The sequence below is a fragment of the Streptomyces beigongshangae genome, assembly GCF_019710745.1.
Classification (GTDB): domain Bacteria; phylum Actinomycetota; class Actinomycetes; order Streptomycetales; family Streptomycetaceae; genus Streptomyces; species Streptomyces beigongshangae.
In genome coordinates, this window is record NZ_JAHKJW010000020.1 from 113,665 (window position 1) to 154,183 (window position 40,519).

Annotated in this window: 35 protein-coding genes, 1 pseudogene and 1 riboswitch (1 of these 37 cut by a window edge); of the genes and pseudogenes, 27 read left to right on the forward strand and 9 right to left on the reverse strand. The window is 71.0% G+C overall.

Features of this window, described 5'->3' with window-relative positions:
* From mqnC to KM933_RS17965, 4 genes and pseudogenes are all read left to right on the forward strand, one after another.
* Window positions 1–986, forward strand: partial view of a cyclic dehypoxanthinyl futalosine synthase gene (mqnC, locus tag KM933_RS17950; protein ID WP_221353331.1) — the 3' portion only. The gene continues 214 nt to the left of window position 1, outside the view; only the last 986 of its 1,200 coding nucleotides appear in the window; its start codon lies off the left edge, out of view; the stop codon is at window positions 984–986.
* A gap of 4 nt (window positions 987–990) precedes the next feature.
* Window positions 991–1,443, forward strand: a complete 453-nt coding sequence (locus KM933_RS17955) for an imidazolonepropionase-like domain-containing protein (protein ID WP_221353333.1) — start codon at window positions 991–993, stop codon at window positions 1,441–1,443.
* Between the two features lie 35 nt (window positions 1,444–1,478).
* A pseudogene (locus KM933_RS17960) lies at window positions 1,479–1,643 on the forward strand (acyltransferase family protein); the annotation flags it as partial.
* A 115-nt stretch (window positions 1,644–1,758) separates the two neighbouring features.
* Window positions 1,759–2,454, forward strand: a complete 696-nt coding sequence (locus KM933_RS17965; RefSeq protein ID WP_221353335.1) for a demethylmenaquinone methyltransferase — start codon at window positions 1,759–1,761, stop codon at window positions 2,452–2,454.
* Here the strand turns inward: KM933_RS17965 and KM933_RS17970 are convergent.
* Together KM933_RS17970 and KM933_RS17975 are read right to left on the reverse strand one after the other, a co-directional pair.
* Window positions 2,441–2,815, reverse strand: coding sequence for a PASTA domain-containing protein (locus tag KM933_RS17970; protein ID WP_221353337.1), 375 nt, complete (start codon window positions 2,813–2,815; stop codon window positions 2,441–2,443). The two genes, KM933_RS17965 and KM933_RS17970, sit on opposite strands and share 14 nt — an antisense overlap.
* 110 nt (window positions 2,816–2,925) lie before the next feature.
* Window positions 2,926–3,432, reverse strand: a complete 507-nt coding sequence (locus KM933_RS17975) for a GNAT family N-acetyltransferase (RefSeq protein WP_221353339.1) — start codon at window positions 3,430–3,432, stop codon at window positions 2,926–2,928.
* Between the two features lie 130 nt (window positions 3,433–3,562).
* Here KM933_RS17975 and KM933_RS17980 point away from each other — a divergent pair, with 130 nt between their 5' ends.
* Entirely contained in the window at window positions 3,563–4,873 is a 1,311-nt protein-coding gene (locus KM933_RS17980) for a geranylgeranyl reductase family protein (protein ID WP_221353340.1), read from the forward strand.
* Between the two features lie 121 nt (window positions 4,874–4,994).
* Here the strand turns inward: KM933_RS17980 and KM933_RS17985 are convergent, their stop codons facing one another.
* Window positions 4,995–5,858 (reverse strand): C40 family peptidase, encoded by an 864-nt coding sequence (locus KM933_RS17985; RefSeq protein ID WP_221353342.1) that lies wholly within the window; start codon window positions 5,856–5,858, stop codon window positions 4,995–4,997.
* A 764-nt stretch (window positions 5,859–6,622) separates the two neighbouring features.
* On the opposite strand from KM933_RS17985, the gene KM933_RS17990 reads away from it, so the two are divergent.
* The 15 genes from KM933_RS17990 (at window position 6,623) to recQ (ending at window position 25,185) form a co-directional block, all read left to right on the forward strand.
* Window positions 6,623–6,982 (forward strand): NADH-quinone oxidoreductase subunit A, encoded by a 360-nt coding sequence (locus tag KM933_RS17990; RefSeq protein WP_033319564.1) that lies wholly within the window; start codon window positions 6,623–6,625, stop codon window positions 6,980–6,982.
* A 100-nt stretch (window positions 6,983–7,082) separates the two neighbouring features.
* Window positions 7,083–7,637 carry a NuoB/complex I 20 kDa subunit family protein gene (locus KM933_RS17995; RefSeq protein WP_018528252.1) on the forward strand — a complete coding sequence of 185 codons (555 nt, stop codon included), beginning with the start codon at window positions 7,083–7,085 and terminating at the stop codon, window positions 7,635–7,637.
* Window positions 7,634–8,404: an NADH-quinone oxidoreductase subunit C gene (locus KM933_RS18000; RefSeq protein ID WP_221353344.1), complete on the forward strand. Its 771-nt coding sequence runs from the start codon at window positions 7,634–7,636 to the stop codon at window positions 8,402–8,404. Before KM933_RS17995 ends, KM933_RS18000 begins: the two co-directional genes overlap by 4 nt.
* Window positions 8,401–9,723, forward strand: coding sequence for an NADH-quinone oxidoreductase subunit D (locus KM933_RS18005; RefSeq protein WP_221353346.1), 1,323 nt, complete (start codon window positions 8,401–8,403; stop codon window positions 9,721–9,723). Before KM933_RS18000 ends, KM933_RS18005 begins: the two co-directional genes overlap by 4 nt.
* Before the next feature lie 83 nt (window positions 9,724–9,806).
* Entirely contained in the window at window positions 9,807–10,667 is an 861-nt protein-coding gene (gene nuoE / locus KM933_RS18010) for an NADH-quinone oxidoreductase subunit NuoE (protein ID WP_221353398.1), read from the forward strand.
* Window positions 10,667–12,085 carry an NADH-quinone oxidoreductase subunit NuoF gene (gene nuoF, locus KM933_RS18015; RefSeq protein ID WP_221353348.1) on the forward strand — a complete coding sequence of 473 codons (1,419 nt, stop codon included), beginning with the start codon at window positions 10,667–10,669 and terminating at the stop codon, window positions 12,083–12,085. Before nuoE ends, nuoF begins: the two co-directional genes overlap by 1 nt.
* Window positions 12,082–14,586, forward strand: a complete 2,505-nt coding sequence (locus tag KM933_RS18020; protein WP_221353350.1) for an NADH-quinone oxidoreductase subunit G — start codon at window positions 12,082–12,084, stop codon at window positions 14,584–14,586. Before nuoF ends, KM933_RS18020 begins: the two co-directional genes overlap by 4 nt.
* Window positions 14,583–15,977 carry an NADH-quinone oxidoreductase subunit NuoH gene (gene nuoH, locus KM933_RS18025; protein ID WP_221353352.1) on the forward strand — a complete coding sequence of 465 codons (1,395 nt, stop codon included), beginning with the start codon at window positions 14,583–14,585 and terminating at the stop codon, window positions 15,975–15,977. The genes KM933_RS18020 and nuoH overlap by 4 nt, the downstream gene beginning before the upstream one ends.
* Window positions 15,967–16,608, forward strand: a complete 642-nt coding sequence (gene nuoI / locus KM933_RS18030; RefSeq protein ID WP_221353353.1) for an NADH-quinone oxidoreductase subunit NuoI — start codon at window positions 15,967–15,969, stop codon at window positions 16,606–16,608. Before nuoH ends, nuoI begins: the two co-directional genes overlap by 11 nt.
* A complete protein-coding gene (locus tag KM933_RS18035) occupies window positions 16,605–17,492 on the forward strand; it encodes an NADH-quinone oxidoreductase subunit J (RefSeq protein ID WP_221353355.1) in 888 nt (295 codons plus the stop codon). Before nuoI ends, KM933_RS18035 begins: the two co-directional genes overlap by 4 nt.
* Window positions 17,489–17,788: an NADH-quinone oxidoreductase subunit NuoK gene (gene nuoK / locus KM933_RS18040; RefSeq protein WP_004927567.1), complete on the forward strand. Its 300-nt coding sequence runs from the start codon at window positions 17,489–17,491 to the stop codon at window positions 17,786–17,788. Before KM933_RS18035 ends, nuoK begins: the two co-directional genes overlap by 4 nt.
* Window positions 17,789–17,802: 14 nt before the next feature.
* Window positions 17,803–19,698 carry an NADH-quinone oxidoreductase subunit L gene (gene nuoL / locus KM933_RS18045; protein ID WP_221353357.1) on the forward strand — a complete coding sequence of 632 codons (1,896 nt, stop codon included), beginning with the start codon at window positions 17,803–17,805 and terminating at the stop codon, window positions 19,696–19,698.
* A gap of 5 nt (window positions 19,699–19,703) precedes the next feature.
* Window positions 19,704–21,275 (forward strand): NADH-quinone oxidoreductase subunit M, encoded by a 1,572-nt coding sequence (locus tag KM933_RS18050; RefSeq protein ID WP_221353359.1) that lies wholly within the window; start codon window positions 19,704–19,706, stop codon window positions 21,273–21,275.
* On the forward strand, window positions 21,272–22,921 hold the full coding sequence (gene nuoN, locus KM933_RS18055; RefSeq protein ID WP_221353361.1) for an NADH-quinone oxidoreductase subunit NuoN: 1,650 nt from the start codon (window positions 21,272–21,274) through the stop codon (window positions 22,919–22,921). The genes KM933_RS18050 and nuoN overlap by 4 nt, the downstream gene beginning before the upstream one ends.
* 224 nt (window positions 22,922–23,145) lie before the next feature.
* A complete protein-coding gene (gene recQ / locus KM933_RS18060) occupies window positions 23,146–25,185 on the forward strand; it encodes a DNA helicase RecQ (protein ID WP_221353363.1) in 2,040 nt (679 codons plus the stop codon).
* 112 nt (window positions 25,186–25,297) lie between these two features.
* On the opposite strand, the gene fahA is transcribed toward recQ, so the two are convergent.
* Window positions 25,298–26,521, reverse strand: a complete 1,224-nt coding sequence (gene fahA / locus KM933_RS18065; protein WP_221353365.1) for a fumarylacetoacetase — start codon at window positions 26,519–26,521, stop codon at window positions 25,298–25,300.
* Window positions 26,522–26,942: 421 nt separating this feature from the next.
* On the opposite strand from fahA, the gene KM933_RS18070 reads away from it, so the two are divergent.
* Complete coding sequence (locus KM933_RS18070) at window positions 26,943–27,830, forward strand: HAD family hydrolase (RefSeq protein ID WP_221353367.1); 888 nt, start codon at window positions 26,943–26,945, stop codon at window positions 27,828–27,830.
* Here KM933_RS18070 and KM933_RS18075 read toward each other — a convergent pair.
* The gene (locus KM933_RS18075) at window positions 27,824–28,639 is read right to left on the reverse strand and encodes a LysM peptidoglycan-binding domain-containing protein (RefSeq protein WP_221353369.1); all 816 of its coding nucleotides are present in this window, start codon (window positions 28,637–28,639) and stop codon (window positions 27,824–27,826) included. The genes KM933_RS18070 and KM933_RS18075 overlap by 7 nt on opposite strands.
* Before the next feature lie 4 nt (window positions 28,640–28,643).
* Window positions 28,644–28,806: riboswitch (cyclic di-AMP (ydaO/yuaA leader) on the reverse strand.
* Between the two features lie 749 nt (window positions 28,807–29,555).
* On the opposite strand from KM933_RS18075, the gene KM933_RS18080 reads away from it, so the two are divergent.
* From KM933_RS18080 to KM933_RS18095, 4 genes are all read left to right on the forward strand, one after another.
* Complete coding sequence (locus tag KM933_RS18080) at window positions 29,556–30,566, forward strand: polyprenyl synthetase family protein (protein WP_221353401.1); 1,011 nt, start codon at window positions 29,556–29,558, stop codon at window positions 30,564–30,566.
* A 374-nt stretch (window positions 30,567–30,940) separates the two neighbouring features.
* Window positions 30,941–32,203 (forward strand): LolA family protein, encoded by a 1,263-nt coding sequence (locus KM933_RS18085; RefSeq protein WP_221353371.1) that lies wholly within the window; start codon window positions 30,941–30,943, stop codon window positions 32,201–32,203.
* Between the two features lie 79 nt (window positions 32,204–32,282).
* Complete coding sequence (locus KM933_RS18090) at window positions 32,283–33,287, forward strand: ABC transporter ATP-binding protein (RefSeq protein WP_260333711.1); 1,005 nt, start codon at window positions 32,283–32,285, stop codon at window positions 33,285–33,287.
* Entirely contained in the window at window positions 33,274–34,179 is a 906-nt protein-coding gene (locus tag KM933_RS18095; RefSeq protein WP_221353373.1) for an ABC transporter permease, read from the forward strand. Before KM933_RS18090 ends, KM933_RS18095 begins: the two co-directional genes overlap by 14 nt.
* Window positions 34,180–34,232: 53 nt before the next feature.
* On the opposite strand, the gene KM933_RS18100 is transcribed toward KM933_RS18095, so the two are convergent.
* Both KM933_RS18100 and KM933_RS18105 read right to left on the reverse strand, forming a co-directional pair.
* Window positions 34,233–34,814 carry a flavodoxin family protein gene (locus KM933_RS18100; protein WP_221353375.1) on the reverse strand — a complete coding sequence of 194 codons (582 nt, stop codon included), beginning with the start codon at window positions 34,812–34,814 and terminating at the stop codon, window positions 34,233–34,235.
* 222 nt (window positions 34,815–35,036) lie between these two features.
* Window positions 35,037–35,978 (reverse strand): M28 family metallopeptidase, encoded by a 942-nt coding sequence (locus KM933_RS18105; RefSeq protein ID WP_221353378.1) that lies wholly within the window; start codon window positions 35,976–35,978, stop codon window positions 35,037–35,039.
* A gap of 350 nt (window positions 35,979–36,328) precedes the next feature.
* On the opposite strand from KM933_RS18105, the gene KM933_RS18110 reads away from it, so the two are divergent.
* On the forward strand, window positions 36,329–37,675 hold the full coding sequence (locus KM933_RS18110; RefSeq protein WP_221353380.1) for an FAD-dependent monooxygenase: 1,347 nt from the start codon (window positions 36,329–36,331) through the stop codon (window positions 37,673–37,675).
* On the opposite strand, the gene rarD is transcribed toward KM933_RS18110, so the two are convergent.
* Together rarD and KM933_RS18120 are read right to left on the reverse strand one after the other, a co-directional pair.
* Window positions 37,669–38,676 carry an EamA family transporter RarD gene (rarD, locus tag KM933_RS18115; RefSeq protein ID WP_221353404.1) on the reverse strand — a complete coding sequence of 336 codons (1,008 nt, stop codon included), beginning with the start codon at window positions 38,674–38,676 and terminating at the stop codon, window positions 37,669–37,671. The genes KM933_RS18110 and rarD overlap by 7 nt on opposite strands.
* Window positions 38,677–38,932: 256 nt before the next feature.
* Window positions 38,933–39,787 carry an SDR family oxidoreductase gene (locus KM933_RS18120; protein ID WP_221353382.1) on the reverse strand — a complete coding sequence of 285 codons (855 nt, stop codon included), beginning with the start codon at window positions 39,785–39,787 and terminating at the stop codon, window positions 38,933–38,935.
* A gap of 173 nt (window positions 39,788–39,960) precedes the next feature.
* Here KM933_RS18120 and KM933_RS18125 point away from each other — a divergent pair, with 173 nt between their 5' ends.
* Entirely contained in the window at window positions 39,961–40,362 is a 402-nt protein-coding gene (locus KM933_RS18125) for a winged helix-turn-helix transcriptional regulator (protein WP_221353407.1), read from the forward strand.
* Window positions 40,363–40,519 lie beyond the last annotated feature (157 nt).

Sequence of the window (40,519 nt, forward strand, 5' to 3'; positions counted from 1 at the left end):
CGGCGTGCAAGTTCTGCGCGTTCTACGCCCCGCCGAAGGCCACGGACAAGGGCTGGACGCGCGACCTCGACGACATCCTGCGCCGGTGCGCGGAGACCGTCGAGCTCGGCGGCACGCAGATCATGTTCCAGGGCGGGCACCACCCCGACTACGGCGTCGAGTACTACGAGGAGCACTTCGCCGCGATCAAGGCCGCGTACCCGCAGCTCGTCATCCACAGCCTGGGGGCGAGCGAGGTCGAGCACATGGCCCGCATCTCCGAGGTGAGCGTGGAGGAGGCCATCACGCGTATCCACCGGGCGGGGCTCGACTCCTTCGCCGGTGCCGGCGCCGAGCTGCTGCCCGCGCGGCCCCGCAAGGCCATCGCCCCGCTGAAGGAGAGCGGCGAGCGCTGGCTGGAGATCATGGAGACCGCGCACAACCTGGGCGTGGAGTCCACGTCCACCATGCTCATGGGCACCGGCGAGACCAACGCCGAGCGCATCGAGCACCTGCGGATGATCCGTGACGTACAGGACCGGACGGGCGGCTTCCGCGCCTTCATCCCGTACACGTACCAGCCGGAGAACAACCACCTCAAGGGCCGTACGCAGGCCACGCTCTTCGAGTACCTGCGGATGATCGCCATCGCGCGGCTCTTCATGGACAACGTCGCCCACATCCAGGGCTCGTGGCTGACCACCGGCAAGGAGGTCGGCCAGCTGTCGCTGCACTACGGCGCGGACGACCTGGGATCGATCATGCTGGAGGAGAACGTCGTCTCCTCCGCGGGCGCGAAGCACCGCTCCAACCGCATGGAGATCATCGACCTGATCCGCAAGGCGGGGCGGGTGCCGGCGCAGCGGGCCACGACGTACGAGCACCTCGTCGTCCACGACGACCCGGCGAACGACCCCGTCGACGAGCGGGTGCAGTCGCACATCTCGTCGACGGCGATCGAGGGCGGGACCGCCCACCCCGGGCTGAAGCTGCTCGCGTCCAACTAGCGCCATGGCACTGACGATCCACGTCGCGGACGAGCTGCGCCTCGCCTGGGACGGCACCGGCGCCGTTCCCGGCGGGGCCGTCGCCGTGGAGGGGGACCGGGTCGCCGCGACGGGTGCCGCGGCCGAGCTCCAGGAACGGTTCCCCGGTGCGCGGGTGCGCCGGTGGCCCGGGGCGCTGGGTCCCGGACTGGTCCACGAGGGACCGCTGCCGGAGGCGCCGACGCCGCGTGAGCGGGTGCACGAGCTCTTGAAGCTGGGCGCGGTGGCGGTGCCGGCGGAGTCCGTGGCCGGGGCGGGGTTGCGGGCGGCCGCCGAGCGCGGTGGTGTGCGGGTCCTGCCGGAGGCGCGCCCTGCGACGATCACCGCCGGGGGCCGGGCCGACCTGGCGGTCTTCGCCGGGGACGGGTCGTGCGTGGCGACGGTGTGCGCGGGGCGACTGGTGCATCGGCGTCGATAGCCCCGGGCGTCGGGTACGCGGTCGTGCTCGGGACGCTGGTCGACCGGCTCTGGGAGGTCCCGGCCTTCGAGGCGTGTCTGCCGCTGGGGAGGCAGTGGTTCCTGTTCGGCGTCGGCTGGGTCCTCATCGCCGTGTTCGTGGTGCTGTGCGGATGGGTGGAGGACGTGGCCGCGGGGAAGAAGCCGAGACTGCTGCCCTGAGGCGGGCCCGCGGTGTGGCGCACCGGCCGGTGCGCGGACCGGCCGGTGTGCGGACCGGCCGGTGCGCGGGCCGGGCGGCGGCGGGCCGTCCGGCCCGTGCTGCCACAATGGGACCGTGACCCGCGCATCCCTGACCAAACAGCCGCACGAAGTCGCCTCGATGTTCGACGACGTCGCGGAACGCTACGACCTGACGAACGACGTGCTGTCGCTCGGCCAGGACCGGCTGTGGCGCAAGGAGGTCGCGAAGGCGGTCGACGCGCGGCCCGCCCAGAGGATCCTGGACCTCGCGGCGGGCACCGCCACCTCCTCACTGCCCTTCGCGCGCACGGGGGCGTACGTCGTTCCCTGCGACTTCTCCCTCGGGATGCTCAGGGTCGGCAAGAAGAACCACCCCTGGCTGCCGCTCACCGCGGGCGACGCCACGAGGCTGCCGTTCAAGGACGGCACCTTCGACGCGGTGACGATCTCCTTCGGCCTGCGCAACGTGCAGGACACGGACGCGGCGCTGCGGGAGCTGTACCGGGTGACGAAGCCCGGCGGGCGCGTGGTGATCTGCGAGTTCTCGCACCCGACCTGGACGCCGCTGCGCACGGTCTACACCGAGTACCTGATGCGTGCGCTGCCGCCGCTGGCCCGTACGGTCTGCTCGAACCCCGACGCGTACGTCTACCTCGCCGAGTCGATCCGCGAGTGGCCCGACCAGCCCGCCCTCGCCGAGCGCCTGATCGGGGCCGGCTGGTCGAAGGTGGCCTGGCGGAACCTCACGGGCGGGATCGTCGCGCTGCACCGCGGCGTCAAGCAGGGCTGACCACCGGGTCCGGGCAGCCGGCCACCGGGTCCGGGGAGCCTTCCCGGCCCGGGGCGTCGAGCGCGCGGTGCAGGCCGCCCGACGGCGGTGGGGGCAGGCGCGGTTCGCGCACTCCGGCACCGCCGCCGCCCTCGCCCTCGCCGAGGTCGAACCACACCGTGACGACCGCTCCGCGCGGTACCTCGGCGCCGGGCGGCGGGTACTGGCGTACGACGTGGTCGACGACGGTCAGGTCGAAGTCGGGCCGGTCGGGCGCGGTGAGGAGCACCCCACGCGCCTCGGCCGTCTCGCGCGCGTCCACGGCCATCAGACCGACGAGCCGCGGTACGCGCACTTCGGGTGTCTTGCGTGGAATGCGCACAGACGTCACCCCCAGCGGTACCGGCAGCGTAGGCCCGTGCCGGGCCCGCCGGAAGGCGCCGGGGCCGGGCGGCCGACCGCGGACCGGCCCCGGGCCCGAACCCGAACCCGTCAAAGAGCCAGCCGGTAGCAGTGCCCGAACTGGTCCGACGTGGGTGACGTGAACGTTTCGGCGAGCTCCATGCCCAGGCGTCCGGTCACGGCGATCGAGCGTTCGTTGCGGGAGTTCACCATCGCGACGACGCCGGCGACGCCGGCCGCGCGCACCCGGTCCAGCGTGGCCCGCGCCGCCGCGGTCACATAACCCCTGCCCCAGTACTCCCGCCCGAGCCGCCAGCCGATCTCGACCTCCCCCCTGGGCCCCCACTCGTGCGGCCACGGCTGGGCGCCGGTGAAGCCGATGACCCGTTTCTCCTCGTCGAGCACGGTCCAGAGGCAGAAACCGAACTCCGCGTCGTGCCGGCGCTGCCGGGCGGTCAGCTCCTCGTAGACGGACAGTTCGGCGGACCGGCCGCCGTGGAACTCCATGACGTCCGGGTGGTCGAAGACCCGGTGCCAGGCGAAGGCGTCCTCGTCGGTGGGGACGCGCAGGTGTACCACGGGCAGTGCTCGGTTCACGGGGCAGCCCTTCAGCCAGGCGGATCAGTACCGCTGCATAGACTGCCCATGTCACGTGCCCGTCAGCACGTGGATTTCGAGACCTCGCGCACTAAGACTTCGAGCCTTCGAGACTTGGGGAGACCCCGCCGTGACCGAGTCCCAGTCCCAGCCCCTCTCCGAACACTCCGCCGACGTGATCGTCGTCGGGGCCGGGCCAGCCGGTTCCACCACGGCGTACTACCTGGCCAAGGCCGGACTGGACGTCCTGCTCCTGGAGAAGACCGCCTTTCCGCGGGAGAAGGTGTGCGGCGACGGGCTGACGCCCCGCGCCACCAAGCAGCTCGTCTCCATGGGGATCGACATCTCGGAGGAGGCCGGCTGGCTGCGGAACAAAGGGCTCCGCATCATCGGCGGCGGTGTCCGCCTGCAACTGGACTGGCCGGAACTCGCCTCCTACCCGGACTACGGACTCGTCCGCAAGCGCGACGACTTCGACGAGCAGCTGGCCCGCCAGGCGCAGAAGGCCGGCGCGCGGCTGTACGAGCGCTGCAACGTCGGTGCCCCGATCGTCGACGACCGCACGGGCCGCATCACGGGCGTGCACGCCAAGCTCGGCGACGCCGACTCCAAGGAGAAGCGCGACGTCACCTTCCACGCGCCCCTGGTCGTCGCCGCCGACGGCAACTCGACCCGGCTCTCCCTGGCGATGGGCCTGCACCGCCGCGAGGACCGCCCGATGGGCGTCGCCGTGCGCACGTACTTCACCTCCCCGCGCCACGACGACGACTACCTGGAGTCGTGGCTGGAGCTGTGGGACCGCCGCGGTCCCGGCGAGGACCGCCTGCTGCCGGGCTACGGCTGGATCTTCGGCATGGGCGACGGCACGTCCAACGTCGGCCTGGGCGTCCTGAACACCTCGTCCTCGTTCAAGGAGCTGGACTGGCGCGAGGTCCTCAAGGCGTGGTGCGCCTCGATGCCGGCGGACTGGGGCTACACCCCGGAGAACATGACGATCCCGATCCGCGGGGCCGCCCTGCCGATGGCCTTCAACCGCCAGCCGCACTACACGAAGGGCCTGCTGCTCGTCGGCGACGCGGGCGGCATGGTGAACCCCTTCAACGGCGAGGGCATCGCCTACGCCATGGAGTCCGGGCAGATCGCCGCCGACGTCATCGTCCAGGCGCACGCCCGCGCCACCCCCGCCCAGCGCGAACTGGCCCTGCAGCGCTACCCGAAGGTCCTGAAGGACACGTACGGCGGCTACTACACGCTCGGCCGCGCCTTCGTGAAGCTCATCGGCAACCCGACGGTCATGAAGATCGCCGCGCAGCGCGGTCTGACGCACCCGATGCTGATGAGGTTCACGCTGAAGATGCTCGCCAACCTGACGGACCCGACGGGCGGCGACGCGATGGACCGCATCATCAACGGCCTGACGAAGGTCGCCCCGAAGGCGTAGCCGGTACGGCGGCCCGCTCCTCGCGGGCCGCTCCCCGCCGGGGACGACCCGGGGACGCCCCGGACACGACTGTGGGCCGCTTCCCCGACGGGGAAGCGGCCCACAGCCGCGCGACCGGAGGTCAGAGCACCCGCACCGCACCGTCCGCGGGGTAGCCCGACAGGTCCTGGATGACGACGCCCTTCGAGGGGTTCGCCGCGTCCAGGTACTGGCCGCCGCCGATGTAGACGCCCGTGTGGTACGCGGACCCGGCACCGCCCCAGTACAGGATGTCGCCGACCTGCAGGTTGGACAGGGAGACCTGGGTGCCGGCCAGGGACTGGTCCTGGGAGATGCGCGGCAGGTCGACACCGACCTGCTTGAACGCGGCCTGGACCAGGCCGGAGCAGTCCCACGCGTCGGGACCGGTGGCGCCCATGACGTAGGCGTCGCCGACCTGCGCCCGCAGGAAACCGATGACGGTGGCGACGCTGCCGCCGGCCGGGGCGGCCGCGGCGTCGTTGCCGGCCGCCGCGGAGGGCGCGGAGGAGGCCGTCGAGGCCGTCGTGAGGGTCGTGCGCTCCGCGGTGCGCGTGGCGCGCTCAGCGGCCTCCTTGCGGGCCTCCTCGGCCTTCTGCTTCTTGATCTCGGCCTGCTTCTTCGCGTCCGCGAGGTCCGCCTTGGCCTGCTTCGCGGCCTTCTCGGCGGCCGCGTCACGCTCGGCCCGCAGCTGGTAGTCCGCCGCGGCCTGCTGGGTGACCTCAGCGGACGCCGCGACCTGGGCGGTCAGGTCGGCCGTGAGGGTGGGCAGCTCGATGGTCTGGGTCACCGGCTCGGCCGCGTTGGCCGTTCCGGCGGCACCGGCCACTGCCAGGGTGCCGAGGACGCCACCGGCGACGCCGGCGCGCATCGCGAGCGCCGAACTGCTGCGAGGCCGGGGTTTCCGGTGGCTGCGTATGTGAGCGGTGTGGGACATAGGGACAACCGGTATCAGGGGCTCCTCCATACCTTCAAGAAACGTGTGGTGCGCCACAATTGTTCAACGGGCTCTCGAATCCCGGTCGCGTCGCCCTCTATTGACGCCGTAACGGGCATTGCGGACAGCGTCCGACGCGCCTGTGATCATTGCCTTTTCGCATTACGCCCGAATTGCCCGCCACCTACCACTGGTTGACGCGGATGGCCAAGCCCGCTTGTTTTCGCCCTGTGATCAATGTGACGCACGTCACGCAACGGGGGTCCCCGTGGCCGCGTCACGCGCGGGGTCGCGCGGGAGGTGTGGGAGCCGGCTCGGTGCCGACTCCCGCTAGTGAACGGATGCACGCGCCCGGCTCGTCCACAACGGACGTCCCAACTCCTCCCGGGGTGTGAACGAGTTCCTCTATCAAGCCGCCCCGTCCAGCGCCAATTTGCCCTGGATCCACTTCGCTTGATAGAGGGCCAAGCCCCGGACCAGCGAAGACGAGCGAAAATGTCACCTCTGGTGATCACTCGGACGCTTCTCGTACGAAGATCGGCACTCATCCGACTTCATGATCGTTCGCCGGGTGGTAGAGATCACAAAGACGTTGTCGCACCCCGTGTCGCAGATCACAGACCCACGGGCATAGGATGCGGGGCAGTTGGGCTTGTGACCTGCTTCACATGTGCGCGATCTTCGTGGAGCCGCAGGGAGCTCGTGCGCCCCACGGCAGCCGTGGGGTTCGCGGAGCAGGTGCGAGGCCGATGCAACCGCCAGCAGTCAATGCCGACTGAGAGGAGCGAGGAGCGGTGAACGCGTATGCGCCCATCCTCGTACTGGGAGCCCTCGGGGCAGGCTTTGCGATCTTCTCCGTGGTCATGGCCACGCTTATCGGTCCAAAGCGATACAACCGGGCCAAGCTCGAAGCCTACGAGTGCGGAATCGAGCCGACCCCCACGCCGGCGGGCGGCGGGCGGTTCCCCATCAAGTACTACCTGACGGCGATGCTCTTCATCATTTTCGATATCGAGATCGTCTTCCTCTACCCCTGGGCCGTCACCTTCGACGCGCTCGGGGTCTTCGGGCTCGTGGAGATGCTGCTCTTCGTGCTCACCGTCTTCGTCGCCTACGCGTACGTCTGGCGGCGCGGCGGCCTGGAATGGGACTGAGGCCCGTACGGGACTGAACCCCGTATGGGACTGACCCGGGCAAGGGACTGACCCCCGCAAGGGACTGAGCCCCGTACAGGGGACAGAGGAGCCATTGAGCATGGGACTCGAGGAAAAGCTGCCGAGCGGCTTTCTGCTGACCACCGTCGAGCAGGCCGCGGGATGGGTGCGCAAGTCGTCCGTCTTCCCCGCCACCTTCGGCCTCGCCTGCTGCGCCATCGAGATGATGACGACGGGCGCGGGCCGCTACGACCTGGCGCGCTTCGGCATGGAGGTCTTCCGCGGTTCGCCGCGCCAGGCCGACCTGATGATCGTCGCGGGACGCGTCAGCCAGAAGATGGCGCCGGTCCTGAGGCAGGTCTACGACCAGATGCCGAACCCCAAGTGGGTGATCTCCATGGGGGTCTGCGCCTCTTCGGGCGGCATGTTCAACAACTACGCGATCGTGCAGGGCGTCGATCACATCGTCCCCGTCGACATCTACCTGCCCGGCTGTCCGCCGCGGCCCGAGATGCTGATGGACGCGATCCTCAAGCTGCACCAGAAGATCCAGTCCTCCAAGCTCGGCGTGAACGCCGAGGAGGCGGCCCGGGAGGCGGAGGAAGCGGCGCTCAAGGCGCTCCCCACCATCGAGATGAAGGGGCTGCTGCGGTGAGCGGCGCGAACGGCAACGGCACGAACGGCACGGGTGGGGGAGCCGACCGCCCCAACCCCGACAAGGACCTCGGCGCCTCCAACCTGCCGGGGCAGCGCGGCGACGGCGGCGAGGAGATCCGCGTCCAGCGCGGCATGTTCGGCGCCGACAGCGGCGGCGACACCTCCGGGTACGGCGGCCTGGTCCGCTCGATCCGTCTGCCCGGCCCGGCCACCCGCCCGTACGGCGGCTGGTTCGACGAGGTCGCCGACGAGCTCGAAGGGGCCCTGGAGGAGCAGGACCTGCTCCCGGAGAACGTGATCGGGAAGACGGTCGTCGACCGCGGCGAACTCACCTTCCACATCGAACGCGAGCACCTGCCGCGCGTCGCCCGGACCCTGCGCGACGACCCGGCCCTGCGCTTCGAGCTGTGCACCGGCGTGAGCGGTGTGCACTACCCGGCCGACAAGGGCCGCGAACTGCACGCCGTCTACCACCTGCGCTCGATCACCCACAACCGGCTGATCCGCCTGGAGGTCAGCGCCCCGGACAGCGATCCGCGCATCCCGTCCCTGGTCGGGGTCTATCCGACCAACGACTGGCACGAGCGCGAGGCGTACGACTTCTTCGGCATCGTCTTCGAGGGCCACCCGGCGCTGACGCGGATCATGATGCCGGACGACTGGCAGGGCTTTCCGCAGCGCAAGGACTATCCCCTCGGCGGCATCGCCGTCGAGTACAAGGGCGCCCAGATCCCGGCTCCGGACCAGCGGAGGTCGTACTCATGAGTACACAGTCAGCATCTGCCCGGGAGACCACCGAGGGCACCGTCTACACGGTCACCGGCGGCGACTGGGACGAGGTCGTCCAGACCGCGGCGAAGGCCGACGACGAGCGCATCGTCGTCAACATGGGCCCCCAGCACCCCTCCACCCACGGCGTGCTCCGGCTCATCCTGGAGATCGAGGGCGAGACGGTCACCGAGGCCCGCTGCGGCATCGGCTACCTGCACACCGGCATCGAGAAGAACCTCGAATACCGGACGTGGACCCAGGGCACCACCTTCGTGACGCGCATGGACTACCTGACGTCCTTCTTCAACGAGACCGCGTACTGCCTCGCCGTCGAGAAGCTCCTCGGCATCGAGGACCAGGTCCCGGACCGCGCCACGATCATCCGGGTGCTCCTGATGGAGCTGAACCGGCTCTCCTCGCACCTGGTGTGCATCGCCACCGGCGGCATGGAGCTCGGCGCCACCACGATCATGATCTACGGCTTCCGTGACCGTGAACTCATCCTCGACCTCTACGAACTCATCACCGGCCTGCGCATGAACCACGCGTTCATCCGGCCCGGCGGTCTCGCCCAGGACCTGCCCCCGGGCGCGGTGGACCACATCCGCGAGTTCGTGAAGAAGATGCAGAAGAACCTTCCCGAGTACGACAAGCTCGCCACCGGGAACCCCATCTTCAAGGCCCGTATGCAGGACGTCGGCCACCTCGACCTGACCGGCTGCATGGCCCTCGGCGCCACCGGGCCGATCCTGCGGTCCGCGGGGCTCCCGCACGACCTGCGCAAGGCCCAGCCCTACTGCGGCTACGAGACGTACGACTTCGACGTCCCGACCACGGACACCGCCGACGCGTACGGGCGCTTCCTGATCCGGCTGGAGGAGATGCGCCAGTCGCTCGCGATCGTCGAGCAGTGCCTGGACCGGCTCCAGCCCGGACCGGTCATGGTCACCGACAAGAAGATCGCCTGGCCCGCCCAGCTCGCGCTCGGCCCCGACGGTCTCGGCAACTCGCTCGACCACATCAAGAAGATCATGGGCACCTCCATGGAGGCCCTGATCCACCACTTCAAGCTGGTGACCGAAGGTTTCCGCGTCCCGCCGGGACAGGCGTACGCGGCCGTCGAGTCGCCCAAGGGGGAACTCGGCGTGCACGCCGTGTCCGACGGAGGCACCCGTCCCTACCGGGTCCACTACCGGGACCCGTCCTTCACCAATCTGCAGGCCATGGCGGCGATGTGCGAGGGCGGCCAGGTCGCCGACGTCATCGTCGCCGTCGCGTCCATCGACCCCGTGATGGGAGGCGTCGACCGGTGACCACCACCACCCCTTCCGGACAGGGCGTACAGCCACAGGGCCCGCAGTCGCAGGGTCCGCAGCCGCAGGGCGTCAGCCTGGGCATGCCCCAGCTGCCCGCGCCGGACTACCCGGACGACGTCCGGGCCAGGCTGGAGGCGGACGCGCGCGAGGTCGTCGCCCGCTACCCGGACTCCCGTTCCGCGCTCCTCCCGCTGCTGCACCTCGTGCAGTCGGAGGAGGGGCACGTCACGCGCACGGGACAGCGGTTCTGCGCGGAGGTGCTCGGCCTCACCACGGCCGAGGTGACCGCGGTCGCGACCTTCTACTCCATGTACCGCCGCAGGCCGGGCGGCGACTACCAGGTGGGTGTCTGCACCAACACGCTGTGCGCGGTGATGGGCGGCGACGCGATCTTCGAAGCCCTCCAGGAGCACCTGGGCGTCGGCAACGGGGAGACCACGGACGACGGCAAGGTCACCCTGGAGCACATCGAGTGCAACGCGGCCTGCGACTTCGCGCCGGTCGTGATGGTCAACTGGGAGTTCTTCGACAACCAGACCGTTCAGAGCGCGAAGGGCCTCGTCGACGACCTGCGCGCGGGCGCCCGGGTCGAGCCGACGCGCGGCGCCCCCCTGTGCACGTTCAAGGACACCTCCCGCATCCTGGCCGGCTTCCCCGACGAGCGCCCCGGCGCGGTCGAGGCGGGCGGCACGGCGGGCCACGCCTCGCTGACCGGCCTGCGGCTGGCCAAGGGGGAGGCGGGTCCGGCGCGCGTGGTGCACCCGCGCGGTTCCGGCACCCCAGCGGCCGCCGGAACGCCCGCGGCCTCCGGAGACTCCCGGGACGGCTCGCCGCACGACCCGTCCCCGACCGAGCACCTCAGTTCGCACGACGCGCCGCAGGACACGGCGGCCTCCGACCCGGACCACCCGGCCGGGCCCGCCGCCGAGGAGGGGGAGTGATGACCGTGTCCACTCAGTACGGGGACACCTCCCGGCCGGGGGCCGGGGGAGGGAACGACCCCGGGAACAGCTCCGGGAACGGTTCCGGGAACAGCCCCGAGAAGCTGCTCTCACCGGTGCTGTCGGCCTTCTGGGACGAGGACAGGTCCTGGTCGCTGGACGTGTACCGCAGGCACGACGGGTACGAGGGCCTGCGCAAGGCGTTCGCCATGTCACCGGACGACCTCATCGCCTACGTGAAGGAGTCCGGTCTGCGCGGCCGCGGCGGCGCCGGGTTCCCCACCGGGATGAAGTGGCAGTTCATCCCCCAGGGCGACGGGAAGCCGCACTATCTCGTCGTCAACGCCGACGAGTCGGAGCCGGGGACCTGCAAGGACATCCCGCTCCTCTTCGCGAACCCGCACAGCCTCATCGAGGGCATCGTCATCGCCTGCTACGCGATCCGCTCCTCGCACGCCTTCATCTACCTGCGGGGTGAAGTCGTCCCGGTACTGCGCCGGTTGCACGAGGCCGTGCGCGAGGCGTACGAGGCGGGCTACCTGGGCGAGAACATCCTGGGCAGCGGACTGGACCTGCAGCTCACCGTGCACGCGGGCGCGGGCGCGTACATCTGCGGTGAGGAGACCGCGCTGCTCGACTCGCTCGAAGGCCGCCGCGGCCAGCCGCGACTCCGGCCCCCCTTCCCCGCGGTCGCGGGTCTCTACGCCTGCCCCACCGTGGTGAACAACGTCGAGTCGATCGCGTCGGTTCCCGCGATCCTCCACCAGGGCAAGGAGTGGTTCCGCTCGATGGGCAGCGAGAAGTCCCCGGGCTTCACGCTCTACTCGCTCAGCGGCCACGTCACCAGCCCCGGGCAGTACGAGGCCCCGCTCGGCATCACGCTGCGCCAGCTCCTCGACATGAGCGGCGGCATCCGGGCCGGGCACCGCCTGAAGTTCTGGACGCCGGGCGGCTCCTCGACCCCGATGTTCACCGACGAGCACCTCGACGTCCCCCTCGACTACGAAGGGGTGGGCGCCGCGGGTTCCATGCTCGGCACGAAGGCGCTCCAGTGCTTCGACGAGACGACCTGTGTCGTACGGGCCGTCACCCGGTGGACCGAGTTCTACGCCCACGAGTCCTGCGGCAAGTGCACACCCTGCCGCGAGGGCACGTACTGGCTCGTGCAGCTGCTGCGCGACATCGAGGCCGGCAAGGGCGTCATGTCCGACCTCGACAAGCTGAACGACATCGCCGACAACATCAACGGCAAGTCCTTCTGCGCCCTCGGCGACGGCGCGGCCTCCCCGATCTTCTCCTCCCTCAAGTACTTCCGAGAGGAGTACGAGGAGCACATCACGGGCCGCGGCTGCCCCTTCGACCCCGCGAGGTCGACGGCCTGGGCGGACCAGGACAAGCACACGGAGGTGAACGCATGACCGTGACCACGAGCGCTCCCTCCGGAGGCGGGGAGGCGGCGGTCCCGCCGGAGGATCTCGTCTCGCTGAGCATCGACGGCATCGAGATCAGCGTGCCCAAGGGCACCCTGGTGATCCGCGCCGCCGAACAGCTCGGCATCGACATCCCCCGGTTCTGCGACCACCCCCTCCTCGACCCGGCCGGCGCCTGCCGCCAGTGCATCGTCGAGGTCGAGGGCCAGCGCAAGCCCATGGCGTCCTGCACGATCACCTGCACGGACGGCATGGTCGTCAAGACCCACCTCACCTCCCCGGTCGCCGAGAAGGCCCAGAAGGGGGTGATGGAGCTCCTGCTCATCAACCACCCGCTGGACTGCCCCGTCTGCGACAAGGGCGGCGAGTGCCCGCTGCAGAACCAGGCCATGTCGCACGGCCACGCCGAGTCGCGCTTCGAAGGAAAGAAGCGGACGTACGAGAAGCCCGTCCCGATCTCCACCCAGGTGCTGCTCGACCGCGAGCGGTGCGTGCTGTGCGCCCGCTGCACCCGGTTCTCCAACCAGGTCGCGGGCGACCCGATGATCGAGCTGATCGAGCGCGGCGCGCTCCAGCAGGTCGGCACCGGCGAGGGCGACCCCTTCGAGTCGTACTTCTCCGGCAACACCATCCAGATCTGCCCGGTCGGGGCGCTCACCTCGGCGGCGTACCGCTTCCGTTCGCGCCCCTTCGACCTCGTCTCCTCGCCCTCGGTGTGCGAGCACTGCTCCGGCGGCTGCGCGACCCGCACCGACCACCGCCGCGGCAAGGTCCTGCGGCGCCTCGCGGCCGACGACCCCGAGGTCAACGAGGAGTGGATGTGCGACAAGGGGCGGTTCGGATTCCGGTACGCCCAGCAGCGGGACCGGCTGACGACGCCCCTGGTGCGCGGGGCCTCCGGTGAGCTGGAGCCCGCCTCGTGGCCCGAGGCGCTGGAGGCGGCGGCCCAGGGGCTGCTGGCCGCCCGCTCCCGGGCCGGCGTCCTCACCGGCGGCCGGCTGACCGTCGAGGACGCCTACGCGTACAGCAAGTTCGCGCGCGTGGCCCTCGACACCAACGACATCGACTTCCGCGCACGCGTGCACAGCGCCGAGGAGGCCGAGTTCCTGGCCGCCCACGTCGCCGGACGCGGAAGGGACCTCGACGGTACGGGGGTCACGTACACCGCCCTGGAGAAGGCGCCCGCGGTCCTGCTCGCCGGGTTCGAGTCCGAGGAGGAGGCGCCCGGCGTCTTCCTGCGGCTGCGCAAGGCGTGGCGCGGACACGGGCAGCGGACCTTCTCGCTGGCCACGCACGCGACGCGCGGCCTGGAGAAGGCGGGCGGCACGCTGCTGTCGGCCGCCCCCGGCACCGAGACCGAGTGGCTGGACGCGCTCGCCTCCGGGGTCGGCCTGGACGAGGACGGGGCGCGGGCCGCCGAGGCGCTGCGCGCCGAGGGCGCCGTGATCGTCGTCGGCGAACGGCTGGCCTCGGTGCGGGGCGGGCTCACCGCGGCCGTACGGACCGCCACCGCCACCGGCGCCCGCCTGGTGTGGATCCCGCGCCGGGCCGGGGAACGCGGCGCGATCGAGGCGGGGGCGCTGCCCTCGCTGCTGCCCGGCGGACGTCCGGCCACCGACCCGCGCGCGCGGGACGAGGTCATCCAGGCATGGCGGATCGCCGCCCTCCCGCACCGCCACGGACGCGACACCGGGCAGATCGTCGAGGCCGCCGCCGACGGCGGACTCTCCGCGCTCGTCGTGGCCGGCGTGGAGGTCGCCGACCTCCCCGATCCCACGCGCGCGCGTGCGGCCCTGTCCGCGGTGGGCTTCCTGGTGTCGCTGGAGCTGCGGCCCAGCGAGGTCACCGCGCACGCGGACGTCGTGCTGCCCGTCGCCGCGGTCGCCGAGAAGGCGGGCACCTTCCTCAACTGGGAGGGCCGGGCGCGGCTCTTCGAGGCCGCTCTCAAGCCCGACCAGATGACCCGCCGGGTGGCGCCCACCGACGCGCGCGTCCTGCAGATGCTGGCCGACGCCATGGACGTCCACCTGGGCCTGCCCGACCTGCGCGCCGCGCGCCTGGAGCTGGACCGGCTCGGCGCCTGGGACGGGCCGCGGGCCACCGGACCGCTCGCGACCGCGGCCCAGCCGCCGCGCCCCGCCGCCGGGGAGGCCGTGCTCGCCGGGCACCGGCTGCTCCTCGACCAGGGACGCCTCCAGGAGGGCGACGAGGCGCTCGCCGGGACCCGGCACGCCGCCCACGCGCGCGTGTCGCCCGCCACGGCCGCCGAGGCGGGCGTCAGGGACGGCGACACGCTGGCCGTGACAGGACCCTCCGGAGTGGCCGAACTCCCGCTGCGGATCACCGAGATGCCCGACCGCGTGGTCTGGCTCCCGCTGAACTCCGCCGGGGGAGGCGTCGCCTCGGACACGGGCGCGACCCCCGGCGCACTCGTCCGCATCGGACCGGCGACGACCGCCGCCGAAGCCCCCAAGGTGGTGGAGGCATGACCCCGAACCTCGCCGCGCCGGTACACCTGGCCGCGGAGGACCTCTCCATGTTCGGCCACGACCCCTGGTGGCTGGTCGTCGTCAAGGCGGTGTTCTGCTTCGCCTTCCTGATGATCACCGTGCTCTTCTCCATCGTGTGGGAGCGCAAGGTCGTCGCCTGGATGCAGCTGCGCATCGGCCCCAACCGGCACGGCCCCTGGGGCATGCTCCAGTCGCTCGCCGACGGCGTGAAGCTGATGCTCAAGGAAGACCTGATCGTCAAACGCGCGGACAAGGTCGTCTACGTCCTCGCGCCGGTCGTGGCGGCCGTCCCGGCCTTCATGGCGATCGCCGTGATCCCCTTCGGACCGGCCGGCAACGAGATCTCGATCTTCGGCCACCGCACCACGATGCAGCTCACCGACCTGCCGATCGCGATGCTCTACATCCTGGCGGTCGCCTCGGTCGGCATCTACGGCATCGTCCTGGCGGGCTGGTCCTCCGGATCGACGTACCCGCTGCTCGGCGGTCTGCGCTCGTGCGCGCAGATGATCTCGTACGAGATCGCCATGGGCGCCGCGTTCGCGTCGGTGTTCCTGTACTCGGGCTCGATGTCGACCTCGGAGATCGTGGCCCAGCAGGAGGACCGCTGGTTCGTCCTCCTGCTGCCGGTGTCGTTCCTGATCTACATCGTGACGATGATCGGCGAGACCAACCGCGCCCCGTTCGACATGCCGGAGTCCGAGGGCGACCTGGTCGGCGGCTTCAACACCGAGTACTCGTCCATCAAGTTCGCGCTCTTCATGCTCGCCGAGTACGTGAACATGGTGACCGTCTCGGCGGTCTCCGTGACGCTCTTCCTGGGCGGCTGGCGGGCCCCCTGGCCGGTCAGCACCTTCTGGGAGGGCGCGAACCACGGCTGGTGGCCGATGCTCTGGTTCGTCGTCAAGGTGCAGCTGCTGCTGTTCTTCTTCATCTGGCTGCGCGGCACGCTGCCCCGCGTGCGCTACGACCAGCTGATGAAGCTCGGCTGGAAGGTCCTGATCCCGGTCTCGGTGGTCTGGCTGATGCTCGTCGCGACCGTGCGGACGCTGCGCAACGAGAACTACGACTTCGCCGACATCGCCCTGTACGTGGGCGGCGCGGTCCTCGTCCTGCTGCTGCTCTCCTTCGTCGCCGACATGTTCCGCGAACGCAGGGCCGCCGCCCAGGAGGCGCCGCAGGAGCCCACCGCCTTCGACCCGATGGCGGGCGGGTTCCCCGTACCGCCGCTGCCGGGACAGGAGCTGCCGCCGGTGCCCCGGCGCCGCCCGCGCCGGGAGCGGGAGCTCATTGTCAGTGGTGGACCCGATACTGCCAGTGACGGATCCGATGGACCTCGTGACGGAAAGGAGGCGTCCGATGGCCGATGAGCAGAAGGAGACCGACCCCGGTTTCCAGAACCCCGTCGCAGGCTTCGGCGTGACCTTCAAGGCCATGTTCAAGAAGCGGCTGACCGAGCAGTACCCGGAGCAGAAGAAGACCACCGCTCCGCGCTTCCACGGCCGGCACCAGCTCAACCGGCATCCGGACGGCCTGGAGAAGTGCGTCGGCTGCGAGCTGTGCGCCTGGGCCTGCCCCGCCGACGCGATCTACGTGGAGGGCGCGGACAACACCGAGGAGGAGCGCTACTCCCCGGGCGAGCGGTACGGGCGGGTCTACCAGATCAACTACGCCCGCTGCATCCTGTGCGGCCTGTGCATCGAGGCGTGCCCCACGCGCGCGCTGACGATGACCAACGAGTTCGAGCTGGCCGACAGCAGCCGCGCCAACCTCATCTACACCAAGGAGCAGCTGCTCGCCGGCCTGGAGGAGGGCATGGTCGAGGCACCGCACTCGATCTTCCCGGGCACGGACGAGCAGGACTACTACCGGGGGCTGGTCACCGAGGCCGCGCCGGGTACGCGGCAGCAGGTCGCCCACTCCAAGGGGGAGGTCCCCCAGGAGGGCGCCTCCACCTTCGGCGAGGACGAGCCGGCGTCGGGGGAGGTGATCGGCCGATGAGCGCGCACCTCGCCGCCGGAGCCGGCTCGCCGGCCACCGACGCCGCCCTCGCGGCCTACTCCACCTCCACCGGGGAGGCCGTCCAGTTCTGGGTCCTCGGTACCGTCGCCGTGCTCGGCGCCCTGTGCACCGTCTTCCTGAAGAGGGCCGTGCACAGCGCGCTCTGCCTGGCCGGAACCATGATCGTCCTGGCGGTGTTCTACCTCGCCAACGGCGCGTACTTCCTGGGCATCGTGCAGGTCGTCGTCTACACCGGCGCGATCATGATGCTGTTCCTCTTCGTGGTCATGCTCGTCGGTGTCACCGCGGCGGACTCCCTCAAGGAGACCGTCAAGGGGCAGCGCTGGCTGGCCCTCCTGTGCGGCCTCGGCTTCGGCATCCTGCTGTGCGCGGGCATCGGCAACGCGTCGCTGACGGAGTTCGACGGCCTCGCGCAGGCCAACGCCGGCGGCAACGTGGAGGGTCTGGCGGCCCTCATCTTCACGAAGTACGTCTTCGCGTTCGAGATCACCGGCGCCCTGCTCATCACGGCCGCCGTCGGCGCCATGGTGCTCACCCACCGCGAGCGCACCGAGCGGGCCAGGACCCAGCGCGAGCTGGCCGCGGAGCGCGTGCGCGCGGGCAAGCAGCTCCCGCCGCTGCCCGCCCCCGGCGTCTACGCCCGGCACAACGCGGTGGACATCGCCGGCCTCCTGCCGGACGGCACCCCGTCCGAGCTGACCGTCATCGGCACACTGCGCGAGCGCGGCCAGATCCGTGACGTGTCGGACCAGGCCATCAAGGACCTCAGGGCCCTCGAACAGCGGGCCGGGGAGCGGCTCGGCCGCGGCGACCGCGCAGCGCGCGAGGACCGCGAAGGCCGCGCAGAGGAGGCCGCGAAGTGAACCCCGTCAACTACCTGTACCTCGCCGCCCTGCTGTTCACGATCGGCGCCACCGGCGTCCTGATCAGGCGGAACGCGATCGTGGTGTTCATGTGCGTCGAGCTGATGCTCAACGCCTGCAACCTCGCGTTCGTCGCCTTCTCCCGGATGCACGGCAATCTCGACGGCCAGATCATCGCCTTCTTCACGATGGTCGTCGCCGCCGCGGAGGTCGTGGTCGGGCTCGCGATCATCGTGTCGCTGTTCCGTTCCCGCCACTCGGCCTCGGTCGACGACGCCAGCCTGATGAAGCTGTAAGGGGTCGCTGAATCGTGGACAATTTGATTGCGCTGCTCGTGGCGGCGCCTCTGCTCGGAGCGGCCGTACTGCTGTGCGGCGGCCGGCGGCTCGACGCCGTCGGCCACTGGATCGGTACGGTCCTCGCGGCCGCCTCCTTCGTGATCGGCGCGGTCCTCTTCGCCGACATGCTGGGCAAGGACGCCGAGCACCGGGCCGTCGGCCAGCACCTGTTCAGCTGGATCCCCGTCGAGGGCTTCCAGGCCGACGTCGCCTTCCAGCTCGACCAGCTGTCGATGACGTTCGTGCTGCTGATCACCGGCGTCGGTTCGCTCATCCACGTGTACTCGATCGGGTACATGGAGCACGACGAGCGCCGCCGCCGCTTCTTCGGCTATCTGAACCTGTTCCTCGCGGCGATGCTGCTGCTCGTCCTCGCCGACAACTACCTGCTGCTGTACGTCGGCTGGGAGGGCGTGGGCCTGGCCTCGTACCTGCTCATCGGCTTCTGGCAGCACAAGCCCAGCGCCGCGACCGCCGCGAAGAAGGCGTTCCTGGTCAACCGCGTCGGCGACCTGGGCCTGTCGATCGCCATCATGCTGATGTTCACCACCTTCGGGACCTTCGCCTTCGGGCCGGTCCTGGAGGCCACCGGCGAGACCGGCGAGGGCACGCTCACCGCCATCGGCCTGATGCTGCTGCTCGCCGCCTGCGGCAAGTCCGCCCAGGTGCCGCTGCAGTCCTGGCTCGGCGACGCGATGGAGGGCCCGACCCCGGTCTCGGCCCTCATCCACGCCGCGACCATGGTGACCGCGGGCGTGTACCTGATCGTCCGCTCCGGGGAGATCTTCAACGCCGCGCCGGACGCCCAGCTCGTCACCACCGTCGTCGGGGCGGTCACGCTCCTGTTCGGTGCGATCGTCGGTTGCGCCAAGGACGACATCAAGAAGGCGCTCGCCGGTTCGACCATGTCGCAGATCGGCTACATGATCCTCGCGGCCGGCCTCGGCCCGATCGGCTACGTCTTCGCGATCATGCACCTGGTGACGCACGGCTTCTTCAAGGCCGGGCTCTTCCTCGGCGCCGGCTCGGTCATGCACGGCATGAACGACGAGGTCGACATGCGCAGGTACGGCGGCCTCAGGAAGTACATGCCGGTCACCTTCGTGACGTTCGGCCTCGGCTACCTCGCCATCATCGGCTTCCCGGGCCTGTCCGGCTTCTTCTCCAAGGACAAGATCATCGAGGCCGCCTTCGCCAAGGGCGGCACCGAGGGCTGGATCCTCGGGAGCGTGGCCCTGCTGGGCGCCGCCGTCACCGCGTTCTACATGACGCGCGTGATGCTGATGACGTTCTTCGGCGAGAAGCGCTGGCAGCCCGACGAGAGGGGGAACGAACCGCACCCGCACGAGTCCCCGAAGTCCATGACGATCCCCATGGTCGTGCTGGCCTTCGGGTCGGTCTTCGCGGGCGGCTTCTTCGGTGTCGGCGACCGCTTCGTCCACTGGCTGGAGCCGGTCACCGAGCACACGCACGGGCACCCGCCGATCGGAGCGACCGCGGTCACGCTCTCCACGGTGACCGTCATGGTCGTCGGCGTCGGTCTCGCCTACCTCCTTTACGGGCGCCGTCCCGTCCCGGCCGTCGCCCCGCGCGGCTCCCTGCTCACCCGGGCCGCCCGGCGCGACCTCCTCCAGGACGACTTCAACCACGTCGTCCTGGTGCGCGGCGGCGAGCACCTCACGCGCTCCCTGGTGTACGTCGACCACACCCTGGTCGACGGGGTCGTCAACGGCACGGCGGCCTCGATGGGCGGTCTGTCCGGACGGCTGCGCAAACTGCAGAACGGCTACGCGCGCTCGTACGCCGTCTCGATGTTCGGCGGTGCGGCGCTCCTCATCGCCGCGACCCTGCTGATGAGGGCGGTCTGATACCGATGTCCTTTCCTCTGCTGACAGCGACGGCGGCCCTCCCGGCGATCGGGGCGATCGCCACGGCCGCCGTGCCGGCCGCGCGCCGCACCGCCGCCAAGTGGCTGGCCCTGCTCGTCTCGCTCGCCACGCTGGCCCTCGCCGTCGTCGTCCTGGTCCGCTTCGACCCCGACGGCGACCGCTACCAGCTCACCGAGTCGCACTCCTGGATCAAGGACTTCGGGGTGCGGTACGAACTGGGCGTGGACGGCATCGCGGTGGCGCTGATCGCGCTGACCGCCCTGCTGATCCCGTTCGTGATCCTCGCGGGCTGGCACGACGCCGACCCGCTGGAGACCCGCAGCAGCCGGTGGCGGCCGACGCAGGGCTTCTTCGCCCTGATCCTCGCCGTCGAGGCGATGGTGATCATCTCCTTCGAGGCCACCGACGTCTTCCTCTTCTACATCTTCTTCGAAGCCATGCTCATCCCGATGTACTTCCTCATCGGCGGCTTCGGGGACCGGGCCCACGCGGGTTCGGACGAGCACGCGGCGGCCCAGCGCTCGTACGCCGCCGTGAAGTTCCTCCTCTACAACCTGGCCGGCGGCCTGATCATGCTCGCCGCCGTGATCGGCCTCTACGTGGTGGCGGGGAACTTCTCGCTCCAGGAGATCGCCGCGGCCCGGGCCGACGGCTCGCTGGACATGGCGACCAACACCGAGCGGTGGCTGTTCCTGGGCTTCTTCTTCGCCTTCGCGGTGAAGGCGCCGCTGTGGCCGCTGCACACCTGGCTGCCCAACGCCATGGGGGAGTCCACCGCCCCGGTCGCCGTACTGATCACGGCGGTGGTCGACAAGGTCGGCACCTTCGCGATGCTCCGCTTCTGCCTCCAGCTCTTCCCGGAGGCATCGGAGTGGGCGACGCCCGCCATCCTCGTGCTCGCCCTGATCAGCATCATCTACGGGGCGCTGCTCGCGGTCGGCCAGCGCGACATCAAGCGCCTGGTGGCGTACGCCTCGATCTCCCACTTCGGCTTCATCATCATGGGCATCTTCGCGATGACCAGCCAGGGGCAGTCGGGCGCGACGCTCTACATGGTCAACCACGGCATCTCGACCGCCGCGCTGATGCTGGTGGCCGGCTTCCTGATCTCGCGGCGCGGCTCGCGCCTGATCGCCGACTACGGAGGGGTGCAGAAGGTCGCGCCGGTGCTCGCCGGCACCTTCCTGGTCGGCAGCCTCGCGACGCTGTCGCTGCCGGGTCTTGCGCCGTTCGTGAGCGAGTTCCTGGTCCTGGTCGGCACGTTCGCGCGCTACCCGGTGATCGGGATCATCGCCACCTTCGGCATCGTCCTCGCCGCGCTCTACACCCTCGTCCTCTACCAGCGGACCATGACGGGCCCGGTGAAGCCCGAGGTGTCGGCCATGCCCGACCTCAAGGTGCGCGAACTCGTGGTGGTCGCCCCGCTGATCGCCCTGCTGATCGTCCTGGGCGTCTACCCGAAGCCCCTGACCGACATCGTCAACCCGGCGGTCGAGCAGACCATGTCCGACGTGCAGAAGACAGACCCGAAGCCCGACGTGGAGGCCGCCAAGTGAGCGCAACAGCCGTCCACAGCCTGTGGACAACGGCGGCCGATCCGATCCAGAAGATCGACGCGCCGAACATCGAGTACGGGCAGCTGTCGCCCGTCCTGATCGTCATCGGGGCGGCGGTCGTGGGAATCCTGGTCGAGGCATTCGTGCCGCGCAAGTCCCGCTACCACGTCCAGCTGTTCGTGTCCGTCGTCGCCCTCGCCGCCGCGTTCGCCGCGGTCGTCGGGCTCGCGGCGAGCGGGTACGGCACCACCAAGGCCGGTATCGCCGCGATGGGCGCCGTCGCGGTCGACGGGCCCGCCCTCTTCCTCCAGGGCACGATCCTGCTGGCCGGTGTGCTGGGCGTGTTCACGTTCGCCGAGCGGCGCCTGGACCCCGTGGCGCACGGCAACCGCGTCGACTCCTTCGCCGCGCAGGCCGCGTCCGTACCGGGCAGCGACAGCGAGAAGGCCGCGGTCAGGGCGGGCTTCACCACCACCGAGGTGTTCCCGCTGCTGCTCTTCGCGATCGGCGGCATGCTCGTCTTCCCGGCGGCGAACGACCTGCTGACGCTGTTCATCGCACTGGAGGTCTTCTCGCTGCCGCTCTACCTGCTGTGCGCCGTGGCCCGCCGCAAGCGGCTCATGTCGCAGGAGGCCGCGGTCAAGTACTTCCTGCTCGGCGCCTTCGCCTCCGCGTTCACCCTCTTCGGCATCGCCCTGCTCTACGGCTACGCCGGCTCCGTGTCGTACGCGACGGTCGCACAGGTCGTCGACGGCACGGTCGAGACGGTGAACCCGGCCCTCGCGGGCACCATGGGCAACGACGCGCTGCTGCTCATCGGCGCCGCGATGGTCGTCATGGGCCTGCTGTTCAAGGTCGGCGCGGTGCCGTTCCACATGTGGACCCCGGACGTGTACCAGGGCGCGCCGACCCCGGTGACCGGCTTCATGGCCGCCGCGACCAAGGTGGCCGCCTTCGGCGCGCTGCTGCGGCTCCTGTACGTCGTCCTGCCGGGCCTGCGCTGGGACTGGCGGCCGGTGATGATGGGCGTCGCGGTCGTCACCATGCTGGGCGGCGCGATCGTCGCGATCACCCAGACCGACATCAAGCGGCTCCTCGCGTACTCGTCGATCGCGCACGCGGGATTCATCCTCGCGGGTGTCATCGCGACGACCCCGGACGGCGTCTCGTCGGTGCTGTTCTACCTGGCCGCGTACTCGTTCGTGACGATCGGCGCGTTCGCGGTGGTCACCCTGGTGCGGGACGCGGGCGGCGAGGCCACCCACCTGTCCAAGTGGGCCGGTCTGGGCCGCAGGTCACCCCTGGTGGCGGCCGTGTTCGCGGTCTTCCTGCTGGCCTTCGCGGGCATCCCGCTCACCTCCGGCTTCGCGGGCAAGTTCGCCGTGTTCAAGGCGGCGGCCGAGGGCGGCGCGAGCGCGCTGGTCGTGGTCGGTGTGGTCTCGTCGGCCATCGCGGCGTTCTTCTACATCCGGGTGATCGTCCTGATGTTCTTCAGCGAGCCGCGCCCGGAGGGACCGACGGTCGCCGTGCCGTCGCCCCTGACGATGACGGCGATCGCGGTGGGGGTGGCGGTCACGCTGGTGCTCGGTGTGGCCCCGCAGTACTTCCTCGACCTGGCGGGACAGGCGGGCGTCTTCGTCCGCTGACGGCGCTGCGGTCCGCGGGCCCCGGTTCCGGTCGGAACCGGGGCCCGCGGCGTCTTCGGGGACGGGTGGACGGCCGCGTTCCGCACATACTCCGTCGCAACCTGTGGACAACTCCGGGGCTGTCGGTGCGGGCCCCTATCGTGGACACAGCGGTCGGGGCACGAGCTACGGGCCGCGAACTACGGGCCGCGGGCTGCGGACTGCGAATCACGGGGCACGGAACGATGGGCGGGACGGGTGCGATGGCAGAGGTGGCGGAGGTGATGACGGAGGTGACGACGGAGGTGGCGGAGAGCGAGGCGCTCGCGACGCTCCACCGGGTCTTCGGTTACGAGACCTTCCGGGGCGAGCAGGAAGCCGTCATCGAGCATGTGGTGAGCGGCGGGGACGCCGTCGTCCTCATGCCGACGGGCGGCGGCAAGTCGCTCTGCTACCAGATCCCGGCCCTGGTCAGACCGGGTACGGGTGTGGTGGTCTCCCCCCTCATCGCGCTGATGCAGGACCAGGTGGACGCGCTGCGGGCGCTCGGCGTGCGCGCCGGGTTCATGAACAGCACCCAGGACTTCGACGAGCGGCGCACCGTCGAGGCCGAGTTCCTCGCGGGCGAGCTCGACCTGATCTACCTCGCGCCCGAGCGGCTGCGCCTGGAGTCCACGCTCGACCTCCTCAAGCGGGGGAAGATCTCCGTCTTCGCGATCGACGAGGCGCACTGCGTCTCCCAGTGGGGCCACGACTTCCGCCCCGACTACCTGTCGCTCTCGCTGCTGGGCGAGCGCTGGCCGGACGTCCCGCGGATCGCGCTGACGGCGACGGCCACGCACGCGACGCACCGGGAGATCACCGAGCGCCTGGGCATGCCGGACGCCCGCCACTTCGTCGCCAGCTTCGACCGGCCCAACATCCAGTACCGCATCGTGCCGAAGGCCGACCCCAAGAAGCAGCTGCTGGCCTTCCTCGAGGAGGAGCACCCGGGTGACGCGGGCATCGTGTACTGCCTCTCGCGCAACTCCGTGGAGAAGACGGCCGAGTTCCTCGCCCGCAACGGCATCGCGGCGGTGCCGTACCACGCGGGCCTCGACGCGGGCACCCGCGCCGCCCACCAGGCGCGGTTCCTGCGCGAGGACGGCCTGGTGGTGTGCGCGACCATCGCCTTCGGCATGGGCATCGACAAGCCGGACGTCCGGTTCGTCGCCCACCTGGACCTGCCCAAGTCCGTCGAGGGCTACTACCAGGAGACGGGCCGCGCGGGCCGCGACGGACTGCCGTCCACGGCCTGGATGGCCTACGGGCTGAACGACGTCATCCAGCAGCGCAAGATGATCCAGTCGAGCGAGGGCGACGAGGCGTTCCGGCGCCGGGCCTCCGCGCACCTGGAAGCGATGCTCGCGCTGTGCGAGACCGCCCGGTGCAGGCGCGCCCAGCTGCTCGCCTACTTCGGCCAGGACCCGGCGGCCGAGGCGTGCGGGAACTGCGACACGTGCCTGGTCCCGCCGGAGACCTGGGACGGCACGGTCGCGGCCCAGAAGGTGCTGTCCACCGTGGTGCGGCTGCAGCGCGAGCGGGGGCAGAAGTTCGGGGCGATCCAGATCGTCGACATCCTGCTCGGCAGGAAGACGGCCAAGGTCATCCAGTTCGACCACGACCAGCTGTCCGTCTTCGGCATCGGCGAGGAGCTGGACGAGGGCGCGTGGCGCGGTGTCATACGCCAGATGCTGGCCCAGGGCCTCCTCGCGGTCGAGGGCGCCTACGGGACGCTGGTGCTGACCGAGGCGAGCGGGACGGTGCTGCGGCGCGAGCGGGAGGTGCCGCTGCGCAAGGAGCAGCCGAAGCCGGTGACCGCACGCGGCTCGTCCGGCTCGTCGTCCGGCTCCGGCCGGGCGGAGCGCAAGGCCAAGGCCGCCGCGGCGGCGGCCGAGATGCCTTCCGAACTGCTCCCCGCGTTCGAGGCGCTGCGCGCCTGGCGGGCCGGTCAGGCCAAGGAGCAGGGCGTCCCGGCGTACGTCATCTTCCACGACGCCACGCTGCGGGAGATCGCCGCGCTGTGGCCCGGCTCCGTCGAGGAACTGGGCGGCATCAGCGGGATCGGCGAGAAGAAGCTCGTGACGTACGGGGAGGGCGTGATCGGGGTGCTCGCGTCCCTGGAGCGGCCCGCCGGGCCCGCCGTGGCAGCCCCGGAGCCGCGGCGCCGCAGCGACGGCGACCCGGACCTGCACTGGCCGGAAACGGAAACGGAACCGGAACCTGAACCGGAGGACTGGGGGTAGGAGGGCGCCCCACGAGGGGCGCCCCGTCAGGGGCGCGGGGAACTGCGCGACCGACCCCCACCGGCCCGCGGATCCCCACGACCTCGCGTCGGCGAAACCCCGCGGCGGAGCGCTACGCGCTCACGACGCGCCCGCTCACCTCACCGAGCCCCACCCGCGTCCCCCCGGGCCCGGGGGCCCACGCGGTCAGGGTCACGACGTCACCGTCCTCCAGGAACGTCCGCTTCCCGGAGGGCAGTTCGAGCGCGTCCCGCCCGTTCCAGGTCAGCTCCAGGAGGGAGCCCCGCTCGCGCTCCGAGGTCCCGCTCACGGTGCCCGACCCGTACAGGTCGCCCGTGCGCAGCGAGGCCCCGTTCACGGTCATGTGGGCCAGTTGCTGGGCGGCCGTCCAGTACATCGTGGAGAACGGCGGCTCGGAGACCACGTGGCCGTTGACGGCGACGGAGATGCGCAGGTCGTAGCCGCCCGGCTCCTCCGCGGAGTCGTCCAGGTAGGGGAGGAGGGGATGCGTGCGCGCGGGGGGCGCGACCCTGGCGTCCTCCAGTGCGTCGAGCGGGGTGACCCAGGCCGACACGGACGTGGCGAAGGACTTGCCGAGGAAGGGCCCGAGGGGGACGTACTCCCATGCCTGGAGGTCGCGCGCGGACCAGTCGTTGAGCAGGCAGAGCCCGAAGACGTGGTCGCGGAAGCCGGCGAGCGGCACCGGCGCGCCCATCGCGGAGGGCGCGCCGACGACGAAGCCGACCTCCGCCTCGATGTCCAGCCGCACGGACGGGCCGAAGACCGGCGCCGGGTCCGCGGGGGCCTTGCGCTGACCGGAAGGGCGTACGACGTCGGTCCCGGAGACCACGACGGTCCCCGCCCGGCCGTGGTAACCGATGGGCAGGTGCTTCCAGTTGGGGGTCAGGGAGTCCTCGGCGTCGGGGCGGAAGATCCGGCCGACGTTACGGGCGTGGTTCTCGGAGGCGTAGAAGTCGACGTAGTCGGCGACCTCGAAGGGGAGGTGGAGGGTCACCTCGGAGAGCGGGTGCGTCAGGGACGCGACGGTCTCGCGGTGGGCGGGCACCGTCACCCACGCGGTGAGCGCCCGCCGCACGTCCGACCACGCCGTACGGCCGGCCGCGAGCAGCGGGTTCAGCGAGGGCCGGGCGAGCAGCGTGGCGTACGGGGAACCGAGGGCCGTCGCGGCGGCCCCCGCGTCGAGGACGTGGTCGCCCAGCCGGACGCCCACACTCCGGTGACCGGAGCCGTCCGGAGAGCCGTGCCGGGAGAACACGCCGTACGGAAGGTTGTGCGGGCCGAAGGGATCGCCCTCGGGGAGGTCGAAGGGGGGCATGGGGTACTGCCTCGCTTTCCGTGTGGGTGTGGCACACGTTACGGGGAGGCGCCGTTCAAGGGCAGTGCCCGAGGGCGGGGTCGGCCCGCGCCGACCCCGCCCTCGCGGGCGACGGCGCTCGCCACCGGGACCGGCGTACGGATGCGCGTGGTGGCGCGCGCAAAGAGCCCAGCCTCTTTCGGCGCGCCCCCGGCGGCGGACGCGGCCGCGCCCCGGGCCGTCCTTCGGGCGGCCCGTCCGGACCCCCGACGGCCGTGCGGAGGGGCGCGAACCGGGTCGGTGGGGTGGCCGATATGTCATGGGATCGGCCCGAACTGCCGGGGTCCCGTGGGACGTGCGGTGACGCGTGAGGCGGTCGCGGTGCCGGACGACGTCCGGTTCCCGTCGAGTCGCTGGAGCATTCGATCCGTATTCTCTGATCATGGCCGCACCCACTGCATATTCACTCATCGCCACTGACCTGGACGGGACGTTGCTGCGCGGCGACGACACCCTGTCGGACCGGTCGCGCACCGCGCTGGCGATGGCGGTCGGCAGAGGCGCCCGGCACCTGGTGGTGACGGGTCGCCCCGCCCCGCGCGTGCGGCCGCTGCTGGACGAACTGGGCAGCCGGGGGCTCGCGGTGTGCGGACAGGGCGCGCAGCTGTACGACGCCGGCGCGGACCGCATGGTGTGGTCCGTCACCCTGGAGCGCGAGCTGGCCGAAGTGGCCCTCGGCAAGATCGAGGCCGAGGTCGGCGAGGTGTACGCGGCCGTCGACCAGGACGGGGTCGACGGCCTCACACTCATCGAACAGGGCTACGAGGTGCCGCATCCGACGCTTCCCGCGGTACGGGTGCTGCGCCGCGACGACCTGTGGACACGGCCCATCAGCAAGGTGCTGCTGCGTCACCCGCTGCTCACGGACGACGAGTTGGCGTCCGTGGCCCGTGCGGTGGCCGGTTCCCTCGTCACCGTCACGATGTCCGGCCCCGGCACCGTCGAACTCCAGCCATGCGGCGTCACGAAGGCGACGGGACTCGCGCTGGCCGCCAGGCGCCTGGGCCTGACGTCGGCGCAGACCGTCGCCTTCGGGGACATGCCCAACGACATCCCCATGTTCGACTGGGCGGCGCGCGGGGTCGCGATGGCCAACGCGCACCCGGAACTCAAGTCCGTCGCCGACGAGGTCACCCTCTCGAACGAGGACGACGGCATCGCGGTGGTCCTGGAGCGGATGTTCCGCGGCGACCGCCCCGAGCGGCGGACGGCCCACCTGACCGGCCGGCAGGCCGGCCGGGGTGGGGGGTACGGCGCCGTCGGTCAGTAGGCCCCGAAGACGTTGTCGATCGAGCCGTAACGCGCGGCGGCGTAGTTGCAGGCCGCCGCGATGTTGGCGACCGGGTCGAAGGGGTCCGACGACGTGCCGGGCACGTGGTACGCCGCGAAGGTCGGGTCGATGACCTGGAGGAGCCCCTTGGAGGGGGTGCCGGCGGCCGCGTTGGAGTCCCAGTCGTTCAGGGCCTGCGGGTTGCCCGACGACTCGCGGATGATGTTGCGGTGGATGCCGTCGTAGGTGCCCGGGATGCCCTGCCGGGCCATGACGTCCAGTGCCTGCCTGATCCAGCCGTCGAGGTTGTCGGCGTAGGTCTTGGCGGTGGCCGCGGTGGCCGCGGTGGCCGCCGGGGCGGTGGCGGACGTCGTGGTGGCCCCGGTCCTCTTCGCCGCCGTGCTCGACGTGTCCGCCGTGCCCGCGGTCTTCGCCGTGCCCGCGGTCTTCGTCCCGACGGTCAGTTCGATCCCCGGGCGGATGAGGGCCGGGTCGTCGCCGATCACCGCGCGGTTGGCCTTGTACAGCGTCCTCCAGCCGTTCGGGGTGCGCGCCTCGGCGATCCTGGACAGGGTGTCGCCTTGAACCACCTTGTACGTGACCAGCGAGACCTGTGGGACGGTGGCCTGCGGAGCCTGTGCGGTCGGTGCGGCCGGTGCGGTCTGTACTGCCCGGGCCGGCTGCGTGGCATGGGCGCCGGTCGCCCCCACGAGGGGGAGGGCGAGCGCGGCACCGCCCGTCCCCGCGGCGACGGCGCCGCGGGTGAGGGTGCTCGTTCGGTGGCGGCGGTGCTTGCCTCGTGCGGGCATGACGCATTCCTCTCCGGCGCCTGCGAGGTGAGCTGTCGGGTTCGGGCGGGAGCTGCCCGGCCGCGTGCTGTGCGCGACTTCACCCCCAGCCGTTCCGATGTCCGGACCGGCGACTTACCTGGGTTCCCCGCTCCTGCCGTGCGCGAATGAATGGGTGACTGGTTCTTTCCGGGCGGCGGCAGGATTAGGCGGTCCGTCCGGAGTGACGTGAAGGTATGCGAGAGCACATGTCGGCAACAAGCCCTGAATTTCCAGAGCGGTGTTCATGACCTGCTTTGTCGAGCGAATACCTCTTGATCGATCCGGAGAGCAAAGTTCAACTTACTTTCCGCGAAGGGAAGTCGATGAGTCGCGCAAAAGGATCACTTCGAGTGGACGTGACTCAATTCACTGACCTCGGGTGGCGAATCGGGGGTACGGGAATTCGGCGGGGGGCAGGTCGACGCGGGGCGGGACGGATTCACTTCCATGAACTCCTGCCCTTTTGTCGGCATAACGGTTTTACCGGTCATATCGGAAGATGAACGACATGTCGTCCATGGTTCCGTGCCGTCCGGTCCGGTCGAGGGGCGAAAGAGGTCAGGCAGAACGTGTCCGACAGGGTGAGAGCAGGTGACGGGCGGGCGCTCATCGTGATCGAAAGACGACCGGATACGCTGACTTGAGTGCCGACAGCGACACATCGACAAACACCTACAGCACGCGCCACACCCACAGCACCCACCACAGCACGCACAGCATCTACAGCACGCACAGCATCTACAGCACGCACAGCATCTACAGCACGCACAGCATCTACAGCACACACAGCATCTACAGCGCGCAGCGCGGACAGCACCCGGTGCATCCGGTACACCCGGCACACCCAGAACATCCAGAGACCGCCGTTGAGAGCGTCAGCAGACAGGAGACCCTCGTGACCGTCGTCGGGCCGTTCGGGCTGAGCGTGCGGGACCAGGCTCTCGAAGCCGATGTCCAGGCCGGACTGACGGCTGTCGAGGAGGGACTGCTCGAAGCCACCAAGAGCGAGGTCCCGTTCATCACGGAGGCCGCGCAGCACCTCGTGCGCGCGGGCGGCAAACGGTTCCGGCCCCTGCTCGCGATGCTCGCCGCCCAGTTCGGCGACCCGTACGCGCCGGGTGTCGTGCCCTCGGCGGTCGTCGTCGAGCTGACCCACCTCGCCACGCTGTACCACGACGACGTGATGGACGAGGCGGACGTGCGCCGCGGGGTGCCCAGCGCCAACAGCCGCTGGGGCAACTCGGTCGCGGTCCTCACCGGCGACTTCCTCTTCGCACGCGCCTCGCACATCCTGGCCGACCTGGGCCCCGAGGCCGTACGCATCCAGGCGGAGGCATTCGAGCGGCTGGTCACCGGCCAGATCCTGGAGACGGCCGGACCGCGCGACGGGCGTGACCCGGTCGACCACTACATGGACGTGCTCGGCGGCAAGACCGGCTCCCTGATCGCGGTGGCGGGACGGTTCGGCGCGATGATGTCGGGTGCCGACGAGACGGTCGTCGACGTGCTGACGCAGTACGGGGAGCGGCTCGGCGTCGCCTTCCAGCTGGCCGACGACGTGCTGGACATCGCGAGCGACTCGCACGAGTCCGGCAAGACGCCCGGCACCGATCTGCGCGAGGGCATCCCGACCATGCCCGTGCTGCGGCTGCGCGAGCGCGTGGAGCGGCTGGGCCTCGCCGAGGACATCGCCCTGTCCGAGCTGCTCGCGTCCGACCTGACGGACGACGCCCGGCACGCGGAGGCACTGGCCAGGCTGCGCGTCCACCCCGCGCTGGACCAGGCGCGCCGTGACACCGTGCGGTACGCGCAGGACGCCCGCGCGACGCTGGCCCCGCTGCCGGAGTGCGACGCGAAGGCGGCCCTGGTGGAGCTGTGCGACGCGGTGGTGCACCGCGCGGGCTGACCCGCGCGTCCGGACCCGCGCGTCCGGACCCGCGCGTCCGGACCCGCGCGTCCGGACCCACGCGTTCGCGTGCGGCCTGCCCCGCCCGTCCTGCCCGCCCCGCCCGTCCCCGTCGGATGAAGGGTTTCATCGCGCTCCCACGCGGCATACGGACGGCGTCTCCCCCGTACGACCCCTACGGGTCGGGGGAGGCGCCGTCCGCCCGTGTCATCCCGCAGGTGTACGTGGAGTTGGCTCCGAGGTCTGACGCTTTCCGGCGTCCGATTTGGTCGGATGGACCTCACCACTTCACAGGAGTTCGGGTGACAATGGCGGCCAGGGGTGGACGAGTGCGAGGACGGTAAGCCGCCGCCGACAACGGAGGTAGGGCACACATGGCACCGTACGAATCCGACGACAGCAGGACCGGGGACGAGGCCGACGGCACGCGCGCCGGCCGGCGCAGGGCCACGCGGTACGCCGTCCCCGTCGCGGTGGTGGGGGTGGCGGCGGCGACCATCGGGCTGGTCCCGGCGTTCGCGGGCTCCGGCGATCCCGACCTGCCGGAGGTCAGCGCCCAGCAGCTCATCGAGAAGATCGCCGCCTCGGACGTACAGCGGCTGTCCGGCACGGTGAAGGTCAGTTCCGATCTCGGCCTGCCGGACCTCGGCGGTCTGGAGAGCAGCCTCGGTGGCGTGACGGGCGGGCGCGAGGGCGAGGGATCGTCCGCCGATCCGTCGTCCAGGCTGATGGAGCTGGCGTCCGGCACGCACACGCTGAGGGTCGCGGCCGACGGCGAGGACAGGCAGAAGCTGTCCCTCCTCGACAAGGCCGCGGAGTACAGCGTGATCCGCGACGGCGACGAGGTGTGGGCGTACGACAGCGCGTCGAACGAGGCGTACCACGTGCGGGACGCAGCCTCCGGCTCCGCCGGGAAGGGCGCGGAGGACAGGTCCGGGGACGTGCCCGCCACGCCCCGGGAACTGGCCGAGGAGGCGCTGAAGGCGGCCGACGGCACGACGTCCGTGACCGTCGACGGTACGGCGCAGGTCGCCGGCCGCGACGCCTACAAGCTGGTGATCAAGCCGAAGCAGTCCGGTTCGACGGTCGGCGCGATCTCCGTCGCCGTGGACGCGAAGACCGGTCTGCCGCTGAAGTTCACGCTCACCCCGGCGAGCGGCGGCGCGGCCGTCATCGACGCGGGCTTCACCGAGGTCGACTTCTCCCGGCCGGCCGCGTCCACCTTCGACTTCAGCCCGCCGAAGGGCGCGAAGGTCACCGAGGGCGACGAGCTGAAGTCCGGGGGGCCGGCGGGCAAGGACGGCAGGGCGGACAAGGACGGCAGGGCGGACAAGGCGCGTCCCGGAGGCGCCGGGGACCCGGGCAAGGAGTTCGAGGGCCTGAACGTCATCGGTGAGGGCTGGAACTCCATAGTCCGGTTCGACACCGGCGGCGAGGGCCTGCCGTCGGGCGAGGCCGCCGGAGGCGACGCGGGCCGTTTCCTGGACTCGCTGGGCGACCAGGTGAGCGGTGGGTTCGGCTCGGGCACGGTCTTCACGACCCGCCTGGTCAACGCGCTGATCACGGACGACGGCAAGGTCTACGCGGGCGCGGTCACCAAGGACGCGCTGGTGAAGGCGGCCGACGCGGCGAAGTAGGTTCCGCCGGTCCCTCACGGGCAGGAGCCGGGCAGGATTCTGCGGGTTCTCCGGAGGGCAGGGCGAAGTGAGGAAGTCGATGGCGGAACCGTCCACCGCGGGCGCTGCGGACAGCGCGGACAGCGCGGACGTGGGTGACAGCGCGGACGTGGGTGACACGGCGATCGTCACCCGGGCGCTCACCAAGCGTTACCGCGGTGGGCAGCTCGCCGTCGACGGCCTCGACCTGGCCGTCCCGGCGGGCAGCGTCTTCGGCTTCCTCGGACCGAACGGCTCCGGCAAGACGACCACCATCAGAATGCTGATGGGCCTGATCGAACCGACCTCCGGGAGGGCGCGCGTGCTGGGCCGCCCCATGCCGCGCGCAGCGCGGTCCGTGCTGCCGCACGTGGGCGCACTCATCGAGGGACCCGCGCTCTACGGCTTCCTCTCCGGCCGCGACAACCTCCTGCGGTACGATGCCGCCGACCCGGCCGCCGACCCGCGCACCCGGCGTGCGCGTGTGACGGCCGCGCTCGACCGCGTCGGGCTGACGGCCGCTGCGGGCAAGAAGGCGAAGGCGTACTCGCTCGGGATGAAACAGCGGCTCGGGCTCGCCGCCGCGCTGCTGCAGCCCCGCAGGCTGCTGGTGCTGGACGAGCCGACCAACGGGCTCGACCCGCAGGGGATGCGGGAGATCCGCGCGCTGATCCGCGAACTGGCGTCGGACGGCACGACCGTGTTCCTCTCCTCGCATCTGCTGGACGAGATCGAACAGGTCTGCACGCACGCCGCGGTGATGGCCCGGGGCCGGCTGATCACCCAGGGCCCGGTGGCCGGGCTGTCGGCGGGCGTGCGCGGTCGGCTCATCGTGACGACACCCGATCCGGGCGACGCGGCCCGGACCCTGAAGGAACTGGGCGCGAACGACGTCGTGACCGCCGAGGACCGGGTGAGCGCCGAGCCCCCGGACCGTGATCTCGCCGAGGTGAACGCGGCCCTGGTGACGGCGGGTGTCCGGGTCCGCGGTTTCGGGATCGAGCGGGCCTCGCTGGAGGACGCGTTCGTGGCACTCACGGGAGAGGGATTCGATGTCGCTGGCTGAGGTCGCGGAGACGCCGGCCGCGGCGGGAGGGACGCCGGGTCCGCCGCGGACGCCGGGTCCGCTGTGGACGCTGGGTCTGCTGCGCAATGAGCTGAGCACCACGCTCCGCCGCTGGCGGACCGTCGCACTGCTCGGGGTGCTCGCCGCCGTGCCGGTGCTGGTCGGCATCGCGATCAAGATCGAGACGAGTGACGGGTCGTCCGCCGGGGGCGGGGGCGAGGGCCCGGCGTTCATCGCGCAGATCACCAACAACGGCCTGTTCCTGGTGTTCACCGCGCTGGCCGCCACCCTCCCCTTCTTCCTGCCGATGGCGGTCGGCGTCGTCGCGGGCGACGCGATAGCGGGCGAGGCCGGCGCGGGGACACTGCGCTATCTGCTGGTCGCCCCGGCCGGACGCACCCGCCTGCTGATCACGAAGTACGCCACGACGATGGCCTTCTGCCTCATCGCGACGCTCGTCGTGGCGATCTCGGCGCTCGTCGTGGGCGCACTCCTGTTCCCGCTGGGCGAGCTGACGACGATCTCCGGCACGCGCATCGGCTTCGGCGAGGGGCTGGCCCGGGCCCTGCTGATCGCGCTGATCGTCGCCGTCTCACTGATCGGGGTGGCGGCGCTGGGCCTGTTCGTCTCCACCCTGACGAACAGCGGGATCGCGGCCATGGCCACGACCGTCGGCCTGCTCATCACCGTGCAGATCCTCGACCAGATACCCCAGCTCCACGCGCTCCAGCCGTACCTCTTCCCGCACTACTGGCTGTCCTTCGCCGACCTCATGCGCGACCCCGTGTACTGGGACGACCTGATCCGCAACCTCCAGGTGCAGGGGCTGTACGCGGCGGTGTTCGGCACGGCGGCCTGGGCGCGGTTCACCACGAAGGACATCACCGCGTAGGGCCCGGGGAGAGCTCCTGCGGTGGTCCGGCTGCTCCGGAGTGCTCCCGCGGCTCAGCTCTCGTGGGGGAAGCGGGCGAGCGGGGCCTCCCGGGCGAAGAACGTCTTGGCGCGGGTCAGGGCGGCGGAGTCGTTCAGTACGTCTCCCGGCTTGCTGCCGTTGCCGAGGAGGACACCGCCGAAGCGCATCTCCATGTACGCGGCCGACTGGTTGAGCGTGCCGATCAGCGGGTCGGCGACCTGCTCCTCCTCGTGCGCCAGCGCGGTGACGCCCCACAGGGTGCGCCCGCCCATCCTCTGCTTGAAGTCGAGGCCGGGGGTGCGCAGCCAGCCCGACCAGTGGTCGAGGTAGCGCTTGGTGTGCGCGGACAGGGAGTACCAGTACAGCGGTGACGCGATGACGAGGTCCGTCGCCGCGAGCGTCGCGTCGAGCAGCGTCGCCCTGTTGTCGCCGGACGGCCGGACGTGGTCGCTGTCGTGGCGCAGGTCCTCGAAGTCGGGCAGCGGGTGCTCGGCCAGGGAGATCCACTGCTGGGTGACGTCGGCGGGCAGTTGTTCGGCGGCCCTGCGGGCCAGCAGCTCCGTGTTCCCGTTCTCGCGGCTGCTGCCCAGGAGGAAGAGGAAATGGCGGGTCATGGGAAGGCTCCGTCATGTAGGGCGTACGACGACTGCATGCGTGTGCAGTATATGCACCTGCATGCAGTCGTCGGCTACCCGTGAGCGACCCGTCTTTCGCACCTGGTCCGTCTGGCCCGGTCCGTCCGGCCCGGCCCGTCTGGTCTCCGACCCGGTCCGCCGGGCCCGGCCTCTCAGGTCGGGCCGGTGGACCCGGTCCGCTCCCGCTCCGGTTGCCGCCGGTTACTCCGACAGCTCCCAGACCGCGTACGCGAGCGCGTCGCTGTTGCGGTTCAGCGCGGTGTCGTTGATGTTGGCCGTCGTGTCGCACGAGGAGTGGTAGCAGCGGTCGAACGCCTGGCCCGACGTGCCGCCCCACTTGGCGGCCTGGGCCGCGGACTTGGTGCTGCTGGCGCCGGTGAAGAGACCGCCGACGGGGACGCCCGCGCTCTTGAACGGGGCGTGGTCCGAGCGGCCGTCGCCCTCGGTCTCGATCTCGGTCGCGACGCCGAGGCCGGTGAAGTAGTCCTTGAAGGTCTTCTCGATGGCCGGGTTGTCGTCGTAGACGAAGTAACCGGGGTTCGGTGACGCGATCATGTCGAAGTTCAGATAGCCGCTGATCCTCGCGCGGTTGGCGGCGGAGAGGTTGTTGACGTAGTACTTCGAGCCGACCATGCCCAGTTCCTCGGCTCCCCACCAGGCGAACCGCAGGTGCTTGGTGGGCTGGTACTGCGTCCGGGACACGGCGAGCGCGGCTTCCAGGACGGCCGCCGAACCGGAGCCGTTGTCGTTGATGCCGGCTCCCGACGCGACGCTGTCGAGGTGGGAGCCCGCCATGACGACCTGGTTGGCGTCGCCGCCGGGCCAGTCGGCGATCAGGTTGTAGCCGACCCGGCCCGAGGCGGTGAACTGCTGGACCGTGGTGGTGAACCCGGCCGCGTCCAGCTTGGCCTTCACGTAGTCGAGGGACGCCTTGTAGCCGGTGCGGCCGTGGGCGCGGTTGCCGCCGTTGGCGGTGGCTATGGACTGCAACTGGGTGAGGTGGGCTTTGACGTTGGCCACGGGTATGTCCGGCGCGGCGGCCACCCGCGCGGGCGCGGCGTCGGCCATCGCGCTCGTGGTGAGCAACGCGGCGATCGCCATGGCGGCGGCACCCGTGGCACGTCCGGGAACGGAGAGCTTCATGTGGGGGGCTCCGAATTCCTTGGATTCCTTGGATTCCTTGCGGAAATTGGTGCCTGATGGTGAAGCTGAGTCTGACGTTCCGTCAAGAGCAGAATCCGGTCAGTCACGTTCGCATAGCGGATACCGGGTATTCACCAGCACTCACCGGCCGGATTTTTCTCTCCGAACACCTTCACGCAGCTCGGCTCGGCGATCGGCATCCCGGTGGTGATGGTGACGCTGGGCGCGCTTCTGCCGTCTCGACCGCCCCGGCACTCGTTCCCGTTCCCGGCGTTCCCCGGGTTCCGCAGGCCCGGCCCGGCAGGTCCTGAACCGCGGAGCCGACCCGTCGATTTCGCCATACTGTTCGTATGACCGCAGACGCGTCCGCTCCGTCCGCCGCGCGACAGTCCGCCGCCCCGCAGTCGCAGTCCGCCGCCCCGCAGTCGCAGTCCGCCGCTGCGCAGTCCGTCAGCCCGCAGCGCACCCGCGTCGTCGTCGTGGGCGCGGGGCCCGCCGGGCTCACCCTGGCCAACATCCTGCGGGCCGCTTCCGTGGACTGCGTGGTGCTGGAGGACGAGAGCAGGGAGTTCGTCGAGCAGCGGCCGCGCGCGGGTTTCCTGGAGGAGTGGGCGGTCCGCGCCCTGGAGGGCCGGGGCCTCGCGGACCGGCTGCTGCGCAACACCGCGGTGCACACCGAGTGCGAGTTCCGGTTCGCGGGGGAGCGGCACAGGTTCCCTTACGCGGACGTGTCGGGCCNGTTCCGGTTCGCGGGGGAGCGGCACAGGTTCCCTTACGCGGACGTGTCGGGCCAGCGTCACTACGTCTATCCGCAGCCGCTCCTGGTGACGGACCTGGTGCGCGAGTACGCGGACGTCCGGGGCGGCGACATCCGCTTCGGCGTCCGCGACGTCGAGCCCGCCGGGATCGACACGGACCGGCCCTCGGTGACGTACACGGATCCCGGGTCGGGCGGACGCATCCGGCTGGACTGCGAGTTCGTCGCGGGCTGCGACGGCGCGCGCGGTGTGACCCGGGACCGTATGCCGGCGGAGCACGTCACGGTCGCCCGGCACGATCTCGGCGTCGGCTGGCTGGCGCTGCTCGCCGAGGCGCCCCCGTCCTGCGACTGCGTCGTCTTCGGCATCCACCCGCGCGGGTTCGCCGGGCACATGGCCCGCAGTCCGCAGGTCACCCGCTACTACCTGGAGTGCCCGCCGGAGGACGACCCGGAGAACTGGCCGCACGACCGCGTGTGGTCCGAACTCCACGAACGCCTCTCGGCCGACGGGGCCCCGCCGCTCATCGAGGGCGGGCTCATCGAGAAGCGGGTCCTGGCGATGCACAACTACGTGGTCGAGCCGATGGCGTACGGGCGGCTGTACCTGGCGGGGGACGCGGCGCACCTGCTCGCGCCGATCGGCGCCAAGGGCATGAACCTCGCGATCCACGACTCCCTGCTGCTCGCCGACGCGCTCGTGGCCCACTGCGCCAAGGGCGACGGGAGCGGGCTGGCCGGCTACTCGCAGGCGTGTCTGCGGCGGGTGTGGCAGTACCAGGAGTTCTCGCAGTGGCTCTCCGAGGTGTACCACGGTGCCTCGTCCGGCGATCCGTTCCGGGCGGGCATCGCGAGGGCGCGGCTGCGGCGGACCCTCGCTTCGCCCGCCGCCGCGGCGGGCTTCGCCGAACTGTTCATGGGCAAGGACACCGACTACTGACCGGCCGCCGATCGGTCGCCGGCCGCGGCCCGCCGGCCGCGGCCCACTTGCTCGGTCTCAGTCCCAGTCCCAGTCCCAGTCTCGGCACCGGTCTTGGCCGCCGCCTCCGCCGCCTCCGCCGCCTCCGCGGTGGCCGAGGCCGCCGCGATCGCCGCGTTGCGCAGAGCGGTCCGCGACCGCCGGGCCGTCCGCAGCGCGTCCCACGTCAGCAGCGACAGCGCGGCCCACACCAGGGCGAACCCGGCCCACCGCTCGGGCGGCATCGCCTCGTGGAAGTACAGGACGCCGAGCATGAACTGCAGCACGGGCGCCAGGTACTGCAGCAGTCCCAGGGTGGACAGCGGTACCCGGATCGCCGCCGCGCCGAAGCACACGAGCGGCAGGGCGGTCACCACACCGGTCATGGCCAGCAGCACCGCGTGCCCGGCGCCCTCGCCGCCGAAGGTGGCGTCCCCCCGGGCCGACAGCCACAGCAGGTAGCCGAGCGCGGGCAGGAACTGGACCGCGGTCTCCGCGGCCAGCGACTCCAGCCCGCCGAGGTTGAGCTTCTTCTTCACCAGCCCGTACGTGGCGAAGGAGAAGGCGAGGCAGAGGGAGACCCACGGCGGCTGGCCGTACCCCACGGTCAGTACGAGGACCGCGGCGAAGCCGGTGCCGACCGCCGCCCACTGCACAGGACGCAGCCGCTCCTTCAGGAGCAGGACGCCCATGGCTATGGTGACGAGCGGGTTGATGAAGTAGCCGAGCGACGCCTCCACCACGTGGCCGCTGTTGACGGCCCAGATGTAGACGCCCCAGTTGACGGTGATGACGGCCGCCGCGACGGTGATCAGGCCCAGCTTGCGCGGCTGCCGCAGCAGGGGGACGGCCCAGGCCCAGCGCCGCGTCACCACGAGGGCGATCAGCACGAAACCGAGCGACCAGACCATGCGGTGGGCGAGGATCTCCCCGGCACCCGCCGGTTCGAGGAACGGCCAGAAGAGGGGGACGAGCCCCCACATGCCGTACGCCGCGAAACCGTTCAGCAGACCGATCCGCTGTTCGCCCCTGGACTGCGGACCCGTGTGCTGCTCGCCCTTGGACTCCACCGGCACGGCCCTCCTTCCCACTCGCCCGGCCGCGGACCTCGTGGCATCCGAGCCACGCGCGGCCTCCAAGAAGGTAGCGTCCGGCACCCCCGCACGTCATGCCCGTATCGCCATACGGTCATGACAGGCGGGGGTGCCGGCTCCGGCCGGGGCCGGGGTGGGGGAGGGCTCAGCCCTTGAGTGCCAGTGCGACCGACTCCGCGATCGGCGTGGTCGGGCGGCCGGTCAGTCGCGACAGGTCGCCGCTGGTGACGACCAGCTCGTCCTTGGCGATGGACGCGTCCACGCCGGCCAGGATCGCGGCGAGCGGCTCGGGCAGCCCGGCGCCGGTCAGGATGCCCTGGTACGTCTCGACGGGGACGGGGCTGTACGCGATCTCCTTGCCGGAAGCCTGCGACACCGCGGCGGCGTACTCGTCGAAGCTCCAGGCGTCGTCGCCGCCGAGCTCGTACGTCTTGTTCTCGTGGCCCTCGCCGGTCAGCACGGCCACGGCGGCGGCCGCGTAGTCCGCGCGGGAGGCGGAGGAGAGCCTGCCCTGGCCGGCGGCCTGGACGACGGCGCCGTGTTCGAGGACGGGGGCGAGGTTCTCGGTGTAGTTCTCGTTGTACCAGCCGTTGCGCAGCAGGGTGTACGTCACACCGGACTCCAGGATCGCGGCCTCGGTGTCCCGGTGGTCGTCGGCCAGCGCGGCGGTCAGGCTGCCGGGAGCGCTGGTGTACGCGAGGAGGGCGACGCCCGCGGCCCTGGCGGCGTCCAGGACGACCTTGTGCTGGCCGACCCGGCCCTTGTCGAACTCGTTGCCCGAGATGAGCAGCACCCTGTCGCCGGCGGAGAAGACCCCGTCGAAGGTCTCGGGGGCGTTGTAGTCGGCGACCGCGATCCGCACACCGCGGGCGGCGAACCCGGCGGCCTTCTCCTCGCTGCGGACGACGGCGGTGATCCGGTCGGCCGGGACCTTCTCCAGCAGCCCCTCGATGACGTGCTTGCCGAGGTGTCCGGTGGCTCCGGTGACGACGATGCTCATGGTGGAAACAACTCCTTGTGGGGTGGGTTCCCACTCACCATAAGAGCTGCACTAACTTTGGGAAAGTACCCACTTTGAAGTAAGGTACCCGCATGACGGTGAGTACCCCGGCGGTGAACGGGACGGCAGGCATGGCGGACAAGCCGGATAAGCCGGACGCGGCGGTGAATGCGATGGTGGGCAAATACGCCGTCGCTGAGGGGATGTGCCCGTACCGGCTCGTCCTGGAGCACATCACGAGCCGCTGGGGCGTCCTCGTCCTGATCGAACTCAGGGAGCGCCCGTACCGTTTCAGCGAGCTGCGCCGGGCGATCGGCAGGGTCAGCGAGAAGATGCTCACCCAGACCCTGCAGACCCTGGAGCGCGACGGGCTCGTGCACCGTGACGCCAAGCCGGTCATCCCGCCGCGCGTCGACTACTCCCTCACCGACCTCGGCCGCGAGGCCGCCGAACAGGTCCTCGCCCTGGCGATGTGGACCGAGCACCGGATGGACGACGTGGAGAGGGCCAGGCAGGCGTACGACGAGGCCCGCGCCCCCGTGGCGGAGGCGCGGGAAACCGGGCGCCCGGACTGATCGCCCGGACCGGGCGCTTCGACCGGGCGCCCGCGCCGGGCACCCGCGCCGAGCGCCCGGTCGAAGCGCCTAGCCGACCACCGTCCAGGCGTCCCCGCCCGTGAGCAGTGCTGCGAGGTCGCCCTTGCCGTTGTGTTCCATGGCGGTGTCGAGTTGG

Coding starts and splice junctions, on each gene's coding strand:
- KM933_RS17955 (WP_221353333.1), top strand. CDS start 991: ATGGCACTGACGATCCACGTCGCGGACGAGCTGCGCCTCGCCTGGGAC.
- KM933_RS17985 (WP_221353342.1), bottom strand. CDS start 5,858: ATGGAGGAGCCCCTGATACCGGTTGTCCCTATGTCCCACACCGCTCAC.
- KM933_RS17995 (WP_018528252.1), top strand. CDS start 7,083: ATGGGACTCGAGGAAAAGCTGCCGAGCGGCTTTCTGCTGACCACCGTC.
- KM933_RS18005 (WP_221353346.1), top strand. CDS start 8,401: ATGAGTACACAGTCAGCATCTGCCCGGGAGACCACCGAGGGCACCGTC.
- nuoE (WP_221353398.1), top strand. CDS start 9,807: ATGCCCCAGCTGCCCGCGCCGGACTACCCGGACGACGTCCGGGCCAGG.
- nuoF (WP_221353348.1), top strand. CDS start 10,667: ATGACCGTGTCCACTCAGTACGGGGACACCTCCCGGCCGGGGGCCGGG.
- KM933_RS18020 (WP_221353350.1), top strand. CDS start 12,082: ATGACCGTGACCACGAGCGCTCCCTCCGGAGGCGGGGAGGCGGCGGTC.
- nuoH (WP_221353352.1), top strand. CDS start 14,583: ATGACCCCGAACCTCGCCGCGCCGGTACACCTGGCCGCGGAGGACCTC.
- nuoI (WP_221353353.1), top strand. CDS start 15,967: ATGGCCGATGAGCAGAAGGAGACCGACCCCGGTTTCCAGAACCCCGTC.
- KM933_RS18035 (WP_221353355.1), top strand. CDS start 16,605: ATGAGCGCGCACCTCGCCGCCGGAGCCGGCTCGCCGGCCACCGACGCC.
- KM933_RS18050 (WP_221353359.1), top strand. CDS start 19,704: ATGTCCTTTCCTCTGCTGACAGCGACGGCGGCCCTCCCGGCGATCGGG.
- recQ (WP_221353363.1), top strand. CDS start 23,146: ATGGGCGGGACGGGTGCGATGGCAGAGGTGGCGGAGGTGATGACGGAG.
- fahA (WP_221353365.1), bottom strand. CDS start 26,521: ATGCCCCCCTTCGACCTCCCCGAGGGCGATCCCTTCGGCCCGCACAAC.
- KM933_RS18070 (WP_221353367.1), top strand. CDS start 26,943: ATGGCCGCACCCACTGCATATTCACTCATCGCCACTGACCTGGACGGG.
- KM933_RS18075 (WP_221353369.1), bottom strand. CDS start 28,639: ATGCCCGCACGAGGCAAGCACCGCCGCCACCGAACGAGCACCCTCACC.
- KM933_RS18085 (WP_221353371.1), top strand. CDS start 30,941: ATGGCACCGTACGAATCCGACGACAGCAGGACCGGGGACGAGGCCGAC.
- KM933_RS18090 (WP_260333711.1), top strand. CDS start 32,283: ATGGCGGAACCGTCCACCGCGGGCGCTGCGGACAGCGCGGACAGCGCG.
- KM933_RS18095 (WP_221353373.1), top strand. CDS start 33,274: ATGTCGCTGGCTGAGGTCGCGGAGACGCCGGCCGCGGCGGGAGGGACG.
- KM933_RS18100 (WP_221353375.1), bottom strand. CDS start 34,814: ATGACCCGCCATTTCCTCTTCCTCCTGGGCAGCAGCCGCGAGAACGGG.
- KM933_RS18105 (WP_221353378.1), bottom strand. CDS start 35,978: ATGAAGCTCTCCGTTCCCGGACGTGCCACGGGTGCCGCCGCCATGGCG.
- rarD (WP_221353404.1), bottom strand. CDS start 38,676: ATGTGGGGGCTCGTCCCCCTCTTCTGGCCGTTCCTCGAACCGGCGGGT.
- KM933_RS18120 (WP_221353382.1), bottom strand. CDS start 39,787: ATGAGCATCGTCGTCACCGGAGCCACCGGACACCTCGGCAAGCACGTC.
- KM933_RS18125 (WP_221353407.1), top strand. CDS start 39,961: ATGGTGGGCAAATACGCCGTCGCTGAGGGGATGTGCCCGTACCGGCTC.